Annotated in this window: 43 protein-coding genes (1 of these 43 running past the window's edge); 31 read left to right on the forward strand and 12 right to left on the reverse strand. The window is 35.6% G+C overall.

The window, feature by feature from the left end:
* Positions 1-201 precede the first annotated feature (201 nt).
* Both L2586_RS05205 and L2586_RS05210 read left to right on the forward strand, forming a co-directional pair.
* Positions 202-540, forward strand: a complete 339-nt coding sequence (locus L2586_RS05205) for a type II toxin-antitoxin system HigB family toxin (RefSeq protein ID WP_235291737.1) — start codon at positions 202-204, stop codon at positions 538-540.
* Positions 541-644: 104 nt separating this feature from the next.
* Positions 645-1103, forward strand: coding sequence for a helix-turn-helix domain-containing protein (locus L2586_RS05210; RefSeq protein ID WP_235291738.1), 459 nt, complete (start codon positions 645-647; stop codon positions 1101-1103).
* Between the two features lie 116 nt (positions 1104-1219).
* On the opposite strand, the gene ltrA is transcribed toward L2586_RS05210, so the two are convergent.
* The gene (gene ltrA, locus L2586_RS05215) at positions 1220-2509 is read right to left on the reverse strand and encodes a group II intron reverse transcriptase/maturase (protein ID WP_235291739.1); all 1290 of its coding nucleotides are present in this window, start codon (positions 2507-2509) and stop codon (positions 1220-1222) included.
* A 760-nt stretch (positions 2510-3269) separates the two neighbouring features.
* On the opposite strand from ltrA, the gene L2586_RS05220 reads away from it, so the two are divergent.
* Both L2586_RS05220 and L2586_RS05225 read left to right on the forward strand, forming a co-directional pair.
* Positions 3270-3554 (forward strand): type II toxin-antitoxin system RelE/ParE family toxin, encoded by a 285-nt coding sequence (locus L2586_RS05220; RefSeq protein ID WP_235291740.1) that lies wholly within the window; start codon positions 3270-3272, stop codon positions 3552-3554.
* Positions 3547-3846: a HigA family addiction module antitoxin gene (locus L2586_RS05225; protein ID WP_235291741.1), complete on the forward strand. Its 300-nt coding sequence runs from the start codon at positions 3547-3549 to the stop codon at positions 3844-3846. The genes L2586_RS05220 and L2586_RS05225 overlap by 8 nt, the downstream gene beginning before the upstream one ends.
* Positions 3847-4122: 276 nt before the next feature.
* On the opposite strand, the gene L2586_RS05230 is transcribed toward L2586_RS05225, so the two are convergent.
* Entirely contained in the window at positions 4123-7545 is a 3423-nt protein-coding gene (locus L2586_RS05230; RefSeq protein ID WP_235291742.1) for a sensor histidine kinase, read from the reverse strand.
* Positions 7546-7712: 167 nt separating this feature from the next.
* Between L2586_RS05230 and L2586_RS05235 the strand changes: the two genes are divergently transcribed.
* The 3 genes from L2586_RS05235 to L2586_RS05245 all read left to right on the forward strand — a co-directional run bounded on the left by L2586_RS05235 (position 7713) and on the right by L2586_RS05245 (position 14677).
* Positions 7713-8357, forward strand: coding sequence for a response regulator transcription factor (locus L2586_RS05235; RefSeq protein ID WP_235291743.1), 645 nt, complete (start codon positions 7713-7715; stop codon positions 8355-8357).
* Positions 8358-8501: 144 nt separating this feature from the next.
* Positions 8502-8909: a LytR/AlgR family response regulator transcription factor gene (locus tag L2586_RS05240; RefSeq protein ID WP_235291744.1), complete on the forward strand. Its 408-nt coding sequence runs from the start codon at positions 8502-8504 to the stop codon at positions 8907-8909.
* A gap of 44 nt (positions 8910-8953) precedes the next feature.
* Positions 8954-14677, forward strand: a complete 5724-nt coding sequence (locus L2586_RS05245; RefSeq protein ID WP_235291745.1) for a LamG domain-containing protein — start codon at positions 8954-8956, stop codon at positions 14675-14677.
* Positions 14678-14868: 191 nt separating this feature from the next.
* Here L2586_RS05245 and L2586_RS05250 read toward each other — a convergent pair whose 3' ends face one another.
* The gene (locus L2586_RS05250; RefSeq protein ID WP_235291746.1) at positions 14869-15156 is read right to left on the reverse strand and encodes a hypothetical protein; all 288 of its coding nucleotides are present in this window, start codon (positions 15154-15156) and stop codon (positions 14869-14871) included.
* Between the two features lie 227 nt (positions 15157-15383).
* On the opposite strand from L2586_RS05250, the gene L2586_RS05255 reads away from it, so the two are divergent.
* From L2586_RS05255 to L2586_RS05275, 5 genes are all read left to right on the forward strand, one after another.
* On the forward strand, positions 15384-15836 hold the full coding sequence (locus L2586_RS05255) for an excisionase family DNA-binding protein (protein ID WP_235291747.1): 453 nt from the start codon (positions 15384-15386) through the stop codon (positions 15834-15836).
* A gap of 686 nt (positions 15837-16522) precedes the next feature.
* The gene (locus L2586_RS05260; RefSeq protein ID WP_235291748.1) at positions 16523-16915 is read left to right on the forward strand and encodes a DUF1398 domain-containing protein; all 393 of its coding nucleotides are present in this window, start codon (positions 16523-16525) and stop codon (positions 16913-16915) included.
* A gap of 25 nt (positions 16916-16940) precedes the next feature.
* Positions 16941-17528 (forward strand): dihydrofolate reductase family protein, encoded by a 588-nt coding sequence (locus L2586_RS05265; protein ID WP_235291749.1) that lies wholly within the window; start codon positions 16941-16943, stop codon positions 17526-17528.
* Positions 17529-17558: 30 nt separating this feature from the next.
* Positions 17559-17762: a nuclear transport factor 2-like protein gene (locus tag L2586_RS05270; protein WP_235291750.1), complete on the forward strand. Its 204-nt coding sequence runs from the start codon at positions 17559-17561 to the stop codon at positions 17760-17762.
* A gap of 132 nt (positions 17763-17894) precedes the next feature.
* Complete coding sequence (locus L2586_RS05275; RefSeq protein ID WP_235291751.1) at positions 17895-18464, forward strand: dihydrofolate reductase family protein; 570 nt, start codon at positions 17895-17897, stop codon at positions 18462-18464.
* Between the two features lie 126 nt (positions 18465-18590).
* Here the strand turns inward: L2586_RS05275 and L2586_RS05280 are convergent, their stop codons facing one another.
* The 3 genes from L2586_RS05280 to L2586_RS05290 form a co-directional block, all read right to left on the reverse strand.
* Positions 18591-19331, reverse strand: coding sequence for a reverse transcriptase domain-containing protein (locus L2586_RS05280; RefSeq protein WP_235291752.1), 741 nt, complete (start codon positions 19329-19331; stop codon positions 18591-18593).
* 561 nt (positions 19332-19892) lie between these two features.
* The gene (locus tag L2586_RS05285) at positions 19893-20336 is read right to left on the reverse strand and encodes a LytR/AlgR family response regulator transcription factor (RefSeq protein WP_235291753.1); all 444 of its coding nucleotides are present in this window, start codon (positions 20334-20336) and stop codon (positions 19893-19895) included.
* Positions 20337-20487: 151 nt separating this feature from the next.
* Complete coding sequence (locus L2586_RS05290) at positions 20488-24297, reverse strand: M4 family metallopeptidase (RefSeq protein ID WP_235291754.1); 3810 nt, start codon at positions 24295-24297, stop codon at positions 20488-20490.
* A gap of 803 nt (positions 24298-25100) precedes the next feature.
* On the opposite strand from L2586_RS05290, the gene L2586_RS05295 reads away from it, so the two are divergent.
* The 6 genes from L2586_RS05295 to L2586_RS05320 all read left to right on the forward strand — a co-directional run bounded on the left by L2586_RS05295 (position 25101) and on the right by L2586_RS05320 (position 33570).
* Complete coding sequence (locus L2586_RS05295) at positions 25101-25607, forward strand: sugar phosphate isomerase/epimerase family protein (RefSeq protein ID WP_235291755.1); 507 nt, start codon at positions 25101-25103, stop codon at positions 25605-25607.
* 664 nt (positions 25608-26271) lie between these two features.
* A complete protein-coding gene (locus L2586_RS05300) occupies positions 26272-26949 on the forward strand; it encodes a carboxypeptidase regulatory-like domain-containing protein (protein WP_235291756.1) in 678 nt (225 codons plus the stop codon).
* Between the two features lie 298 nt (positions 26950-27247).
* The gene (locus L2586_RS05305) at positions 27248-28543 is read left to right on the forward strand and encodes a hypothetical protein (protein WP_235291757.1); all 1296 of its coding nucleotides are present in this window, start codon (positions 27248-27250) and stop codon (positions 28541-28543) included.
* A 110-nt stretch (positions 28544-28653) separates the two neighbouring features.
* Complete coding sequence (locus tag L2586_RS05310) at positions 28654-30138, forward strand: PQQ-like beta-propeller repeat protein (protein WP_235291758.1); 1485 nt, start codon at positions 28654-28656, stop codon at positions 30136-30138.
* Between the two features lie 276 nt (positions 30139-30414).
* On the forward strand, positions 30415-32223 hold the full coding sequence (locus L2586_RS05315; protein ID WP_235291759.1) for a S41 family peptidase: 1809 nt from the start codon (positions 30415-30417) through the stop codon (positions 32221-32223).
* Positions 32224-32394: 171 nt separating this feature from the next.
* Entirely contained in the window at positions 32395-33570 is a 1176-nt protein-coding gene (locus L2586_RS05320; protein WP_235291760.1) for a CocE/NonD family hydrolase, read from the forward strand.
* A 41-nt stretch (positions 33571-33611) separates the two neighbouring features.
* Here L2586_RS05320 and L2586_RS05325 read toward each other — a convergent pair whose 3' ends face one another.
* Complete coding sequence (locus tag L2586_RS05325; protein WP_235291761.1) at positions 33612-34634, reverse strand: metallophosphoesterase family protein; 1023 nt, start codon at positions 34632-34634, stop codon at positions 33612-33614.
* A 369-nt stretch (positions 34635-35003) separates the two neighbouring features.
* On the opposite strand from L2586_RS05325, the gene L2586_RS05330 reads away from it, so the two are divergent.
* From L2586_RS05330 to L2586_RS05350, 5 genes are all read left to right on the forward strand, one after another.
* On the forward strand, positions 35004-35795 hold the full coding sequence (locus L2586_RS05330) for an alpha/beta fold hydrolase (RefSeq protein ID WP_235291762.1): 792 nt from the start codon (positions 35004-35006) through the stop codon (positions 35793-35795).
* Positions 35796-35920: 125 nt separating this feature from the next.
* Positions 35921-37558: a peptidase domain-containing ABC transporter gene (locus L2586_RS05335; RefSeq protein ID WP_235291763.1), complete on the forward strand. Its 1638-nt coding sequence runs from the start codon at positions 35921-35923 to the stop codon at positions 37556-37558.
* A gap of 11 nt (positions 37559-37569) precedes the next feature.
* Complete coding sequence (locus L2586_RS05340) at positions 37570-38946, forward strand: HlyD family secretion protein (RefSeq protein WP_235291764.1); 1377 nt, start codon at positions 37570-37572, stop codon at positions 38944-38946.
* Position 38947: 1 nt separating this feature from the next.
* Complete coding sequence (locus tag L2586_RS05345; RefSeq protein WP_235291765.1) at positions 38948-39328, forward strand: acyl-CoA thioesterase; 381 nt, start codon at positions 38948-38950, stop codon at positions 39326-39328.
* On the forward strand, positions 39328-40737 hold the full coding sequence (locus tag L2586_RS05350) for a TolC family protein (protein WP_235291766.1): 1410 nt from the start codon (positions 39328-39330) through the stop codon (positions 40735-40737). Before L2586_RS05345 ends, L2586_RS05350 begins: the two co-directional genes overlap by 1 nt.
* 86 nt (positions 40738-40823) lie before the next feature.
* Here L2586_RS05350 and L2586_RS05355 read toward each other — a convergent pair whose 3' ends face one another.
* From L2586_RS05355 to L2586_RS05370, 4 genes are all read right to left on the reverse strand, one after another.
* A complete protein-coding gene (locus L2586_RS05355) occupies positions 40824-41033 on the reverse strand; it encodes a hypothetical protein (RefSeq protein ID WP_235291767.1) in 210 nt (69 codons plus the stop codon).
* Between the two features lie 283 nt (positions 41034-41316).
* Positions 41317-44427: a CHAT domain-containing protein gene (locus tag L2586_RS05360; RefSeq protein ID WP_235291768.1), complete on the reverse strand. Its 3111-nt coding sequence runs from the start codon at positions 44425-44427 to the stop codon at positions 41317-41319.
* 46 nt (positions 44428-44473) lie between these two features.
* A complete protein-coding gene (locus L2586_RS05365) occupies positions 44474-45190 on the reverse strand; it encodes a tetratricopeptide repeat protein (protein ID WP_235291769.1) in 717 nt (238 codons plus the stop codon).
* Positions 45187-45759 carry an RNA polymerase sigma factor gene (locus tag L2586_RS05370; RefSeq protein WP_235291770.1) on the reverse strand — a complete coding sequence of 191 codons (573 nt, stop codon included), beginning with the start codon at positions 45757-45759 and terminating at the stop codon, positions 45187-45189. Before L2586_RS05370 ends, L2586_RS05365 begins: the two co-directional genes overlap by 4 nt.
* A gap of 238 nt (positions 45760-45997) precedes the next feature.
* On the opposite strand from L2586_RS05370, the gene L2586_RS24780 reads away from it, so the two are divergent.
* Positions 45998-46381: a LytR/AlgR family response regulator transcription factor gene (locus L2586_RS24780; RefSeq protein WP_394804397.1), complete on the forward strand. Its 384-nt coding sequence runs from the start codon at positions 45998-46000 to the stop codon at positions 46379-46381.
* A 551-nt stretch (positions 46382-46932) separates the two neighbouring features.
* Positions 46933-49203 (forward strand): CotH kinase family protein, encoded by a 2271-nt coding sequence (locus L2586_RS05375; protein ID WP_235291771.1) that lies wholly within the window; start codon positions 46933-46935, stop codon positions 49201-49203.
* Positions 49204-49366: 163 nt separating this feature from the next.
* Here L2586_RS05375 and L2586_RS05380 read toward each other — a convergent pair whose 3' ends face one another.
* On the reverse strand, positions 49367-51709 hold the full coding sequence (locus L2586_RS05380; RefSeq protein WP_235291772.1) for a tail fiber domain-containing protein: 2343 nt from the start codon (positions 51707-51709) through the stop codon (positions 49367-49369).
* A gap of 152 nt (positions 51710-51861) precedes the next feature.
* Here L2586_RS05380 and L2586_RS05385 point away from each other — a divergent pair, with 152 nt between their 5' ends.
* From L2586_RS05385 to L2586_RS05410, 6 genes are all read left to right on the forward strand, one after another.
* On the forward strand, positions 51862-52020 hold the full coding sequence (locus L2586_RS05385; protein WP_235291773.1) for a hypothetical protein: 159 nt from the start codon (positions 51862-51864) through the stop codon (positions 52018-52020).
* Positions 52021-52399: 379 nt separating this feature from the next.
* Entirely contained in the window at positions 52400-53878 is a 1479-nt protein-coding gene (locus L2586_RS05390; RefSeq protein ID WP_235291774.1) for an MFS transporter, read from the forward strand.
* Positions 53879-53885: 7 nt separating this feature from the next.
* Positions 53886-55025, forward strand: coding sequence for an endo-1,4-beta-xylanase (locus L2586_RS05395; RefSeq protein WP_394804398.1), 1140 nt, complete (start codon positions 53886-53888; stop codon positions 55023-55025).
* A gap of 2 nt (positions 55026-55027) precedes the next feature.
* Positions 55028-56008 carry a glycoside hydrolase family 43 protein gene (locus L2586_RS05400; RefSeq protein ID WP_235291776.1) on the forward strand — a complete coding sequence of 327 codons (981 nt, stop codon included), beginning with the start codon at positions 55028-55030 and terminating at the stop codon, positions 56006-56008.
* 187 nt (positions 56009-56195) lie between these two features.
* Positions 56196-57260 carry a serine hydrolase domain-containing protein gene (locus L2586_RS05405; protein ID WP_235291777.1) on the forward strand — a complete coding sequence of 355 codons (1065 nt, stop codon included), beginning with the start codon at positions 56196-56198 and terminating at the stop codon, positions 57258-57260.
* A 72-nt stretch (positions 57261-57332) separates the two neighbouring features.
* Positions 57333-57671, forward strand: the 5' portion of a protein-coding gene (locus tag L2586_RS05410) for an alpha/beta fold hydrolase (protein ID WP_235291778.1). 711 nt of this gene lie beyond the right edge of the window; the window shows 339 of its 1050 coding nt (coding positions 1-339); its start codon is at positions 57333-57335; the stop codon falls past the right edge of the window.

Genomic DNA, 57671 nt, shown 5'->3' on the forward strand with positions numbered 1-57671 from the left:
TAACACGCGATTAAGAAGTGAATTTCGCCTTAAATTATTCCCACTCCAACACATTTTACCTAAAATTACATAACTTTAGAGGTAACGATTTGCGGAAGGCGAAACTCCTCTTATCGCTATCACGTTATATTAGAATAAATCATCAAGTGGAAAGTAAATGTTCCTAGATAATACGAACTATATTTATTAGATTTACGTTTAATGAAAATAGCATCTTTAAATATTCTTGAAAAACACCTCAAAAAGAAAAGAGGTAATAGAAAGCTTAAAAACGAAGTTGATAAACTTATAGAAATATTAAAAGGTGCAAATTGGTCAAATTCAGAAGAAATCAAATCGATTAGACCTGATGCAGATAAAGTGCATTCTAAAGGATTTTACTTTTTCAACATTTCTTCTGATAGAACAATGATTTTAATTGAGTTGGAAGAGGATCAAGCTACAATTGTATGGTGTGGAAGCCATGATGAATATGAATATACCTTCAAAAATAATAAGAACACAATCCGTAAATGGCTTCAGGCTAAAAATTGGATATAATTATGAATGACGAATTTAACATCGATCAACTTATCAAACGAGGCAAAATAAATAGTGAACTCGAGCTGGAAAGAGCGTCAATGGCCGAAAGGAAATTGAGATTAATGACAGAAGAATTTCCTGAAGCGAAGACAAAAAGGAAGCAGATAAGAGAACTAATTTATGAATATGAGGCAAAGTATTGGACAGATAGGGACAAAATAACAGATTCCCAAGTTGAAGAAAATGATAAAGCTGAAATCATTGTCCAATTAGAAAATGAATTTATTGATGCAAGAAAAAAACTTATCATATCCAAACTCAAAAAACTTGGATTGAATCAACAAGAGTTTGGACGAATTCTAGGACATAACAGCAAATCCTACATGTCGGAATTAATGAATGGTGTTGTTCCTTTCACTTTAAAAGATTTGATAATTATTAGCAAACTGTTGAAAATAAATTTGAGCAAACTTATTCCAACTCAAATTCCAGATGAAGACAAAACCAAGATTGTAAATTCAATCGAGAAACTAGGCAAACCAAAATTAAAACTTGATAAGAAAGAATTCGCATTCAGCTAAAAGTGCAAAGCACTACATAGAATCGAGTAGAGTGAGGTAGCCTATAAGACTACCTCAGCCCTCTCACACCACCGTACGTACGGACCTCGTATACGGCGGTTCGTATAACAACTTTATCATTTATTCTTAACTGTATGGTAGTAATTACTGAAGGATTGATATCCTCTCAACTGTAGTTTCTGTTCCGTCACCGTGGTGCCCATTATAGGACTGCAAGATATTCTCCAACCCCCTAATCGGGAATAGCTGAATTGTCTTGCTTTGGAATGAAACAGACCAAGTTGTCTAAAGGCTCGATATCGTCGTTTTGGGTTCTTCCAACCTTTCCAAATACAATATCGCAAACGACATCGCACCCAACTATCCAGAGACTTGAATTTCGCGTATCCCGTTCCATACTTGAAGTAATTTACCCATCCCCACATCAACCAATTCAATCTTTGAATCCTTTCCTTAAAAGGAATCGGACTCATCTTCTTGGTGATCAATTTGATCTTCTCCTTAAGTTTCTTCCAGCTCTTCTTTGCTATGCTCAGCCGATACTTGCCTTTTTCTCCTTTCTTATAAGTTGATGTAAAGCAGTATCCTAGCAGTTCAAACTTCACTGGTCGGCACACCGAGGTTTTCTCTTCGTTCACCTGTAATTTCAACTTTGTTTCAAGGAATGATTTGATGTTTCTTAGTACCCGATGAGCAGACTTCTTACTTTTAAGAAACATACTGCAGTCATCTGCATACCGTACAAACCTTATCCCTCGTAAGGTCAGCTCATTATCCAACTCTGTCAATAAAATATTTGACAGCAACGGACTTATAGGTCCTCCTTGTGGAGTTCCCATTGTCCGTTTTGAACAACTTCCATCATCGACTATTCCTGCTCGTAAATACTTTCTTATTAACCGCAGTAGAATCGGATCCTCTATTTTCTTTCTTAGTAATCCCATGAGCTTGTCATGGTTCACTATATCAAAGAAGCTTTTCAGATCCAAGTCTATGATGTCTTGGTAACCAGCGTTAATGTACTCCGTGGCTTGTGCTAATGCTTGATGGGCATTTCGTCCAGGTCGAAAGCCGTAGCTGTGCTGTGAGAACATGGGTTCCCATAGCTGACTTAGAACTTGGTGGATTGCTTGTTGAATCATGCGATCTACTACTGTTGGTATCCCCAATTGTCGGACACCTCCATTACCTTTTGGTATCTTTACTCCCAGCACTGGTTGTGGAACGTATGTTCCATTTCTTAGTACATCAATTAAGGAAGCTAAGTGTTCTGTCAAATAATCCTTTAGTTCGTCCACTCTCATCCCATCAACCCCCGCACTACCCTTATTAGATACCACTTGCTCATAGGCCTTAATTAAATTGGCTCTACTAAGTATGCTATCCATTAAGTTGGTGTACTTCATTTGGGCTTTAAATAAATGATCTAATCTTGCCTCCTTCCATAGTCCGAAACACTCTCATCTTCTATCTTGCGACCAGAATCAAAAGAGTGTTGGAGTTATGGTTATTGGCTGTTCTACGTTCAGCCCTTCAGTTGTGGTCTTCTCATACCACAACCTAATATGGCTTCGGCTGACTTCTGAAAGGCTTTTCCTAAATCCGTCTTCATCCGCATCTCGCTCGATGCTTTAACAGTTCGATTCAGATCTCATCCTTTCAGATCGACCTTGGTAAGGTCTACTAACTTTCTATGTATCCCCGCTGCATCTACATCTTTGGCTGGATTCTAGCCTTCGGTACGATCCCGCTAAAGCTGGACAGGTTGTGCTACCTCGACTAACCTCAATGCCTCTTATGCAATTCATGTTATTCGGTACAGATATTTGCAGTCCAGCTTACTTCAGACTCATTGTCACCAATAAAACCCTTGCTGCTTGCTACATGCTTAGTTTCGACTTCATATGGGTTCAGCATTGAAGTGTTTCTCCTACTAGAATCTAGCGTGACAGAGACTTGCACTCTGCTAGTAATATTTATCCTTTCTATGTACATTTACATAGTAGGTAACTTAGTAGCCATTCAAGGCACACACAGGCTGTGAAGAATGAAGAACTCCTTCGTCGTTCCTCATCTTATCGCTATCACGTTCTATCCCATAATTCCACGCTAACATTTGATAATAACGAACTAAATTACTATCTTTAAACGTTAGTAGTATGTAATATGATTCAAACATTTGCGGATAAGGAAACTGAAAAGATTTGGAATGGTTATCGATCAACTAAATTTCCAAACGAAATTCAACAAATCTGCAGACGAAAATTTAGAATGCTAAACAATGCCCAAACGATTAACGACTTAAGAATTCCACCATCAAACAGATTAAAAAAGATGAAGGGGAAATTCAAACAGTATCACAGCATTCGAATAAATAACCAATGGAGAATCAAATTCAAATGGACAAGCAATAATGCTTTTGAAGTAGAAATAACAGATTATCATGAGTAAATTATCAAATGTACATCCAGGAGAAATACTGCTTGAAGAATTCCTCAATCCAATGGGAATTACGGCCTATCGATTATCGAAATCTATAGGAATTCCTCAAACAAGAACAAGTCAAATCATTAAAGGAAAGAGAGGAATAACCGCAGATACTGCTCTAAGATTATCCAAATACTTTGGAACGTCGCCTAAATTTTGGCTTGGATTACAAGATGATTATGATATTGAAGAACAAACCAACAAACTCCAAAACGAGCTTGATGAGATTAAAACACTGAATTCGGAAACGGGATAGAACGCTATGCACGAGTGAATATTTCGCTGTGCGCCACCGCTAAAGCTAAGGCGGCACGCGGTCGCTCATACTCACCATGCAATTCACCGATATAACCATTTCAATCTGAGAAAGTTTCCTTCGAATCAGGTAATATAATACTTCAGTGGATTCAGGAACTCTTAGAAGACAAAGTCAAATTTGGATATGAAACCTCTTTGTCAACTAGAATATTTGTCAACTATAACAAACCTTCATTCTAATCTTTAAATTAAAGCCGTAATAGATAGAACTTAATTAAATAATTAAATGAACTTTAAATCCTTGCTCGTAGGATATGCTCAGTTTTGCGTCTATTGACTTAGCTCGCATATTCATATTATCTAACCCTAATCCCTCAGTTTTACAATTTTTGATATTGGCATTATTTCCATTATCTATTACAGTTAAATGTAGCTGATTATCCAATCTAAAGAATTTTATTTTAACGTCATTTCCATTAGAATGCTTGCTTACATTCGTAATGGCTTCTTTAAAGATCAAGTAAATATTTTGTCGGACCTCTGGATTAATGGCTTCAATCATAGAAATGTTAGTTAGTTCAAAAGAATAATTAAAATCGCTATTCTCAAATATGTTAGACGCAAAATATCGCATCCGATCTACCAAGTTTTCATACCTATCTTTTTTAGCATCGATGGCCCAAACAATATCTCTCATTCTTTCCATTGCATTTCGGCTCATACCACCGATTTCTATCATTTCTGCATGTATGTCTTCGGTCTTTTCAGTGGCTAAATATTCAGTTTGCATAGCAATACCTGTTAATACACTACCGACATCATCATGCAAGTCAGCTGAAATTTTTGATCGAATGTTTTCTAAGGATCGAACCTTTGCTAGTTCGCTTTTTATTCTAAATCGGATGTAGAAATAAATAGCTAAAACAATAAGGATTAAGTATATAAAATAGGCAAATAAAGTATTCCAAAACGGTGGCCGTATAGTAAACGAATATTGATCAATTTCACTCCAATCTCCATTCTCTATTTTTGCTTTCACCTTAAAATTATATTTACCTGGTGATAGTTTTCCGAAAACTGCATTTGTCGATCCAGAAGGCGCACTCCAACCGCTACTCCAGTTTTCTAAATAATATGAATATTTTATAAGATGAGGAGCTTTTAAATTTACTCCGACAAAATCGAAACTTATAAAGTTATTATTGTGACTTAGGCTTAAATTAATGGGAAGATTATTCCATGCAGTTAGGGAGTCAAAATCATAATTTTTAATAACAATGCCATTTGGCAATTCATATGTGGAATCACTAACCCAATTCAGAGATTCGTTATAAATATAAAGATTGGTGATTTTTAGTTCTGGACTACCTACTTTTATTTTAATATCATCATGGTTAAAACGAACAATACCTTCTCCTCCTGATATCCAAATATCTGAATTTTTGAATTGAAAAATTGAATTATTTGCTATACCACCTTCAGGTAATCCATCTTCAGGTAGATAATTTGTAAATGCTTCATCTCCAGTAATTCCATGGATAGGTTTCATGCTCAGTCCCTTTTCGTTTCCTATCCATAAGTTTCCATTTTTATCTTGCAAAAGGGCTTGTATATTGTTATTGATCAATCCTTGCTGGGAACCATACGAGGTATAATAATAAGTTTCATCAGCAATATCGTAATCAATTTTCATTAACTTATTTCCAGATTCGGCACCTACCCACATGCCTCCATATTGATCAGGAGTAATTGCTCTGATTAATCTTCCCGGAAGTCCCGATTCAGTTTCGAAATGAGTAACCTCAGGTGCATTGTAAATGCCTTTGATTTTGATATGATTTAATCCCTTTCCAATACTTGAAACCCAAAAATTTAGATCAGTGTCTTGGTCCATATCCCAAGTGTTTTTGGCAAGCAATCCTTGAGCTTCGGTATAGAATAGCACTTCATTTCCATGAATTCGAAATATTCCAGATGTTTTATCAGGATCAAATTCATACAATGTCCCCCAAATATCTCCAGTATTATCCATTATTAATTGCGGAACTAAACTAACAGGAAACCCTTCTTTTTCAGTGTAATTATAAAAGTGAACTATATCTGAAATGCTATCGAGTTCCATTTTTATTAATCCATTATTACGAGTGCCGATCCATATATTGCCCAAAGTATCCAATTGGAAATCATCAATATAATTACTACTCATTCCTTGTTTTGTAGTATAATTTAGAAGCTGACCTGTATATCCATCTGCACTGGGTATATATCTGAAAATTCCGTAACCGAATGTGCCCATCCATAACCGGCCCCATTTATCTTCGCAAAACCTATTAGTCATGTTAGCTAAGTTGATATTGCCATCTTCACCAAACTGAAAAAATTCTGTAGATTTAAATGGATTCATTTGCATCTTAATAATTCCTGCTTTATAATTTGCTAACCATACATTCCCATAGGTATCGAACGAAATATTATTATAAAAAGGATCTATATTTGCATCTCTAGAATAAGCAATGTAATTGCTTTGATGATTATAATTGATAATGATTAATCCTATTCCATTGAAAATCGTATAGTAACGCCCTGGTTCTTTTTCTTTTATCAAGATAACGGAGCGATTATCCTTCAATTCTGGTAATCCATTACTAGAAAATATATTGACAAGTATTGCTGATGTATAATTAGAACTTTGTACTTTTTTAAGGAGTGTTATACCTTCTGTACTTCCCATTAATATATTTCCTTGACTGTCCTCATTTATTACAGTAACTTGATTGCAAGGGAACAATGAACCATTTGTTATCTGTTTTATAAAATAAGACGGATCACCAGGTTCTGCTTGGATGTTCATTATTTTTATTCCTTGATCTTTAGTTGCAAGCCAAAGGTGATTTTTAGAATCACAAAATAGATAAGTGATAGTTTGTGAATCCACACCTTGTTCCTTTCCATACTTAACACATTTTTTCGTTCTAGGATCAAATCTGTACAATCCTGTATTGCCAGAAAGCCAAAATTTTCCAGCCTGATCGACCTCTATAAGTTGAAAAGATTCAAATTCTGCATCTTCTGGCATAAAATACTGAAAATTGTGACCATCAAAATGAGTAAGCCCTTTTATTCCAACAATCCAGATTTCATCGTTTTCATCAATATAAAATGAGCGAAAAGCAGTCTCTTTTAATCCTTGTTCTTCTGTCCAATAAGAAAATGATTGCCCATCAAATTTCATTAAACTTGTATATATATTAATTGCCCAAAGGTTACCCTTAGAGTCGAATAATATTTCTTGGATCGGTTCCTTATTTTTTAAACCATTCTTATCATTATAGTAATAGAACATGAATTCGTCTATGGTTCTTTTGTCTGCCGTCCCAGCCTTGTAAATTTCTGGTTTCTGGGCTGAAATACTATACGATTTTAATTTAACCTTTGATGGTTTTTCAAGGCGGTTCTCATGCAGATTATGTATAAAAATTTCCGATTCTTTAATATTGCTTAAAGGCTTTGTTGATTGCTTGGCCAAAATAGTATCTGGGGATCTAGACTTTATCCCTTTTACATGAGAAATATCAATTCTTACTGGCGGTTCGAGTGAGTCTTGTGGAATGAAGTGACCTTTTAATTCACCTTTGTCAGGATGAAGTATATAGTCCTTATTTTGTGTTTTGGATAATTCCTTACATGCAAAGCACATTGCAATGCATGATAGAATAATTATATGAAATATAAACTTACACATTAGATATCTCGATAAAGATAGTACATTGTTTTTAATATAAATCACCCATATGAGGTATTGTGCAGCGACTATTATAGTTGTAAATTCATCATTTCATAAATACCAAAGTATAAGTTTTTTAAATGATCAATGTAAGCATTATTGAGGATGATAAGGTGATTCTAACCAATTTGGTCAGATACTTAAGTCGCCAGGATGATATTAAAGTGGGAGTAATTGCCGATTCAATAGAAAACTTTTTCAATAAAATTAAAAGTCCTGGAATAAAATTTTCTAATGAAGGAATTCTGCTCTTAGACATAGGTTTGCCAGGTATATCGGGTTTAGAAGCCATCCCTCTGCTACTTCGTGAGAACCCCAACTTAAACATTATAATGTTAACGACCTTTGAAGAAGAAAAAATAATTCTCAAAGCAATGTGTAGTGGGGCAGTGGCCTATATTTCTAAGAGAACCCCCTTGAAAAAAATAGTAGAAGCCATTCTTATTGTGAATGATGGAGGATCTTATATGTCACCTATGATTGCAAGGGATATATTCAATTATATGGTAAAAAGCAACGCTCCAAAGAAAAAATCAAGTTTTTTAACAGGACGTCAATTAGAGATTCTAAAGATGATTGTAGAAGGAAAGTCATATAGAAATATAGCTGCTGAATTATTTATTTCACCTGAAACGGTAAGGTCTCACATTAAAAACATTTATAAATCTCTTCATGTCAATAATAAAGCTGAGGCCATCGGTAAATATCTAAATGGAGAAGTATAGTCATTTTATTGTAATAATAAAGGACGAATTTCCCCCATATGCGGTATTGTCTCTCTTCACTTTCACCCTTATTTTTGTTTTATAACATTTGACCTCTTCCTACCCAAGAAGTTAATCAATTTATAACACTCTAAACCTTTTACAATGTCAAGTAATAGCAATGGAAATGCTGTTGCCAAGGTGGTACCTTTATCTGGCTTACAAAAGTACAGACCCACCATTTCTGAGCAAATAGCAATTCCCTCTGTCAATAAAATTGACCTCGTTCTTGTAAGCAGAATTGTTTCATTAAATGCAAGGAGTAATTATACTGAAATACATTTCATAGATGGGAAATCTGTCTTAACTGCTTTTACCTTAAAAAGGTATGAAGAAAAACTAAATAAGCAAGCATTTATCAGAGTCCATAGTGGCTATATCATCCAGCTTAAATATGTAAAATCTTATAACAAATTAACCAACAAAATCACCCTTCTTAACAAGCAAGAGATACCCGTTTCAAGGAGCCGAAAACAGGCCTTGATGAATTACTTCGATCAATTTAAAATATAAGCAAGAGGCTTCGGATAAATCTTTACACTTAAACTAATAATGTTATGAAATTTAACTATTACACTAAATTCGTATACCTTCTCACATTTATAATTAGTATTCAAACCATCCAAGCACAATTCACACAGTGGGAGCAATATGAGTCCAGTGACTATTTTGCGAAAATGGAATTTTATATGAATGATCCAGAAGCTGGAAGTTGTTCGTTCTATAGGTTGGACTACAATTTTTATGTGGTTGGATATAGCACAGATTTTGGTAGCAAAACCACCCAACCTATATTACCTTTTGCTGGTCAGCACCATTTAGAAGTGGGACCTGGTAGGACACATGATGTGTCAGGTTCTTATAACGCCTATGGATCCATCTGCAGTATTTATGAGCAGAGCGACGATGTTTCTATTTCAACCGACCTTCCTTATCCACCCGGTAATTTTCAGGCAACATATTTAGAGAATGGTGGGGTAACCCTCGACTGGACCAACAATACTGAAATTCCTAACGCATTACATACCATAAAACTTCAATATGGACAAACCATACTTAATTTGCCTGGAGGAACAGACACACATACCTTTACAGATTGCTTGCCTGCGTCTACGCAATTCATATGGCGAGTCATATTTGACGGGACAGTGGCAGATTCTACTTATACTGTAACAGGTGATCCTTCAGTTTACACTATTCCTAATCCACGACCATTGCCTCCACCTCCATCTGGTGGTTATGGACAGATCAGCGGCACCATTAAAACCACTTCTGGTGCTGGGGTAGGAGGCGTTATAGTGAAAGCAACCTTAATGAATAACAATGACCTCGGGGGATGTTGGCCTCCAGAGTATCTAAGTCAACCATCACAAGGATCGGGTGCTTTTAACATTCCAGATATTTATTATGATCCTGACGGTCCAGCTGCACAATACCGAGTAGAGGCATTTTTACCTGGGCATCAATTCCGTTATCCTAATGCATCTAGCATGGATAGTGTAATAGATTATTCGTTGACATCGGGTCTTCATAATTTCAATGATGCGAATTTTATAGATATTACTTCCTATGTGATTAGTGGAAGTGTTACTTCAAGTTTATTTGGTTGTGGCGTGGAAGATGTGACCATACTTGAAGCCCCTGGGGGAAACTCTGGGATTATTCCTGTTAAAACTGCAGCAGATGGAACCTTCGAATTAGTTGTTCCAGAAGGGAATAAAACTTATCAAATAAAGGCTAGTTATCGATTAGGATCTATAGCTGACTCTATTATAAGCATTACAATAGCTGAAGAAGATGTAGGTGGAGCAGATTTTATACACACCGCCAGTGAGACATTGAGCGGTTTCGTAGGTGCAGGATGTAATGAATATCTAGGAGAGACTTCGATAGAGGTACGCGCACCAGAAAGTGGATGCTTGATAACGACCATTAATCCTAATGCTAATGGATATTACAGCATAGAATTACCTGCACGACCTTTAGAAGTGGAGGTTACGGGAATTACATTGGACCCATCTTCTGGACTAGATGAAGGAGAGGTGCTCTCTGGATTTGGTGGGGTTGTGGAAACTGAATTTGATTCCGCTCAAGTTATTGATTTTGTGTTTCGAAAGCCGTTATCATTAGATGTGCAGGGATTACCTGGATTAAGTTGTGCTGCAATACCGCATCCTATTATCGAACAGGGAAAGTCATATTTTCTCACTTTAAGAGTGACCGAAGGTGACAATTGCCCGGTAGATACTGGAAAAGTTGTGGTATTTGACAACATTAGTGCCTCTGGGGTTGTGGGGCAGATTTTAGACTCGGTTGTCATCTCTAATGGATTAGCGATATATGAATTAAAACCTGGAGATCCTAATTTTTTTGGGGATCATCTGAAAGACATTACTTTTCAAGCTATTGCAGGAGAAGAGATGACACAGGTGACTAAGATGGCAATTGTGACAGGTGCTATTCAAAGTGGTAACAATTTTACTACAGCGGCTCCTACAGAATTACCATTTCTTATACTTAGGGATCCACCAGGTGATGGGAGTTACGCCAGTTTTTCAGAAGAGAGTGTGACGACTATTGGTCAGAGCTATTCCACTCAAGTTGGCGGCGGCGTGAAAGTATGGGCAGAAGCGAAAGTTGGAACTGAAATTTTTGGTTTAGAGCTTTGGGGGCAGATAGGTGGTTCGTTCGAAATTAATAGTTCTAAATCCACTACAGATGAATTTGTGCTTGAAATTTCTAATTCCCAAACATTTAGCACAGCAGATGATGTCAATGTGATCGGTGAAAAAGGAGATGTATTTGTTGGAGCGGCAGTTAACTTTATTTATGCAAGAGCGAAAACTTTGGATTTTGACCTTCAAGCTTGTGCGCTAACACAAGATACATTGCTAATGTTGAATGCTAATGGATTCGAAACTACTTTTATCTATACAGAAAACTATATTCGAAGTAATGTAATTCCGACTAGGCAATTGATAGCGAATAATGAAAGCTTGGAAGATTCTGTCCGCTACCGAGCCGCAAATGATATTAAATTATGGGAGCAGGTGCTTCAGCTTAATCAGGAATTGAAAGAAGAAGCGTTATCAACTGCAGAGAATTATTCTTGGGATAGCCAAGTTGGTTCAATCGAGCAATCCAAGTCAATATCTGTGACAAAGTCTAAAACATTAGAATTTACTACGCAGATTGATGTTGGAGTGGCTGCAGAAGTAGGGTTCGAATTTATGAATAATGGAGTGACAGCAGGAGTAGATGTCAATTTCCAAACCACAATGGGTGAAGTAAGAACATTTGAAAGCGCGAGTGTGACGACGACTACATTTCATCTTGAAGATGGAAATCAGGATAATGCTTTTTCAGTCGATGTGGCAGAAGATGCAGTTTTTGGCACACCAGTTTTTAAAACCTTAGGTGGTCAAACCTCCTGTCCCCATGAGGAGGGAACTCAAGAACTGGACAATATGACTCTTTTTGCATTGAATCCAGTAGAAGTGGTTGAATCTGGTAATGATGCCTTTTTTACTTTTGAAATTATCAGCAACAGCTTCGATAATAATCCAAGAAAATATTTCTTAGAACTCAATCCACAATCGACGAATGGAGCAGAAGTGTTCTTCGGCAGCAACAATTTTACACAGCCCATTTTGATTTCTGAGATATATCCGGGCTCCACAACCATTGGACCTATAAGAGTGACCAGGCCTAATAATTTACTTCAATATGATTTCGAGGGAATTGAATTTTATTTATATCCCAATTGTAATAGTGATTATACTTTGTCAGATATCGTCAGTGTTGCCAATGTATCAGCTTACTTTAACAGTCCTTGCAGTAATATTGACATGTCGGCACCACTAGATGAATGGCAAGTATTGCAGAATAGTGATCAGCTTTTAGTAACCATGAGCGGTTATGATTTAAGTAATGATTTTGATAAGGTTATTATGCAATACAAAGCAAAAGGATCCTCTAATTGGCTAACTAGTAATGTTGAACGTCTTAAATCTGAATTGCTTGTGGGGTCCACAACAGTTCCTTGGGATCTGACAAATATCAAAGATGGCGAATATGACATTCGTTTTCGATTAAATTGTGGCACGACCTTTTCTTTTTCAAACAGAACACGTGGAATTATCGACCGGACTGCCCCAAGAGTTTTTGGAATTGAGAATCCTGCTAACGACAGATACTTGCCAGGAAAGGAAATTTCAGTCCAGTTTCACGAAGACTTAGATTGCAGTGTGTTGACGCAAGGAAACATCTATTTAAAGAAAATTCCAGAAAATCAACTTGTCGCCATTTCAACAGTTTGTATCGGGGGGAAGGTAAATATCGTTTTACAAGAAGAGATTGGTGAATTGTACAACCAAGCATTTGAAGTTGGTTTAATAGGGGTTACTGATCTACAGGGAAATGAACGATCTGATACTGTCCAATGGGAATTTGTTGTAAGCGAACCAGATAAAGATCGTGATGGTGTTTCAGACACAAAAGACAGATGTCCGGATGGAAACGATTTTTTAGATTCTGATATGGATGGTCTACCGGATGATTGTGATTGTTTACCGGATGTCGCAACTAATGGTCGCCTTTTCTCTAAAGCAGCAATGGACTTTGATGGAGTTGATGATCATTTGAGTGTTGCACATAACAACACACTAAACCCAGGTGCTAACGTTTCATTTACCTTTGAGGCTTGGGTGAAAATTGAATCTTCTCAAGGACCTCTAACAATACTTTCGAAAGGTAGTGGAACATCAACAACAAATTCCTACATTTTTAGCATTTGGCAGAATAAAGTGGCTCTGAATATTGGTGATGCTGGTTCTAACAACACATGGATGTATTCTGATTCTGATGTGAAATTAAAAAAGTGGACCCATTTAGCAGTAGCTTATGATCATACTAATGGTGTATTCACCTTTTTTCAAGATGGTATTAAAGACGGTGAACGTACTATAACACATGGGTTCTCATCTAATACAAATCCTTTATTGATTGGCAATCAGGGTGTAGATTGTAATTGTAATTACTTTAATGGTCAATTGGATGAGCTTAGAATGTGGAACGTAGCCAAGACTGAAGCTGGATTACAAGCAATGATGAACCAAGAATTAAGTGGAAGTGAATTGAATTTAATTGCATATTATAATTTTAATGAGGGAACTGCTTTTGGAAACAATACGGACTTGACCCAGGTAAGAGAGCATTCTCCAAATGCTTTAAGTGCTGATTTGATTAATTTCGATCAGCAAAATATCAAGTCAAATTGGGTAAATGGTCCTGTTAGGGAATTAAACATTGCTTATGAATTATGCAAAAGTTGTCCTGACACAAGTAACGTACTTCTTGATTTTGACATGGTCGACGATTATATTCATATAAATAACCATCCTGATCTTATACCGACTAGTGCTAATACAATAACTTTTGAAGCCTGGATTTTTCCGAATAATAGTGCCAGTGCTCAAAGGATTTTAGAATCTTCAGATGGCATATTTAATAACCAATTTCAGATGTACTTGAACGAAGATAGTAAGATTTACATTTTGGGCCTTAATTTTTCTTCGGTGACTTCACATAAAACAATAGAAAGTGAGCAATGGACACACATCGCTATTGCTTTCGACCAAAATGCGTGCTATGTGTACATTAATGGAATTTTAGATATAGTACAAAGTTTCAATGTAGGAACGACAAACAAGGGATTCCCAATCATAGTTGGTAATCATGGAGGAAGTGGTCCTGCTAATCAAGGTTTTAATGGTCGGATGGATGACATTCGCTTTTGGAATCACAGAAGAACAGCAGAGGAAATAAAAGACAATCTTCAGAAGGAGTTAACAGGTGAAGAAAGCGGTTTGTTAGCTTATTACAATTTCAATACTGGTAAGGCGGGACAAGACAATAGTGCATCTAATATACAGATAGATGCCAGTGGGAATGGCCACGATGGAGTTCTAGTTGGATTTTCACTAAATGGCAGCAAGTCAAATTATCTTACCAGCCCTTTTAATTTTAGCGACGGCGACAGAGATGGACTTCCTGATGTTTGCGACAATTGCTCTGCTGTTAAACAATTGACAATAGACAATTCACTGATAGACGGTGTGTATCGAGCAAGTGAAAAAATTATTTTAGGCAATGGATTATCAATGCCTGCCAACGCAAATTTGACTTTAAGATCACCAATTGTTCACGTCAATCAGCCAATTCAAACATCCTCGTCAGCAACCATAACTATTATGCCGACACCATGTGATGAAGAAGAATAGATAGATTTTCATTCATAATTTACTGCACCCTAATAAGATTTAATTAGGGTGTAGTTTTACTTTAATGAATCATTTTATATATTTTTTTATTGGAAAAGTATGAGTTCTATCCTCTCTAATGCATCAAGTTTTAAAGGTGATGAGGTAAATTTTACACATCAAAGTTTGAAGTACCTAAAAAGTAATTTAAACTATTCTTCTTTCTTTTTGATTGCTGGGTCTATCGGCATAGGATGCAATTCCCGAAGCAGGTCATTAGAAGGCAGAATTCCCCAAAATTCAAATAACTGTGCTAAGTCATATCCCAATTTTTCTGAAGCAGTTCTTATAAATTCATCATCATCAATATCATATGGATCAAAGGTGGAGTCTCTCTTCACTTTTTCATAGTAAAAGCCATTGATTTTACGTAATCCTTCCCACCCATACAAAGCCACAATATCAATATTCCTTGCAAATCCTCGAGATTGATATTGCAAGATATTTCCCGGTATATTGAAATTTTATACAACAAGAGCTATAATAACAGCTCACATCAAAATAATTATTTCTCTTGCAACATGATGTACCACAAATCATTACATTGTCTATCTTTAAATAATATGTTACTTTTTGCACGGACTGACGTCAGCTTTGCAGAAAAGATAAAATACAAGTAACTTTCATTTCGATTATTTCGTTTGTATATTTAAGTAGAATATTAAATATGGACGCGGTAAAGAATAAAACAGGTAAATACGAACAACGACTAGCAAGTAAGTCTATGAACCAAATTAAGGCAACACTTGCTAAAACCAGTTCCAACAAACGTAAGGTTCAACTTACGATCCAAGAATCAAAAGAAGTGATTGATATCCCAATTGAAGCTCTTTCCTTCTTAAAAGATATTCTAAGTATAATGGCTGAAGGAAACGATTTAATGATAATTGAAAGGGATTCTGAAATGTCAACACAAGAAGCAGCTGACATACTAAATGTATCTCGACCTTATCTAGTAAAACTCCTTGAGACTGGTCAAATTCCTTTCAAAAAGGCAGGAACTCACAGAAGAGTCTTAGTTAAAGATATAATTAAATATAAATCCAAACTTCAAAGTGATAGAAGAAAAAATCTCAACTTGCTAGCTAAACAGGCACAAGAATTAAACCTTGGTTACTAGTGATTGAAAAATCTATAATTATAGTAATACTAGATGCTAATGTTCTGTATCCAGCACCTTTACGAGACTTCCTTCTGAATTTAGCTGCCACTGAAATTTTTCAACCAAAATGGAATTCAACAATCCAACAAGAATGGAAATATAATCTATTGAAGAATAGGCCTGATTTAATAGAAAGACAAGTTTACAGAACGATCAAATTGATGGAATCAGCATTTCCCGAAGCATCAAGCAAAATCCAATTGGAGACAATAGATTAAATAGAAATCCCTGATGAGAATGATAAGCATGTGATTTCTTCCGCAATAGAGTCCAATTCCAACTACATTGTCACTTGGAATATAAAAGATTTCCCAAAAAAACATCCTCCATCAATTATCAATAGAAGCCATCTAACCTGATAAATTTAATGAATCATTGATAAAAATTGATAAGGAGAAAGTAACTACAGCGTTTACAAATCAACTATATTCATTAAAGAATCCAAAGCTATCGAACGATCAACTTTTACAAATTCGAAATAAAAACGGACTGAGGAAGATCGATACACAGCTTGAACTCTAAATTTCGCAAGCTAACAAGATGCGATCACTGAATACTCTTGTACTCAGGATGCATCAGAACTGTTATGCGGCAGCTAAAAAAAGGCACAGAAATAAATTAACATTTTAAAAATTGGACAAACAGTGTTTACAGTAGAACAAATCGAATTGGCTCATAGCAAAATAAAATCAGGAGCTGAATTTCCTAAATACATACAGGACATTAAGGAAATTGGGGTTGCCGCATTTGAAATTTGGGTTTTTGACAGCCACACAGAATATTTTGGCGCAAACGATTTTCAAACAAAATCTAAACCCAAATATGATAATCTGACAATTGCTTCAAATAGCGACAAAGACAAATTTAGCCAATATTTAAAAATTCACCAAAAAGGCGAAACAGACTATTTTACCTTTTGTAAACATTGTGCTGAAACCGGAATTGAAAAATGGATTGTTGACCTTGATAAAATGACTTGTATCTATTATGACAAGGCTGAAAAAAAAATATTGATTGAAAATGTGCCTTCTCTATAAAAGCAAATAACCGCAAAAGAATAATATGAGAAAAGTAATTGCAGCACTCAATATGACACTTGATGGAAATTGCGACCACACAGCAGGAATTCCAGATGAAGAAGTACATCAGCATTATACAGAATTGTTAAGACAAGGTGAAGCAATTCTATACGGCAGAACAACTTATCAACTTATGGAATTTTGGCGAACGTTTTTAGAAAAACCTTTTGAACAAAAATCAATGAACGACTTTGCCAAAGCTATTGACAAAATTCCTAAAATCGTTTTTTCAAACACACTCAAAAATTTAGATTGGGAAAGTGCAGCCTTAGCAAAACTTGAATTAAAAGACGAAGTTGTTGAACTCAAACAACAATCGGGTAATGATATTTTTATAGGCAGTCGAAGTTTAATTATACAACTTTTGAACCTGAATTTAATTGATGAGTTCCAGCTTTGCATTTATCCTGTTATAGACAGAAAAGGTTTGCGATTATTTGAAGACATTAACGACAGAATTATTTTAAATCTAATTAAGACTAAAATATTTAAAAGTGGAGCTGTAATACTTTATTATCAACCGAAAATGATTGACAAAGAAGAACAACGAATCGCCAATATCACAAAATGACAAAAACAGAAATCGCAAAGGCATTTTCAAATGGAGAATTTGAAACGATATTATAGTTTCATTTCAGATAATGCTGTTTGGACAGTTGTTGAATATGATAGTTTTAAAGGCAAGAAAGCAATAATAGAGAACTGCAAACAAGTTGGTAGTTACTTTAAATCTGTAATGACAGACTTTATAACTCATAGTATAATCGTTGACGGAAATAAAGTTGTGATAAATGGAACAGCATAGTTTTTGAGAGAAAATAAACCTGTTTCATTTGTTTCCGCCTGTGATATTTATGAGTTTAATGAAAACAACCAAATTCAATGTATAACTTCATATTGTATTCAATCAAAGTAAAAATATTCGAAAATTAATAAGATGAGAAAACTTATAATGTGGAACGTAATGACCCTTGATGGATATTTTGAAGGAAATCAAAATTGGGACTTATCATTTCATAATATTATTTGGGGGCAAGAACTTGAAAAATTAAGTCTTGAGCAACTTCAATCTGCGGACTATCTAGTTTTTGGCCGCGTGACATATGAAGGAATGGCTGCATACTGGACAAAAGCAGAAGCCGAAACTGCGGAACAAGAAGTTGCTAAACTGATGAACAGCATACCAAAACTTGTTTTTTCAAAGACCTTGAAATCGGCTGAATGGAACAACACGACAATTATTAGTGAAAACGCTTCAGATGAAATCCAGAAACTAAAAGAGCAAGATGGAAAAGACATTTATGTTTTCGGCAGTGCAAACCTTTCGGAGACATTTATAAATGACAATCTATTTGACGAATATCGAATTGGTATTGCACCAGTTATTTTAGGTAATGGTCGACCACTTTTTAGACAAGGCATTAATTCTAACAACTTATCACTCGGCTCGACACAACAACTTTTGACGGGCGGAGTGGTGTTGAAATATTCAAAAAAACAAGATTGACAATTTGTAAAATGACAAGAACCACGAACGATAAGAAGTCGAGTAGAGCGGGAACTACCAAATAAGTAGTCCCTACCCTCTCACAGAAGGGTACGTGAACCTCTCGATTCATAACGCTCTTCAGGATTAGAATTGATCTGGAGTGAAACCGTACCTCCAATGCACAAACAGATTCGGATATGCTTTACTGATCTCTATTAGGAATTGTCTCGCTTGAAACATCCTCCTTCTAAATCTCTTGTACTTACACATCACCCATCTAATCAATCGAATATTCAATGCTTTGAATACACTATGCATGCAGTAAAGTCGAAAACGTCCGTAGTAGTTGATCCATCCTTGTATAATAGGTGCTTTCTGACTAGCAAGGTCTGCTAATTCAGCTCCTGTTGCACGATGTATCTTCCACTTCATAATCTGTGTAACTAAGCGCTTTGATGCCTTTCGACTTATCGAAGTTACATAGCCCAACCATCTTTGACCTTTACCTTCTGCATCCTTACCATAAACACTTCCTGGTTTGAATGTGAAGCCTAGAAAGTCAAAACAATTGTCCTTGTATCCTCCTCGTCGATTGGATTGCTTACAATACACTATCTTCGTCTTCTTTGGGTGCAGCTCTAACTTACACTCGGCCATCCGCTCTTTTATGCGATTCTTAATGTACCGTGCTTCTGTTTCGTTCTTGCAATGTACTATAATGTCATCCGCATATCGCTCCCATCTGATGGTGCCGTACTTCGTGTTAGCATAATGCTTCTCCATCCATGCGTCAAACACTACATGTAAAAACATATTCGCCAATATCGGACTAATGACTCCTCCTTGAGGTATATATGACCCTTCAGGGAATGCTATATTAGTCATTCAAAATTCAGTGAATTCTGTTTTAACAATAGAAGGAACCGTGACTATTAAACAAGATTAGATTTTTTGTAGCCGATCTGACTTCCATTGGCTCCACCACACCATTGGACAATTCCCGCCTACTTACCGCCATCGTTTGATTTTCCGAACAGTCACCCCTATTATCAATTTATATTATTCTTAAGCATAAAATGTCCATGCCTCCTGCGGATCGGCACGGCATATGCGCAGCCATATTCCATTAAATTAAGCAGATCTCTGATATTTAATAATAGACTAATACCATTTTTAAATTTTTTCTGGAATCCGATGTTGATACCGTAAAAATAGTCCTGTCTAAATCTTCCAATTAGGGTAGATGATTTATAAATTACGCTAGCCTAGAAGGAGCGATGATCATCGATAGTATAGGAATTTGTCTTATTAACATAGAAGCTGGCAATGGCCACTTCAAGGCATTAGCGCACTGACCTTTGTATGCTATGTCCTAATTTCAAAATGTCCCCAATGTAAATTAGGGGAATATACATACAAATGAAAATGGCCGATAGAGGCCTTTTATTATTGTTCAGAAAAAATTTGATTAATAGACTTTTGGTTTGCACGTGAGACAGGGATGGCAAATTTTGCGCCTTTCAATACAATATTAAACCCATTACTTTTTTGAATTCGATTCACAAAATGCAGATTGATCAAATAGGACTGATGTACTCTGAAAAATGAATTAGAAGAAATCTTATCTTCAACCCATGACAGCGTTTTAGACATTATAAACTTCTGACCATTCGTTGTGATCACCTCAGTATAATTGCTGCAAGCCACACAATATAAAATTTCTTCGTGGGGCACCACTTCAATCTGTGTCTTACTTTTTATACAAAGTTTATTGGCCAACATTTCATTGAATGTATGGGATGGATCAATGGTTCGCACCTCATCCTTTTGTTTGTGTTTAAAAGTCAATGAGCGAACAATTGCGTTTCTTTTATAAATTGTATTTGCCATGATTTTACTTCATTGTTAATTTGGATTAACCCGCATTATGCTATAAACATTCCCATTCTGCCGTTCCACCTCGATGAGCAGTTATTACAGCTTAAAATGAATTCAAAGCCCTAAAGCATAATGCGGATTTAAATAATTTTTCTGTAAAAAATTAATCGTTTTCAATTTTCACATCGTCAGCAATAATCAACAATCCTTCATTATGTATGCTGTTAGATCCACTGATATCCGTATTATTCTTCATACTCACCCCTGACAATACTGTTTCGCCTTTATTTAATATGGCTCCGCCCTTCGCGTCAGAAACGCCATTTGTCAGATGCATTCCATAAAGTTCAACAACTGAACCGTTCGTAATATTGAATATTCGGCTATTATTTTCTCCTGAAATAGTCAGATGCTCCATCCCATGACCCATTATAATTACGTCTTTGTCAAGTATGATTTCGTCTCCTTCAAGTAGGATGATTTGATCCATAATACCATTATCAAAAAATATGGTATCATTCGAACAGGCATCTGATATCAATTGTCTCAGTGAACCAAGCGCATCATTGGTGGTGTTCATGACGAATCTGCTATTGACTTTATTTGTTAGGGCAAAGGATATAAAAGAAGAAGCTGTTTCAAACGTATAACTGATATATTCTGCACCTCCAGCTAACTGATTATTGATGGTAATATCATTGTTCTGAATGACTTCAAAACCATCATCAAAATTGTCGATATCGATATTTTTTACAGCTAGAACATTTAACTGTTCAGGGTTGGCCCATCCACTCACTTCTGCTGCTGTAAAATAAAGGGTAAGCTTATACAATTCCTCTTCTTCAACATCAACGCCAATTACTTTAGATGATCGATGATCGCATTCAGTCGCCTCGACCATGGTATTGACTAAATCGTTTTGCAAAATTTGAATATTTGTGCAACCTAGATTGTTTATTGAATTGATCCGGCCAAGGAGTTCTCCGTCATTGGGACTAATTAAAAACACTTCTGAAACAGCAGGAATGTCAGCCATATCTGCATCACCTACCTCTGATTCGATAGTAATGCCTTCCGCGGTGACTAAGACATTGTCAATGGTAAAACTGAAGGCGGAGCCCAATAAAGCATCATTAAACCATCTGAATCCCAATTGAAAAACCTTATTTGTCAATTCTGGGTGCGACATGCTATATGTACCGGAAACAGGTACATTTCCTCCTCCATCTCCCACATAATTCTCAATATCAATCCAAGTACCTCCATCCACTGAAATTTGAAATGTTCCATAATCAAAAAGTGTCCCATCCGCCGCGTCAGCTTCACCGCCAACCTGATAATCAAATTCAATTTCAACATTATTTCTTCCTCGAATATCAATTAATGGAGAGACAAGTCGAATATTAGCATCGGCAGCCGAATTGTATGCTGGCGATGGGCCACCTGCAAGAGTTACATAAGCAACTCCAGGTGCAGATCCACCATTAAACAACCATTCATTTGCACTTTCTGGATTAATTAATGTTGTACTCCATCCAACCGGAAGCGTAGACACATCAAAGCCTTCCATCACTAACGTTTCCCTCATCGCTCCAATGACGGGAGCAACATCGTCATTCAGGAGCAATAGAGTTTCTGAACCACTGAATGTCCCATCATCAAATGAAATAATGATCGTTTCATCCATTTCGACCACACGATCGTCAAATATTATAATATCTATTGTTTTAGTTTCTGTTCCTGAAAAGGTTATGGCAGAGGTATTCAACATATAGTCTTCTCCTTCTGTAGCAGTTCCACTTGTCAATAAATTAATTGTGGAATTCACTCCTGATGAGAACATTGTCAATGTGACGATTTTCTGAGCGCTACAACCAATTTGAGTTGCTTTTTCAGATGTAAATGATGGATTAAAATTGGCAAAATCTAAAGCAGATGCACATGGTGCAAATGCATCGCCTACACCGACTGCATGCCAAGCATTCGTCGTTTGTTCTTCTTCAAATGAACATGATCCGTACAAAACCCTTGCAGCATCAATAGACGCATTACGCATATCGGCAAATGTTGAATTCTGCAAAAGCATAGTTTCGCCTAAAAATGCAATCAATTCCGCCTTGATACTTCCAATACCCACGACCTCATATGCCTCACTAAGATCATTCATTTCATCATCTGCCGCAGCCTTGCTGTCACCAGGTGAAAATGTTTGACCGGATCCTTCCGTAAGCAAATAATACCATTTATTCAATACTCCACTATTTCCATGAACACCACAATAATCATTTGCCAAAGTCGGCTCTCCACATTCTGGATTTTGCCAGTTTACACCTCCATAAGTGTCTGGATTACCTTCTGCTTTCGGATCATCCATCCAACGTAAAGCTTGGGCTCCTGGTTGTCCTTGTGGTATCCCACCATCTCGCTCATCTATTTGTTCTCCAACCCCATAAATGCTATAAGCCAAATTATTGTCTATTGAATCTATTGCAAATCGTTCAATTGCAGCAGCCCAGATATCACTGAAACCTTCATTCAGAGCACCTGACTCTCGTTGGTAAACCAGATCAGAAGTAGATGAACAAACGGCATGACCGATTTCGTGACCACATACATCTAATGATGTCAATGGTGCAAAAGAACCACCCGGATATGTTCCATTTTGATAGCTACCATCACCATAAGTCATTCCTGAACCATTCCAAAATGCATTATCATAAGCATCCCCATAATGAACAAATGAGAATATGTCGGCTCCATTATCATCGTAACTGTCTCTGCCATGTCTTGATTTCCAATATCTGGCTACGATCATTGCACCCCATTGAGCGTCGAGAGCTATATCATCATTGTGCACCTCTGTACATGATCCTGGTAAAGGTGTATACGTATTGTCACAACACGAAACATTAGGAAATACTGCTGCTTCAAAAGGTGCCTTTTTATGTTCTACACTCAACCATGAATCATCGCCTGTTTCAGCAGCCGTTAAAGGGCCATCTGTTGCGCAAGGATCATCCGCATCCCCATCTCTAATAGCCTCAGAGAGCGCATAAATAGCACCTACTGAAAGTGGTAATCCACCAATTCCTTCTAAACTTCTTGTCTCTAAGCGAATACCACTTACATCATCCAGACCAGCCAATTCGAAAGTATCTACATCAATCTGTGTGGTCGGGAATGACCTTGTTCCAGAATATCGAGTCTCACCAGTACCATGTTTAATTTGGGCATCACGTAACATTATTCGTCCATCATGCGCATTTACATATACCTTATCTTTGAATAATGGTGATACTGCTTCAATAATAAATCGATATGCAATATCGACTCGCAATCGATCTCCATAATAATCTTTTACAATAACTAGTTCGCCTTTCGGATATTCCTCCGCCATTGTTTTCTTCAGTGCTGTTCTAACAGAAGCACTTAAATCATTTCGAGTATCTAAAAATTGTTGGGTTGCATCCCACGCATATAACTCAGCACCCAAACTAATCAGCGCTCCTTCAAGTGCTTGTTTTTCTGTCAATGCTGGATTGAGGTCTAAATTTTCTAATAAATAATGCTCTGCATGAATAGATTGGATCTGTTCGTTTTGAGTCAACACAGAATAGTCGCCATGCTCCACCTTAATACCATGATAATATCTTTCATATTTTTCAACATGCGCATTTTTCTGATGGCTAAATGATCGGTCGTATTTTAATTCATCCGCCGACTCCATTTTGAACAAATTTTTCAATACGGAAGGCGAAGATCTTCGATTTAATGATGGGTTATTTTTATCTGACGCATGAAATCGAATCATGGCCGGCGTGCCTAATTCCTTTGAAATACTCATCTCTTTTACATTAGGACTTTGTGATAAACCATTTAAGATTTCGGTTCGTTTATCTTGACTGAAAACTTGGGCCGTAAAACAAAAACAGAATAGGAAGGTAAGTAGGGTAAAAAGGGTAAGCTTTTTCATATTTGATACATTTAGGTTGAATCTTCAATTTTTTAGTAATATTTTGAATAAGTTGTTTTCAGTGGGCTGATTAATTTTTTAAGTTATTTGTTATCGTATGAATAGTTTCTTGATTATCCAAAAGTTCAATAATTCCTCCCCTTAAGTCCTTGATGACAATGTTTTATTTTCAGGTAGGCTTTTATCATTTCAGTCGTTTTTGAATTGATAAATGCGCTTCCCTTATGCACCTTAAATCTCTGGTCTATTCATTTCTATCAATAGTACACTCGACGAAGTTTCAAGAAATGAGAAATGGATATTATCGTCCACAATTCCCAAAAGAATATCCGCGATATTTCTTTTTGCTTTCATTAGTACAATAGTATCACAAATCATGTCTATTGACAATGGCCCATATGGGTCATTTTTTATATTTATACTTTTAAATTTCAAGCTAGATCTGGCCAAAATCTCTAATAGCTCACGTGACATTATTGGAAAATTTAGTTATTCCTTACTTTTCAGATTTGAAGGAAAAAAAATAGTGAAATGATATCTTACTTATTGGCAATCAAACTTTTATCCCATATATTTAGGTTAAGGCTTAATTAGTGATTTTAGATTGATTTATATTGTGCCTTAAAAAGGATTTAAATATGGATAAAAAAAGAAGAAACATATTGCGTAGCTTGGTAGGCACACCCTTGATATTTAGTAGTCGTAGCATATTCACTGGCTCATCAATTTAAACTAATGCCACAACAAGGTTGCAATACAGCGTCAATGCCTATTCTTATAATTCCTTGTTGAGAAGCGGTGAAATGACATTTTATGATATGATGGAATTTGCAGCAGATATTGGTCTGGATGCTGTAAACTTGACTGGATATTATTTTGCTTCCTATCCTGAAGTCCCTGAAAACAGTGAACTTTTTCGTTTAAAACGAAAAGCACTGGGGCTAGGACTGAATATCTCTTGGACTGGTATTAGAAATAATTTTGTAAATCCAGATGCAGATACACGTCGCATTGATATCGCATTGATACAAAAGTGGCTTTCAGTTTCGTCCAAATTGGGAGCATCGATTATGAGAGTTTTCACAGGCAGGCTAACGGAAGATGGGTTTACGAGAAATGAAGTGAAAGATTGGCTTGTTAAAGAATACAAAATCTGTGCTTCTTCTGGCGAAGAAAATGGTGTGATAGTCGGTCTGCAAAATTATAATGAGTTTTTATTTACAAGTGATGATGTAATAGAGATTCTTAATCGAGTTGAATCTGATTCTAGTCCTCCCCTGCCGAAATGCCTTATCCTAATCTCCAATTAATCTTCAACTTCGTGAGGCTTCTAACCTTGCCAATTTTACTTGGAGTTAGCTCGTTTCCTATCACATTAACATTTGAAAAGGTCTTTCATCTCAATTACAACATACTCCATCTATTTCAATTAATCTCTTTTGATTAACTTAGTACCCGTTGGAACTTCAGGGCTTACAACGAGATATTAGTAGTCTGTCAAGGATACATAGCCTTTACGTTTGAGTAGTAAAACTTGTATAGTTGTACCGAGAATAGGACTTTGGGATATTGCCCAGCCTCTCATTCTAATTCTACTCCACGCACATGCTATCCATATCCTATTTCCTAACCTTATGAGATTCTCGCGTTTACGCTCAGGCTTTTCTACTTCCCATACACTTTCGCGGTTTACGCTCTTCGAGCAGTGTTCATTCATTTCCCAATCTAACCAGTTAGATGTTTAAAAAACAAACTAAAAGTCTGTCATTTTTTAGTTATTTCAGCTGATAAAGATATTTCAATTGCATATTGTTGCTTTACGCTGTTCATTATCAATTACTTTATCTATTTTTTGTTAAATTGTAGGTTAATGATGTCATATATTCTGTATTTAATTGAGATTAAATAGGAATGACACAGGTCCTAAAATTTAAATGTTTCATAAATAAGAAGAGGGGTTAAAAAAAGACAAAAATGAAAAATTTGCATGTAAGTGTTATCCTTTTAAGTTGTATGTTATTATTTTCCTTTTCTATAGATGGTCAAAAGAAGACGATTGAAGGAACGGTAACAGCTTTTGGAGGAATAGCAGTTGAAAAGGCTGAAGTCATGATTAAGAAGTCAAAAACCTCAGTTTTTACAGATTCCAAAGGCTTTTTTTCTATTGAAGGCACAGGAAAAGATAAAATAACGGTACTTGCTTCTGGCTTTAAAAAGAAAACAATAAAAGTAAGTGATTTGAATTCTTCTGGAGAAATACAACTGGCTGTTGCAAAGGGAGAAAAGGGAGTTCAAATGGCTATTGAAAATGGACACATAACACAAAACGTCAGTGTTAAAGCTATAAAATTTGTAAATACAAAACTACCATATGCCTTAGGGTACAATAACATGGTCCAATTGGTAAAAGGGAAATTTCCAAATTTGGAAGTCACTGGTTCTGAAATCATTTTACGAGGACGTAATAGCAAAACTAATTCGGGTGCATTGATTATATTAAATGGGGCTAGTTATCCTTGGAGCTCTATCAGCACATTCAATGTTAATGACATTAAGGATATAAAATTGTATACTGGATCTGAAGCCAGTAGGTTTGGTCCTGGATCCGGCAACGGGGTTCTGGAAATAATATTAATTTCAGATCAGGAATAGATTAAAAAAAATTTAGTTTTTAATTGCCTTTATTTTCTTTCAGAAACTTTTCTTCGTTTACCCTTCCTTCATAACTACCTTGCGACACTGCTGAAAAAATTGCGGGGCTGGCTTTGTGGTTTACTAAGACTTAGAAGTGCCATCCTAATGTAGAAAGGCCTTGCACCTCCTAGAATAATTAGCTACCTTTCGGGTAGCCAAACAAACCAGTCACACGCAATGTGTATGATGTTTATGCCTCCCATTTGGCGTATCGCCGCATACACTAAACCATTATCTGTCTCAATGAGCATAATAAATGGATGAAATAGGAAAAGCAATAGAACAGCATTTTGAATTAGGCCTTTCAATTGAGCAATCCAATCAAATTGATTCAATATTCCAGGCATTTATGAGAGCAATTCACTTTCCAATATCAGACACTGGCACCGAATCACTACTTAAATTCAATTACTTCCGTAAAGCACTAAATGTTTTAACATCTCAACAACTAAAAAAATATAAGACCAAAAAATTAGCAGCAAAAGTAAAAAGTAAAATTAGAGAAAATGAACAAAAAGAAAGACAAATAAAATACCTAGAAAATGAATATAAAGACGTGCAACTCACTGCAGCTCAGATAGAAAAAATTTATAAAACTAAAAACGAATTCAAGAAGCGATTAATCGATTTAGAAGAGCAACATGCAGAGATTCTCAGAACTATAGAGAATACTATTAACGATGAGCAAATTGAACAATTAGAAAAACTCTTCTCGCATCAATTGAGATTACGCAGCATTAGAAAAGTCGAATCAATCAAAAATCAATACAGCTACCTAAGTTTAACAGACGACCAAGCTGAGGCAATATCAATTCTTAATGAAAAAGAGAAAAAACAAAGAATACAGAATGATTATAAGTTCAATGATCCATATCTCATAAAACAAGAATTAAAACATATCCTAACGGGTCAACAATTTGAAATTTATTCACTTAATCAGGAACAGCTGAAAGAAAGGTCTCTACAATCTCAAATTCAAGCGGATTTAGATAAATCTGATGAATTCACAGAGATTGAAGAATTGATCAACTTTCAAATTGAAAATATTCTCCCGGTAAAATGCAGAATTGCAAAAGAGTTAATTGAGTCGGCAAGTGAAGAAGACTTACATCGTATTGAAGAATTAAAAAGTGCATATAATAATCAAATAGCTGAAAGCGTAATTAAGCAAACAGAAGCACATGCTCAAAAATATGGTTCTCAATTACCAAACAGCCTTAAATTAAGCATTCTTGAAACGACATTGAGTTATACAAATCCTTCTTCAAGTTTGCTAGGAGATTTAGATTTAAACTTTAATATATTTAGTGGAATTCAACTTAATGACATACAAAAATCGGATTTAGAAACATTAAAACTGAAACAACGTGAATACAATATTGAGAGACTTGAGAGAAAACTAAAAGGATCCTATGCACCTTTGGCTACAATAAGAAGAGAACGAGAAATTCCTGAATTTTTTGAATTATATTCAATTCTGATGCTCGAAAGTGAACCAAAAGCGAATATAGAAAAAATGAAAAGTCAACTAGATCGTGAACAACCCAATTAATAGTTCCTATATTATCATTAATAAAAGAAGGTATACTCAGATGATTTCAAATTTTATGGATTTATATTTTTACCTTCCCCTTCTTATTCTAACAAACAAATAACATTAAGGTGAAGATTAACTATTTAATTATATTTTTTAGCTTACTGTGTATTTCTTGCAGTGAAAAACAACCTAGTCTTATTTGGGAAAAAAGCAGTTCCAGAATTGGCTCCCAGTCCTCTCCACGCGCATCAGACTTAAACAATGACGGAATTCTGGACATTGTTATTGGGGCGGGAGAAGATGAGTATCAAAAAAGTAATCAAGGTGTTTTGGCCATAAATGGTGTAACAGGAGACATCATTTGGCAAGCTCCCTGCATAGATCAAATTTTTAGTTCTCCTACCTTCAATGATATTAATTCCGACAACATTGAAGATGTGATTATTGGAGGAAGATCTAGCCAATTGTATGCATTAAATGGCGCAAATGGAGATAGAATATGGCAATATGATCCTGAACAATATTCAACCCATCCTATCTTAAAATATGCGAATAAAAACTTTTATAATAGTGTTTTAGTACCAGACTCTAATGGAGACGGTGTAAAGGATATTTTAATTTCAAATGGAGGTAATCATGAAGTTTTTGAATTTGTAAAAAAGGGCCGTGAAGTTGGAGTCTTGCTTATTTTAGATGCTAAATCTGGAGCTGTCATAGCAGCGGATACAGTGCCTGATGGTAATGAAACCTACATGTCTCCAATATATGTAGAACAGGACAATGGAAGTAAAATCATAGTTTTTGGTACAGGAGGAGAAACTTTTGCAGGTAACCTATTTATTACAAGACTAGAAGATTTATTGAACAATGACTTATCTAAATCTAAAATAATTGCATCTGAAACATCTCATGGTTTTATTGCACCTCCAGTCTTTGTAGATGTTACCAATGATAATATTTTTGACATCCTAGCAATTTCTCATGCAGGGACAATGTCTGCGATTAATGGAGAAAATTTAAAAAATATTTGGCAATTTAAAATCCCTAACACAGAGTCAAACAATGGACTAGCTGTAGGCCATTTCACCAATGATGATATACCAGATATCTTTACTTTTGTGAGTAAAGGGAAATGGCCATGGAATACCGGGTCTTATCAAATCATGCTCAATGGCCTTACTGGAAAATTAGAGTATATTGATTCAATTGGTTGTCCAAGAGTCTCGTCACCTGTTGTATATGATCTCAATAATGATGAAATTGACGATGTCGTTTTTAGTTTAGATTCTTTTGATTGTCAAGGCTTTGCTGGTCGTCCTCCTAAAAGCATAGTAAGTAAACTAATAGCTATTAACTTTAAGGACAATGAAATAATTCCAATTGACCAAAAGGATAATATGAAAAATGTATTTACAACACCACTTCTTGCTGACCTTGATGGCGATGGATATTTAGATATTATTCATGCCGATTATCCACATTCGGCTGATTTAGGTCTTCTTCTATTTGATGGAATGAACATTAAAAGGACCAGAATGCCAATTAAAATTAGTAAGCCTGTAAAATGGGGTGCATATATGGGGAGTAATGGCGATGGGATATACAGATAAGACGAAGATCCAAGCAATAAGCCTTCAAAACGAATTTTGGCCAGTAAATTGCCTGCTCAGTATTCCTTCAACCTTCCCGTAATATTCAAATGCAACATTTTCTTATGTTCTCGTTTCTACCGAAATAAATAAATGTATGATTTATTAGTCTACGATCTTTCATTGGTTGTTCACACTTTTCATTTTATCAAATAATGAAATACATACCTAATTAGACTAACTAATCTCTCTTCCTATATATTAATATTATCTTCATATTTCAAGTAAAATTATAGAATGACCAAAATTTATTGTTTTGCGCTATTGATCGTTTTTTTAATATCATGTAATGCTATTAAAAACTTAGGAGATTCGCCTTTAGCAGAGGAAAAGACTGCACCCTTTAGCCAAGTAGATTTTAGAGCAGATCAAATCTTTGTAACCATAGATTACAAAGAATATCAGTGGCTCAAGTTGGATACTTTAGAAGTTTCAAATATTAAAGAATTATTCGAAGAAAATTATGATAATAACTGGAAGAAAAGAATGTCAGAAGATCTCGTCGAATATCTCAACAAACTCAACATTTATCCAAAAAAGCAGGAGGCTTTCACATTAAAAAATGATAACGGGGAAGTTATCTCTCTCTTATTAAAATTTAATGAAAAAAAGAGGGAGCTAGCAAAAGAGCATTTTGAATCAACGTACGATAAAGACATTGACATCAACCTGCTACTTTCTAAGCAAGAAGCAATTGCAGATATCAATCAGTTGCAAAATCTTATTCATCATAAATACTCCTACTATTTTCTTAATGATGTAAATTTAGAAGAAGAAATCCAACTTCTGAAAGACGGATTAGAACCGCAAATATCCACTTATGATTTAGCGCTAAGAATAGGACAATTGTTAAATAAGTTTGGCGATGGACACACCAGAATTCATAATGTAAATTTTAAAGAGAACGGTACCCTACCCTTTTCTGTTAATGCATATGACGGAAAGGTAGTTTGTTCTAAAGATGGAAAATTGCTTTCTGATGACCACCCTTACCTTCATTCGATTAATGGAATTTCGGTGTCACAGCTTTTAGCCACTTCAGAAGAATACCTTGCATCAGATGCTTCTCCCCAGTTTAAAGAATATTTAAAAGTTTCTCGCTTAAGTCGTATAGGAGAAATACTAAGACTTAATGGATCTATTGATAACGAATTAACGATATACCTAGCATCGGAGGAAGGAGAAACGACATCCATAACGCAGTATATAAATGAATATAAATCTGGCAAAGACTTGAGTCGGGCCCAGATTGCCCAGTTGATGGAAGAAAGAAATAATTATGACCCATTTGAAGTAAAACACTTTGATAATATCGGTTATTTAAAAATTAAATCAATGGAGGCACTTAGTGGAAAAGATGCGAAACAATTACCACTAAATGACTTTGAAAAATCTAAAGGACTCATCATCGATGTAAGGAATAATGGCGGAGGCATGAGAGATATTCTTCTTGAATTAGCTCCTCATTTGATTAGTGAGGAACAAGGTTTCGTAGTTGGAAACGTAGCTAGATTGCGCACCAATAAACCGAGCAAGAATCATGACTTAAGTGACAGATATCTTTATCAAATGGAAGATGAATATTTTGCAGAAGATGCAAAATCTAAGATTAAGGCTTGGACCAAACATTTTACACCAAGTGTCACCCTTGATGAAAATCTATATACTCCGAATTATTATTTGCTCATAGAAAGTCATGAAAATCCTAAATTTGCTCATATACCTATCGTTGTATTAATGAATGAAGGATGCTTTTCTGCAACAGATATCTTTTTATCAACACTTAAAGAAATAGATAACGTAACCTTAATCGGTACAGCAAGCGGAGGAGGAAGTGGAAGGTCGAAAAGGTACCGATTAGATCATTCTTTAATAGAATTCAGATTATCTTCTATAGTATCATATCAGCCGAATGGAGATTTGTATGATGGGATAGGCGTTCATCCAGATATAGAAGTTATGCCTAGTGGAATATCCGATATCTTAAATGAAACAGATAGCCAGCTAGATTACGCATTGAATTTTTTAAAAGAAAAATGGAAATAATACGATGATCCAAAATTTAACAACAAGTTTTTCAGCTTTCACACTTTTGATTGTGTTGGACGGAGGATGGAGTGCTTATTAAGCAAACCCTTTCTTTAGCATTTTATCATTTTTAAATATTGACTTTTGACATTAAAATACAGAATACACAAAATTAAAAAGCTTTAAGTAATGAATGTAAATTTAAAAGTACTCCTCTCTCTAATCATTTTTTCTTTAATAGGCCATTCGCTTTTCAGTCAAGAATCTATGCTTTGCCAAGGTGGGCACTGGTCGGAAGATGAGGCCAATCTGAAAATGAAAGAATTTGCTGCATCATGGGATGATGTAACCTCTTGGGAAGAAAGAGCAAGACGAATCAAAGCTCAAATTCTTAAAGGAATGCAGTTCGAAAAAATGCCAAGGACAGTGGGAAATTTCAAAGAAATCATTACCAATAAGAGAGAAATGGATGGCTATACCGTCGAAAACTTTGCCCTCGAAAGTTTCCCTGGATTTTACGTAACTGGAAATCTATATCGCCCGATTTCTAATAAATCAAAGTTGGCTGCTATTCTGAGCCCACACGGTCATCTAGCAGATAAGCGATTTACGGATTATGTTCAAAAGAGGTGTGCTGTATTAGCTAAAATGGGTGCAATTGTGATTGCTTATGATATGGTGGGATACGGAGAATCCAACCAAGTGACTCACAAAATGCCTATAAGTCTGCTCCTTCAGACCAAAAACAGCCAAAGGGTTCTAGACTACCTACTTTCAAGATCTGATGTAGATCCAGAACGCATAGGAATGACTGGTGGCTCTGGTGGTGGAACGCAAACTTTCATGCTGGCTGCAATAGATGATCGAATTAAGGCTTCGGCTCCCGTAGTTCAAGTCTCTGCTCATTTTTTCGGAGGTTGCGCTTGCGAAAGTGGCATGCCTGTTCATAAAAGCAAAAACCACCAGACGAATAATGTCGAAATAGCCGCTCTCCATGCTCCTAGACCGATGATTCTGGTTTCAGACGGTAATGACTGGACCAGAAACACTCCCAGAATTGAATTCCCTTACATCCAAAAAGTATACGCTTTATACAATGCTGAAAACCGAACAGAAAATGTACACTTACCGCTAGAAAAGCATGATTATGGATATTCTAAGCGAGCAGCTGTCTACAATTTCTTTTCTCACTACCTCGACCTCAACAGCCGGATGGTTACTGATGATTCAGGTTTTAACGAAGAATTTGTCACTATTTTGCCTAAGGAAGAATTAAAAGTTTTTAATGAAAAAAATCCAAGACCTAAAGGTCTACTACAAGGTGATGAAGCAGTAATGAAATACTTAAAAATTGACATAGAATAATTGCTATGTATCTTAAAATCAATATGGGTAACTCTATGATTCTATGATTCTATGATCAGTTTTTTATCCTTATCTTCAAAGGGTGAAAATTCAACATTCAAATAAGCTCCACTAGCATTATCATCCGTTACTATTTGTGCCGTACCTTTGACTAATTCCATGGAAAATCGATGCGTATGTCCAGCAAAAACACCGAGCACATTTGGTGCAGAAAATACTTCCTTATGAAAATCAAAAGTCGCCTGGCTATGTCCCGATGCTGGCCACTTCGGTCTTCGTTCTATTTTATAATTGGTATCATTCTCTGCTCCCCAATTTGGATTTCCGCAACCAAATAACATTCGTTTTCCAGGAGCATACATCGGTATATGAACTAAAACGACAAGCGGCATTCCACTGTCCACTTGCTCTCTAAAGAATGCAAGCTGTTCCTTATTTACCTCGTAAGTAGAATTATCAATCGCCACAAACCGAACGCCTTTCACATCAGTGGTCGCCATGAGCGGATGCTTTCCTTGATATAACGGCAATAATCTCTTTCGAGTCCATGTATCTCGCAATTCATCGAGACTTCCTTCCATTCCCTCATAATGCCAGTCATGATTTCCAGCGATATAAATATAAGGGATGCCCGTCTCTTTTAATCGTTCTAACACCCATTCGATCGCAATCTCAGACGGAAAACTAAATAAATCACCCACCAATGTTAATAGATCTGCATTGGCTTCTTTTGCTAATTTAAGTGTATTAACAAAAGTCTCTTCTGGATTGGTCTTTTCTTGCGTTTTAAAATGGGTTGTAGAATTATAAGCTTTCGCCATTCGGCCACTAAACTCTTGATAAGGAACTCCTCTTTCATCATCTTTGAAAAGATGCGTATCTGTAATATGAAAAATACGAAGTGGTTCTTTAATTGCCTCGGAATAAAAGGATAGATTATTCTCTTCCACATTCAAACAAATCTTTGCCTTCTTCTTATTTTTTTTCGTGGTCAATGTTTTACCTGTCAGTCCTAAAGCTAATAAAGCGGCAGTGGATTTTTGAAAGAAAGATCTACGAATCATAATGGAATGGATTGTTTATATAAAGTTTTATGTATGTCAATTTTCGAAGTCTACAAATATATAAAATTTGACCTATCAATTAAAGTTGAAGGACAATAGTTATTTCACTGATGTTTATGGATCTTTTATAAAAAAGCATTTGATCTTATCAACGAAGTGAAACTAAAAATTAAACTGATCAATTTTGATTAGCTTTGTGAAAATGAAGCAACTTCTGCATTAAAAGAAATCCTTAATCAGCATCTAAAATTAACCCTAGTTAATTCTTCACCGTTGATAATAATAAAACAAGTACATTTCTTTAGCTATTCATTAATAGAAAACATATTATGGCTTTGTAAAAATTAGCGGAGCAGCAACCAAAACTATATGATAAAAATAACAAACTTAATATTCCTAATTTTAATGACAACAGCTGCAATTTCCCAAGTACCGAAGAAATCAGAACTCGTACATATTAATGGAAAAAAAATTTACTATGAAGCTTATGGTGAAGGCTCACCTCTAATTCTATTGCATGGTTATACTCAATCCTCTATATCTTGGAAACCATATGTTAAGGATTTTGAGAATGAATATGAAGTTTATATTATCGATCTAACAGGTCACGGTCAATCAGAACCATTTAAGGAAGAGTTGTCTATAAAGTCCGTCGCTCATGATTTGGATGCCTTGATCCAATATTTACAATTAGAAAAAGTCAAAGCTATTGGATTCAGTTTTGGTGGAGATGTCTTGTATCAATTAGCCTTAATTAATCCTCCTCTAGTCACATCTATGATCACCATCGGTGCAGTTGGCACTTGGTCTATTAAAGATTTCCCAGATTACTTACAAGCATTTACATTCGAAAATCGTAATAATTTCCCTTGGCTTCAGACATTGCATAAAGGTGATGAACAAATCATAGGTATGATGGAACAGTTTAAGAATTATACAGTCCGATTAAGTGATCTAGACTTACAAACCATAAAGCCAGAAGTACTTATCATGGTTGGTGATAATGACGAAGGAATGGATTTCATAGAAGTGTTTCGAGCTAAGAAAAATTTACCTAAGTCTGATCTTTGGGTTCTTCCTAATGTTGCCCACGGAGCACATGAAGGTGAAACAAGAGAAGAATTCATCATTAAGGCAAATGCTTTTCTATCTAAATTCTAGTTATGAAACGACCAGAACGTCATCTATTGTTGCAACACTTTTTAGTAAACGTTTTTTCGAAAAAGTATATTTGAAATCATAAACAAATCTCTACATTCCTTGTTAATAAACAAAATTCAGAATATATGGGGATGCCGCCGATGAGAAGGTTTTGGAAACTTCTAAAGCAATATCAGAAAGAAATTAGACAAATTTACGCATATGCTCTTTTCATCGGGATCGTCAACCTTACCTTACCACTCGGAATTCAAGCAATTATTAACTTCCTTCAAACTGGAGAATATACAACCACTTGGTTAATTTTAGTAGGCTTCGTATTAGTCGGAATTACGATAACTGGTATTATTCAAGTTCTTCAACTCAGAATAGTAGAAAACATCCAACAAGACTTGTTTACTCGCTCAGCGTTAGAATTTGCTTATCGGATTCCGAAAATATCATTTATCCAATTAGATAAAATCCACGCCCCAGAACTTGTCAATCGATTTTTCGATACCCTTACTATTCAGAAAGGGCTTCCTAAAATTTTAATTGATTTTTCACTGGCTGCTTTCCAGATCATCTTTGGCTTAACCCTACTTGCTGTTTATAGCCCTTATTTTATTGTTCTTGGATTTTCCTTAGCGATAATTCTATGGATAATTTTTAAATTCACTGGCCCCCAAGGACTAACTACTAGTCTAAAAGAAAGCAAGTACAAATATCAGCTGGCATACTGGTTAGAAGAAATTGCACGAGTTAATACTAGTTTCAAATTATTCTCTAAAAACAAATTTCACTTAAATAAAACAGACGACATCGTAGAAGGTTATTTGGTTTCAAGAGAGAAGCATTTCCAGGTTCTTATTAGTCAATTCAGACTTTTTATCGGATTTAAAGTGATCGTAGCAGCTGGATTATTATTGCTAGGGGGATATCTAGTATTCCAAGAGCGAATGAACATTGGCCAATTTGTAGCTGCGGAAATCATCATTATCTTAATCATCAATTCTATCGAAAAGATTCTAAGAATAATCGATACCATTTATGATGTATTGACTGCATTAGACAAAATAGGTTATATCACAGACATTGAACTAGATAAAAAAGGCGGAAACGCGACTGTTATTACGGAGCAAGGATTATCACTTCGAGCCAAAGAAATTGTTTTTGGTTTTCCTGATGATAAGAATAAAATAATAGACAAAGTATCGTTTGAAATCAATGCCAATGATAAGGTTTTGCTCACTGGTGAATCTGGTAGTGGAAAATCCATATTATTGAAAATCTTATCTGGAATTCATGAAATAGAAGAGGGCCAATTGTATATCGATGATGTTCCGTTTATTAACTATGAAATGGAAAAGCTATACGAAAACTTCGGCGTTTCATTTCCGACGAATCAAATTTTCGAAGGATCATTCAAGGACAATATCGTTATAGGTAGAAATATAAGTGATCGAGAAATTTCTGAAACGCTAAAATTACTCAACCTGGACGATTATCTAATTCATCAACCACAAGGTGTAGATAGTTTCGTGGATAGTGGAGGCCGGCGACTACCAAGATCCATCATACAGAAATTACTTGTAGCGAGAATTATCATTGGCAAGCCGAAACTCTTACTCATGGAAGATCCATTGCTATTTATCGAAGAAGATGAGAAGAGAAAGATTATCGATTATATCATGGATGAAAAACGAGATTGGACCGTTTTGGTAATCTCTGATTTTTACTATTGGAAAGAAAAGTGTAACAAGGTTATTAACCTTAATAAAAATTAAAGAATCTAGCTATGCTTAATATTTCTGAAAACTCCATAAAAGATTCTGTTGATTTACAAGAATTTAACTCCTACAAGTTAATTAGACAAAGTAGGATAAAAAGGTTAACCCTCTGGTTGTCTCTTGGATTTATATTGATCCTATTTTTATGTCTATTTCTGCCGTGGACGCAGAATATCAGTGCTAAAGGATATGTAACTACTCGTTCTCCAGAGCAAAGGCCACAAGGTATTCAGTCGGTTATAGCAGGGCGACTGGAAGAATGGTATGTGCAAGAAGGTGATTTCGTGGAAAAGGGCGATACTATTGTATTTATTTCGGAAGTAAAAAGCGAATACTTTGACCCAGAATTGCTTGCGCGAACAACAGAACAAATCAATGCGAAATCCCAAAGCATAGATTCTTATTCTGAAAAAGAATCTGCACTTGTTAATCAATACATCGCTCTTCAAGGTGCCTTAAAGTTAAAACAAGAACAGAATTATAACAAAATCAAGCAAGCTCGTAATAAAATAAGTATGGATAGTATAGACTTAATCGTCTATAAGAACAATTATGAAATCGCTACCAATCAACTATCACGGACAAAAGAATTATATGATAAAGGCTTAAAAACACTATCCGAGCTTCAAGAAAAAGAAAATAAAAACCAAGCAGCAAAAGCAAAAGTAAGTGTCCAAGAAAATAAACTGCTTAATCAAAGAAATGAACTCGTAAATCTAACCATAGAAATCCAATCTATCGAAAATGATTATGCAGATAAATTGGCAAAGTCCCAATCAGAAAAACAATCAGCAGTTTCTGCTAAATTAGAAAGTGTAGCAGCGACTTCTAAACTCAGAAATCAATACAGTAACTACAGCGAAAGACAAAAATTCTATTACATCACCGCGCCACAGTCCGGATACATTACTAAAACCCTGAAAAAAGGGATCGGAGAAACCGTGAAAGAAGGAATAGATATCGCGACGATCATGCCATCTAATTACAAACTTGCTGTGGAAATTTACGCCAGACCACAAGATATACCACTACTAAGCACTGGTGAAACGGTCCAACTTCGTTTTGATGGATGGCCGGCAATCGTAATAAGTGGATGGCCTGAATCCTCGACTGGAGTCTTTTCAGGTACCATCGTCGCACTGGATAAATTCATCAATGAAAACGGTTACTACAGAATATTGATAAGCCCTAATATTGAGAAGAAAGATTGGCCAGAAAAATTGAGCATCGGTACTGGTGTCAATGCATTCATTCTATTGAAGAAAGTACCCATCTGGTATGAAGTATGGAGACAACTCAATGGTTTCCCGCCAGATTTTTATACTGCAGAGAAAGTCAGCACAAAAGAATTAAAAAGAAAAGCACCTTTAAAATCAGTTAAATAATATGAATTTCTATTCCCGTAAATTGATAAAACCAGAGAATCTTAACGCTCGAAATACTTTATTTGGAGGAGTTTTGCTACAATGGATCGACGAAGAAGCTGGCATAAATGCTATGATTAAACTGGACACGAAAAATGTAGTGACAAAGTACATCTCAGAAATTGACTTCGTAAATTCTGCAAAGCAAGGTGATGTTATTGAAATCGGGTTAGATTTTAAAGCAATCGGACGTACTTCCATAAGCTTTTCATGCGAAGTCAGGAATGTATTTACGAAACAAACCATCATACGAATTGATAATATCGTATTTGTTAAAGTTGATGTTAATGGAAAACCTGTGCCTCATGGAAAAAACACTCATAATTTAAAATTGATAAAGTAATGAAGCGCGTCTTCTTATCGAGCATTTCTTTTTGGATCATACTCTTAGGGAGTCACTTTCAGGTGGCCCATGCCCAGTCAGACACTACCATTCTTACCTATAATGAATACTTAGAAAATATTATTCAGTACCATCCCATTGCTAAAAAAGCAGACTTAAAAATTAAATTTGCAAAGGCAGAAATGCTTAGTGCAAAAGGAAATTTAGACCCCGAAATATATGCGGATTGGAATCAGAAAAACTTTAGTGACAAACTTTATTATCGCCAATATCAAACTAAACTAAAATTGCCAACTCGTTATGGTGTTGACGTGGTAGGTGGATATGAGAATACAGAAGGTGTCTTCCTTAACCCTGAAAACAAAACGGATAAATTTGGATTATGGCACTTGGGATTAGAAGTCAATGTACTCCAGGGTTTATTAGTTAATGAGAGAAGAACAGCACTCGATCAAGCAAAAATATTCCAAGACCAAGCAAAAGTTGAACAGCAGCTGATCTTAAATGATTTAATCTATAATGCGACTACGGCTTATCTAACATGGCAACAATATGTATATTTTAGAAAAGTTCTCGTAGAAAATGAGGTGATTGCAGATACCTATTTCAATAATACTAAAGAGTCCTTTTTCAGTGGAGAGAAAACAGCAATGGATACCTTAGAAGCTTACATTGCCTATCAAGACGTCATCTCCCTCACGCAAAAAAATGAATTGGGATTGATCAAATCAAGGCAAATGGTAGAGAATTACCTATGGTATCAAGACTTGCCTATTGAGTTACAAAATAATACCATTCCAGAAAATTATATCAATCCGTTGTTCAGCAACTATGATAAGTTCGAGAATGCTAACCTCTCTAATCATCCAAACATTCAGTCTACCATAAACAAATTAAGTTTACTAGCATTAGAGCAAAAACTGAAGAGGGAAAAATTGAAACCTAAACTGAAGATTAAATACAATCCTCTTTTAGCGACATCTTCGAATAGTCTCATCCCGAGTTTCTCTGTGAATGATTATAAATGGGGATTTAACTTTTCTATGCCCTTACTTATGCGAAGTGAAAGAGCGGCGATTCAACAAGGAGAAGTTAAAATTCAAGAAGCTAATTTAGACATTGACCAAAAAAGGAATGAATTACAGAATAAGATAGAAAGCAGTTGGTTACAGCAATTTGTTCTTCAAGAGCAAGTCGTTTTACTTGGTAAAAATGTAGAAAGTTATCGATTACTTCTCGAAGGAGAAAATGAAAAATTCAACTATGGTGAAAGCTCTGTTTTTCTCTTGAATAAACGACAAGAAAAATATATTAATGGCCAGTTTAAGCTCATAGAAACAAGTATTGCAAAACAAGTTGAATTATTGAATTTCTTGTATTTTTCCAATCAGCTTATTTCGGATAATTAGTCGATTAGGATATAAGCTTATTCTTAATGGCCAAACTTATTTTTACGCTCAGAATAGTATTACTTCCCACTTCATCAAAACCTACATTAAGATGCGTGAGCATGGCCTGAGTAGCGGTAAAAGTCATTGTTTTCTTCATTCGGAAACCAAACATAAGCATCCTCATCTATAGATATACTGCTCGTATGGGATTCATGCAAGTATTCTATCTCAAATTGCTCCGACTGAGCACAAAGCATTGAATTAAAAAGGATAACAATGGTCACCTCACCAATTAACAATCTTACTACGGTCAATTTTTTAATTATTTAAATAAAGATGTGTACCAAAGTGATTGCTGGTGTGCTCATAGATGGCCGTGTTGGATGGGAAAAAAAAGTAAAGGCAATTATCTTCGATAACATTTAAGTATAAAATCAAATCTACAACAATCTAAACATTTTCTAAGTTCTAATTTTAAAATCAGAAAATTAGAACACAAATTTGACTTAAATCGAATTTATAGCTGAGCAATCCTCTCCATTATATTAAGCCTTATCATCAGTAAAATATGAGCACTTTGACAAAATAGATAATGCACTATTTCGGAATGCCCTTTTCCCGTCGCCTTTTAATCAAAAATCCACCAAATACAAGAATCAAAAGCAGGAATATAGTTAACCCAAAATACATGCTATTATGATTATTCAACGTTAATACCTGGTCATCTCCTAGCAATACAAATGCACTCCAATAATAAGGAAAGACATTTGAACTGCTTGCTAAGTAATCCAATTTTGCATTTCGGAGTGCTAAGGCTTTCGGTTCGCCATTCTCGATTTTCTTATAAAAACTGGTCATGATTTCTCTGGTGGATTCATCATTCGCTTGCCATAAACTCATAATGACATTATTCGTACCAGCGTGTCGAAAAGCTCTGCCCAGTGACATCACCCCTTCTCCTTCTTTATATTGTCCAAGTCCAGTATTGCAGGCACTTAAGACCACCAGTTCACTTGGAATATTCATATTGTATAACTCGTAAGCATGCAATATGTTATCACTTCCTGATTCACCCTCTGAGAATACCATTCCCGAAAGCATCGGATCTTTGTCATGGGTGTATGCATGCATTGCGAGGTGAAGTACTTTGTAATCAGCTGCCGATTTTATGAATTTGTCAACTGTCGCATCCTTCCCAATTAAAAAATCACCTCCCATGAGGTCACTGATTGCAGTCGCCTCCTTTTCAGTATATTGCAAAGAAGAGAATCCAGCTCTACTTGCTATAAACCCAGAAGGTGAACTAGGATAAATAGGAGCTACTGCTAACAATTGATTTTGCTTCCTTTCAGATCTTTCTACATCTGCATAATGCAAGGAAGTAGAAAAGGAATATTTAACAGTTCCTGATTTTAGCAAGTACGGTAGAAGACTATAGTTAATATGCTCACCCGAAGCAGGTTTCGTTAAGAGCAATTCAAACGGTAAGTAGTTCAAATTCCCATCTGGAATAATTAATAAATCTTCCTTATTGTAATTCGGTAATAGCTTCTGGTAGAGCCGATATGCATATTTCTGGTAAGCATAATAGACTGTGCGAGAATTACTTTGATTAATAGCAATTTTCTCATTTGAAATGATCGAAAGTAAAGAGTCTAGATCTGCTTCAAAATCAACAACCTTTTCTTTATAAAGCTTCACCGAATGCTGATCCACTCTTAGAATATAGAGATATTCAGAAGTTTTCAGATATTCATAAATTACATTGTTAGGTGCGAGTTGGTTTTGGACATCACCTAGTGAAAGGGTTTGACCTTCTTCGCTTATTTTTGCAGTTATCGGATAAAGCTTAGTAATCTTAGCTTTAATTCTTTTGCGCTCTTGTTCTAAGTCAAATATTTGTGCACTTATGATGGCATATCGATCATCTTCCTTGAATTGATTTTGCTCAGCAGTGAGTTCTGCGATCTTACCATTAATTCTGCGCAATTCACTTGAAAGGCTATCTGGTATCATTACATCTTGGATTCTCTTTCCAGAATGAAGCGCCTCTAAGAGCACTAGTCCTTTATCTTTCTCTATAAAATAAAAGGCTTCTGATTCCAGATCACCCATTTGGTAGCAGATTTCGAGACCTTCAGCATAAACTGCATGCCCCTGATTTCCCAGATTTATCTTTGCAGAAGTTGTTAAAAAAGAAGCTCGAGATTCATCTAGTAATTGATCAGCTGAAAGAATAGTTTTCAGCCCAGCATCTAGGTATTGGTTATTATTTTCAAGCTTAGCCAGTTCTTGTAATTTCTCAGCTTTCTTAATCATGATTCGCACCGACCAATCTTCATAGAAAACTTGGTCAGCTCTGGGATTATCCTCTGGATTTTCATATTCCCATCCTCTGGATAGCTCCCAAAGTCCTTGCTGGTAAATTTCGATAGCCTTCGAGGCATCCTTTGTTGTCCGCGCTAAATTAAGACATGCTAAAGACCGGTCATAACTTTTTTCCGGTGCCATTTTATAAGCTCTATCATAAGCTTTCAAGAAAAGGTCGTGAGCAAGCAGGCTATCTCTATTTTCTAAGTAACACACACCTTTGCTTAACCATAATTCTATCCATCTAGCATGGTCTTTAGAAACCGAAGCTTCGAAAATCTTTTCATTTTCCTCGTAGTACTCAATTCCTTTGGTTCTTAAGGCTCTTACGTCAGGATGAGTAGCATCAATGTCTGATGACGTTTCTTCTAATTGGCCTGCAAGATAATTGTAAGCCTTCCCCAGATTCATGGTTGAGTTACCTTCTTGGTAACTGTACTTGCCATTGTGAATCTTCCTATACATTTGCTTTGCAATGGTATACCACTGAATGGATTCTTGATGCGATTTCGCGGATTCTAATACATTACCCATTTGGTGGTAGGAATGTGCTAGATCTATTTCAAATTTGGGTGAAAGTTCCTTATAGATCTCCATTGCTTTAGAGATATAGATTTTAGACGACTCGAAGTCATTCTTGCGCTGATACATTTGAGACAAACCATTGTATGCTTGTGCTTCAGCATCTTTGTTACCGTCAGCAATTGCACCGTTTAGAGCAATAGTTTGTGTTTCTATAGCCTTATCTATCTGTCCCCAATCTTGATATATTCCAGAGATTGATTTAATAGTTCGTAAAGTACTATTGGCATTATTTCCTAGTACTTGGATCTTCAGAGGAAGAGCTAATTGGTAATAAAAAAGCGCACTATCCATCGTCCGCTTTTGCTTGTAAGCGGTTCCAATGTTGTTGTACATATAACTAGTGTACTTGATCCGATCATTTTCTTCTGAAATACTTTGATAATATTTCATCGCACGTCTATTATTTGCAATCGCTTTATCATATTGATGAAGGTCTAAGTAAACTTGACCTGCAGCATGATATAATCGTGGTTGCTGAATAATAAATGTGTCTTTGTATTTGGTTTCGAAGTGAGCAATTGCCTCTTCGATTTCATTTTCAGCTTTCTCGAATTGATAGAGATCTACATAATTGTATGTTATGGCGTATCGGGTCTGATAGTACTGAGGCCAGTTTGCTTCCGCAATGAAGTAGGTCAATGCCTGTGCGTAGGCTTTATTACTTTTCTCATATTCATTTGAATTAGCTAGTTGCTCTCCCAGATCGAAGAATTCTTTTCCGGAAGACTGAGCGCTAACATTGACATTTATCAAAAAAGCAAGAGCTATTATAAGATGATATAGATTCAGTTGCTTAGAATTACTTATGAATACTAGATAGAATTTCTTCAGTTTCTGTTTTTTTATAATTACTGATAGATAAGAGATAATTAAAATGTTGGATAGCCTCTTTTCTATTGCCGATTTTAAGATTACTCAAGCCAAGGTACCAGTATTTTTTATCTCTCAAGACACTGTCGTCTGTTATTTTGGTCAATGTTTTAATCGCTTCCACAAATTGATTCTTATTCATATATGCATTCGCGATCATCATCTGGAGTTCAGGAGTTTCATCTACATTTTCAGTCATCTTTAGAAATGCATTATAGTCTCCATCATTGTATACTTCTTTCATTTCATCTAAAGAACTACCTCTTTCAGCTTGTGCAACATACGTTTCAAAATTTTGAGCAAAAAGATCTTCCGAGTTTATCTGATTAGGAGCATAAAAAGCAAAGAATGCAATCAGAAAGATAGCAGCAATGCCACCTGCCCATTTTATGATAGTGATGATAGAACGGTTAGTTTTTCTAGGTGATTCATCTGCAACAGCCTCATTCCTTACGTCGATCTTAGCTAATTTAGATCTTAGCTGGTCTCTTTCAAGCAAATGAGCTCCTTTTTTAACTGCTAAGAAGTAATCATATTCATCCTTAATGCTTTTATCATTTGCTAAAATTGCAGAGAATGCCTTGGCTTCAGTACTTGACATATTGCCAGCAAAATACTTTTCAAAAGTTTTTTCATCATTTTTCATAGATCGCTAATACCTTTAGATTTAAGTAGTAATCGTAATTTTTTCATACAACTATATTTCTTTTTCTTAGCCTTATCTGCGTTTTCTAGATTATTTCTGCTCGCAATTTCAGCCATGTCGTAGCCCCAAAATGCCCAATCCATAATGATATTACTGCATGGATTACCCATATAGAATAATTCAGATTTCACGATCTGTACATCTAGACTTGATTCAAGTATTCTATCTTGATCTTCTGAAATCAGAGCAGAAGACTCTTCAGCCAATTCTAAATATGCTACATTTTTATTAGTCGTAGTGTGTCTTAAAAGGTCAACTGACTTATTATAAAGGATACGATATAGGTAACTACTTAGTTTTGATTCTCCTTTGAATCTATTCGTGTCAATATTCCATATAGTCGCAGAAATGGTATCAGCATACATATCTTTAATCTGATCAGCAGACAGGTGGAGCTTGCTTTGCACAGTTTGCATCATGCCTATATGACTATTGAATAGATGATCTACCGCCAATCTCTTAGCGCGTCCCCCTTCTCGAATGGCGCTCAATAATTCTTTGTCTTGCATAATTATTTACACAAATGGATCTATGGGGATAGATGAAAAGATGTAACAAATAAAAGGTTTTTTTATCTAAAATCACTCCATAGTCGATAAAATAGTATCCTAAAAGTAAGATTATGACCTTTTTTAAAAGACTTCGACTAATAAGAATAACGCAATAGAAAGTTTGAATTTAAAGCATTGAATTGAGTTAAAACCTAGAAAATTTGATATTAATCTAATAAATCTGGAGTAAATGAAAATGATCAAATTAGAGAGTCCTTACAGATTCACCTCATCAATATCAGTCCTTCCATATAAGGAGAAGCTTTGCATAGCAACGCAAAGCGGTCATCTATTTATTAAGAAAAAAGATATCTCTTATCTTCAATCAGATAGTAACTACTGTATCATTCATTCTGCTACGTCGAAATTAATTTGCTCTCAAACTTTGAAGAAGGTATCGTCGAGATTAAATTCATCGAAGTTTGTTAAAGTACATCAATCATATGTAGTGAATGTGGACAAAATAAAGTTTATCAATTGCTCTTATACTATAATAAAAATGAAAGATGATACCGAAATTCCGATAGCCAGGGCTAAAAAAAGGGCTTTAAAGTTAGCCTTGGCCCACCACTGTGACTAAGTTTATAAAATGAACAAGCAGCGGTTAAAATCCTCTTGTATTTTTTATTTCATTAAAAAATTGACCTAAATAAAAAGACTTCGACTAATATAAATAACGAAAGGATTCAGATAAAATGATTTCGTTTTTACTAAAACCAATATTACCTGCATCACCCCAAAATTTGAAAATTAAATTTCACTTAACAGAAACGAATTTTTCAAATGTGATCATTTATGAAGAGCGAAAATAACTTATGATCTTTAGTTATTATTGTTGAATACAAGTTGCATAGCAAGCAAATGACCAAGCAAAGATCAAGACCAGTCCATTAAACCTCTCTGCGGGCAGGCAACATCTATTTAACAATTTACCTTATTGCTAATTGTTTGTTTGCCCGTTGATTTTATCCAACGTTTAGAAAAAAAGCTTCCACACCATCTTAGACAAGACGCTTACAGCATCATCACTTCCACTTCAATGCGTATTAAGTTTTTAAAAAAAATTTTTACTTCCCGAAGGAATTCTCTTCCCAGACTGTCTAAATAAAAATCAATCACTAAAATCAAATTATGAAACAAATAATTTTTACACTAATTATGCTTTCAGCGACCTTAACATATGGTCAAGATTTCTATGATCTGGATAAGGTCCAAACCAAAGAAATCACCTTTGCAGAAAGCAACTGGGATGCATTGCTCGATGCCCAGAAGTCGGGAGATGGAGACTATATACTAGCACAAAGTGTCACCATTAATGGAGAAGTCTTCGATAGTATCGGAGTCAAATACAAAGGAAATAGTTCTTACAATGCTAACCAAGTAAAGAATCCTTGGCATATAGAATTAGACACCTATAAGGACCACGAATATGATGGGTATACTGATATCAAGTTAGCAAATGGTCATAATGATCCGTCATTTCTTAGAGATGTCTTGGGTTTCCAAATCATCCGACAGTACATGGATGCGCCACTTTCTAACTACGCTAATTTATATGTCAATGGTACGCTAATCGGGCTTTATACGAATACAGAATCTATTTCTAAGAAATTTGTTAATAGTCGTTTCGGTTCGAAAAACAATGCCTTCTTCGATTGCAGTCCACCAGCTGGAGCAGGACCACAATCAACTGACTTCCCTAATCTAGTTTTCATGGGCCAAGATAGTTCTGACTACTATGACTCCTATGATATCAAATCTGATGAAGGGTGGCAAGAATTAATTGATCTATGTGATACACTTTCTAACCATATAGATGATATCGAGCAGATACTAGATGTCGATCGAGCTTTATGGATGCTCGCATTTGACAATGTAATTGTAAACCTTGATAGTTACATCGGAAATTTCGCCCAAAACTATTACCTATATCGAAGTGATGACCATCAATTTCTGCCTATCGTTTGGGACTTGAATGAGTCTTTCGGCGTTTTTTCGCAGACAGGAACGAGTAATCTTAACAATATTACGTCGAAACAACAGATGGATCATTTATTACATGATACAGATGCGCAATATCCATTAGTACAAAAATTATTGAGTGTGCCCATGTATAAAAGAATGTACTTAGCGCATATGAAAACGATGCTTTTAGAGAATTTTGATAATGATAGCTATTTTACATCAGCAATGGCAATGCAGTCTACGATCGATGCATCTGTTCAAGCTGATCCAAATAAGTTCTTTACCTACAACAACTTTCTTGACAACTTAGAAAACGATATTAATGGTGGTGGCGGAGGTCCAATGGGTGGAAATTCTACTCCAGGTATTACTAACTTAATGGAAACTCGAAGTAGTTATTTATTAGGATTGTCAGACTTCACACAAACTGCTCCTTCTATTTCAGAAATAGCTTTGTCTGTTGATAGTCCACAAGTTGGCGACAACATTACGATCACAGCTAACATTGCTGAAGGAAACACCGTTTATCTTGGGTATAGAAATGAGGCGCCTTCACCTTTCACAAAAGTAGAAATGCTTGATGATGGAGCTCATAATGATGGTGCTGCTGGTGATGGAATATATGGAGTTGAACTTAATATTAATGATGTTTCTGTGCAATACTATATCTACGCTGAAAATGACAATGCTGGAATGTTCTCTCCCCAGCGAGCTCAGCACGAATTCTATACCATTACCGGGACGACGGAAACTACAGTCGCTGGTGATATCGTAATCAATGAATTTATGGCTTCTAATGATGCCACCGCTTCAGACCAAGATGGTGATTTTGATGATTGGATAGAATTATACAACAATACTTCTTCGGAAATTAGCTTAGCTGGATACTTTCTTTCTGATGATTCTGAAGACTTAACGCAATGGGAAATTCCGGCCGGAACAGTCATCGAAACAAATGGATATTTAATCATCTGGGCAGATGAAGATGATCAAGAAGGATTGCATGCTAATTTCAAATTATCAGCTGGAGGCGAAACGATCTTTTTGGTGGATTCGCTAGGAACCATCGTCGATCAAGTTACCTATGCTGACCAAGAAACAGATATTTCATATGGTAGATTCCCGAATGGAACTGGAGATTTCGCCATTATGAGTCCGACTTTTAATGCGGAGAACATGATGACTTCAAGTACTTCTAGCTCACTTGTAGATTCACCTGAATTAAAGGTCTATCCGAATCCTGCAGATGATTCCTTCTATTTGGAAGTAAATAATGAGGAGCAAAATGAAAACGTAGTCAACATTTTCAACATCAATGGAAAATTGACCTACCAAAATACTGTTTCTGAAAACTTGTCCATCGATTGTAGTACTTGGGCACCAGGTCTATATATCGTAAGAATAGGAAGCTCTTATGTTAAGATGCTGATCAATTAATAATGTGAATTGAACACCTGCGTAAGTTTATGTGGATGAAAAATGCGGTAGTTGCTTTTAGAGCAACTACCCAATTTTTCATGATATCAACCTAAGGTTTAATACTAATAAACTAATTCAAATAACTACTATAATTTAAATCTATATTTCACTTCTAATAATGCTAAATGCCCTCATTCTTAGCCAATAGCTGCTGATCCATTTCTTGAAGTCTACTTTCTAGTTTTAATAATCGAACTTCCAGATTATCTATAATATCCTGCTGTTCTTGCACAGCCTTAACAAGGGGCACAACAAATGCAGCATATCTGAGTCCATAATAATCTTTGTCATTCTTAGGAGCATCAACCCCCGAAAAATCATAACCTAACAATTTAGCAGTTGCTTCCACTTCTTGGGCGATGAAACCAGATCTTATCATTGTACCTGCCTCACTTTTATCAATGTATGTTGTGCGTTTATCTTCTCCGTATTCTCTTAAGTAAAACTGATTAATTTCATCCAAATCCAGTCGATAGGTTACGGGACGTAATTTTCTTATAAAATCTATCCCTACTACATTTTCTTGCACATCTTTCTTGAAGTTTCCATCGCTGATATTCGTCCAGTTAGCATAACCACCTATGGAAGTAACATCCTGATTACCAATCCTAACTTGATGAGCAGCGGTACAATCTGCATCATTTCCTAGACCTGTATTATTGCCATTATCATTAATCGAATTAGCAGAAAATCCGATAGCCGTTCTCCTATTTCTCGTATTGTAACCACTTAAAGCTAATGAACCAACAGCAGTATTCTCATCTCCACTTGCTGTATTAACTAACGCATTTCTCCCTACTGCAGTGCTATTATCGCCCGTATTCCGGAAAAGCGCGAGACTTCCTAATGCAGTATTTCCATTTCCTGTCAGATTAAGTTGGAGGGAATGTGTACCCAATGAGGTATTTTCTTGTCCTGATATATTCTTAAATTGGGATTTATAACCTACCGCAACTATTCCTCCTATATATAATATATTACCGTTTCTAAAATTGAATAAAACAGAATCTCCAATAGCAACATTACTTCTTAGGGTTTTATTATTATACATTGCTGCATCACCAATAGCCATATTCCCATTTCCCGCAGTATTATTATAGAGCGCATAACTTCCCAGAGCTACGTTTCTGTTGCCAGTTTTATTCCAAAGTAGTGAACTGCTGCCAACACTTACATTTCTTATCCCAGCTTCATTATAAGTTAAAGATCGATAACCTATTGCTGTATTTGCATATCCATCTATGTTTTCATTCAAGGCCGAATATCCAAGTGCGGCATTAGCATTTCCTATTGTATTATTGCGTAATGAATTAGCTCCAAGAGCGACATTATATCCGCCACTTATATTTTCTTTTAGTGCATATGACCCGAGAACGGTGTTATAATTTCCGATTGTGTTCTCAGTTAATGCATTGTAGCCTATTCCTGTATTAGCATATCCTGTGGTGTTCTTTTTAAGTAAATGGTGCCCTACGGCAGTTATCCATGCTCCATGAAAATAAAAAGTCCCTGTAATTCCATTAACCATAAGTGTAGAATCACCTATGCCTATTGTGCCTGAAGTACGGTTGCTCATTGAGGCATCTGTCCCTATCGCAATGATATTACTTATGTCTTCAGTAGCACCTAAAGAATTACTTCCTATCGCAATATTGTTACTTCCAGTTTTATTTTGCTGAAGTGAATTCACACCAACACCGACATTATTTTCTCCTGTTTCCATCAGCCTTAAAACATTGTGACCAACTGCTGTATTTCCGTTCCCTAAAGTGTTTAATAGCATAGTTTGGTAGCCTAATCCTGTATTCCGATTGCCCAGATTATTATTCAAGCTATAAGACCCAATTGCTAAATTCTGATATCCCTTTACATTATTTTCTAATGTTTTCCTACCTATACCTATGTTTTCATTCCCTTCTCTGGCGTTACTTACACCACTGCCGTTTCTTAACAAAGATGAATCCCCTATTGCAATGTTATGCGTTCTAGATGCATTGTTTATTCCAGCTTTCTTTCCAATAAAAATCAATCCTTGTTTATTTTGTGGTTCTATCCGATTTTCTTCCATAGTCCATCGTTCGTTTCCACTTGTATAAAATCTAATAATGTCATCGTCTGGATGCTCTTCCACTCTTATTTCTGTATCTAGATCATTATCTATGATCCCGCTACTTAGGTTAATTCTTCGAAATCCAGCATCTTGCCAAAAGTAGAAATGTCTTTCATCAGTATCAAAAACTAACATTCCGATCTCAGCGTTCGTAAGTATAAGTGCAAAACTATTTCTTTGGTCTGTAGTTAGTCGCGGAATAAGAACTCCCATGTCATCTGCATCGATATCAAGAATCGCATTCGGGTTAGGTTCTTGATAATCGTGATTTATGCCAATGGATTGGCTATAAACTCCATGGAGACCTATTATTGAAAAAATGATGGTTAATAGAAAAAGGGTAATACTTTTCATGTCAATTTAATTTCTATAAACCTAAGCTGAGGTCTATTAAAATTCTGCTGCTTTTGAGGGTTGGTCAAAAAGAATAGATTTTAGGGTGGTTTGACTTGATAATATGAATTGGCTACACGACGAATAATAGCTGGGAGGTTATCGAAGACGAAATGGCTTTGATAATAAGTACAGGTGTTTATTGTGATCGGAATGGCGAGAAATATGAAAAATGTGTTCAGCCAGATGAGGAAGTAGCATTTATAATTGAAAAAAAAGTGGAAAAAGATGCTGATATTACTCAGGCAATAAATTGGTTGAAAAAGAAATAATTATTCTACAATCTAAAGAACTTCAGATTAGCATCATTCAAGATAACTACATTGCAAACCAACCTCAATTTTATATTGCTAAACCACATCTAGCAGCTTATATCATATTAAAAACTCACCCATTTAGAAATCCTTTTCATGCTAGATCAAAGTTATTCTTAATCCAACTATTAGCCTTATAATGAAATATATTTTGGCAAAATCAAATTTTAGAAATATCTTAAACCGTATTTAACCAATTATTCAAAATGTAACCATTATAAGATTTCTCACAAATTTACCTGTAGTGTAACACTAACTATAAACTTTAAGTAAGAGATTTTCGTAAAATTTTATAAGACACTATTACTGCAAGGACAAAACTTTCATCACAAAACAAATGACGAAAAATTTAATAAAGAAATTATCGGTTACAGAAAAAATCGGTTATTCATTAGGGGATTTAGCTGCTAATCTAGTTTTTCAAACTCTTATCACATATTTAGCTTTTTTCTATACAGATATTTACGGACTAAGTCCCGAGGATTCTTCTATAATCATCCTTTCTGTTGGTTTAATCGCAGCATTCTTATTCAATCCAGTAATAGGCGCAATTGCGGATAGGACGCGTTCAAGGTGGGGCAAGTTTAGACCATGGATATTATTTACGGCCATTCCATTAGGTGTTGTTGCATTGCTAGCATTCAGCACACCAGATTTTTCATATAAAGGAAAACTGATCTATGCCATTGTAACTTATTCATTGTTATTACTTCTATATGCTGCCAATAATCTACCTTATTCTGCTTTGAGTGGAGTAATTACTGGAGATATGGGTGAAAGAAATAGCATTTCCTCATATCGATTTGTTGCGGTAATGTTCGCTCAGTTTTTTGTTCAAGTCTTTATGTATCCACTTATCCTAGCCGTTGGCGATGGAGACAAAGCGGTTGGAATAGAGAAGGTAATGACTTATTTAGCAATTACTGGAACTGTAATGTTATTGGTTACATTTTTTACAACCAGAGAACGAATTGTACCTACAGCAAGTCAAGAATCTACCCTTAAGGAAGACATCAAAGACCTTTTCAAAAACAAACCGTGGTTGATCATGTTAACGGTGACAACTCTAATATTTGTTACGCTAGCAATGAAAGGTGGCTCATACGTTTATTACTTTGAAAACTATGTGAATGAAGCTTCGTTAGCACAATTTATTCAGCCCATTTTAAATGGTCTATCTGCAATAGGAATCAACTTTTTTGGTGAAGATTTAATATCCGCAGGATTTGGGTTATTTAATGCTGGCGGTATTATTATGATGATCGTAGGTATTACACTATCTAAAAGATTCGCGGATAAATATGGGAAGAGAGATGTATTTGTCATTTCATTGGTTATTTCGACCTTATTTATCACCTTTTTTTACTTTTTTCCTTCTGATTCAGTAGGATTAATGTTTGCATCTCAAATTTTACATGGATTCTTCTACGGTATAACCATTCCTATTTTATGGGCAATGATCGCTGATGTTGCAGATTTCTCCGAGTGGAAAAATAATAGACGAGCAACTGGAATTATATTTTCAGCAATGATGATTGGCCTTAAGGCTGGGTTGTCCATTGGCGGAGCATTGGTTGCTTCCATTCTAGGTTGGTATCAATACATTCCATCGGATAACACTTTAACTGACCAAATTATAACGCAGCCAGAATCAGCTATTACAGGAATTAAATTGTTGGTCAGCGTTTTTCCCTCGATCCCATTTTATGTAGCTGCTGTTATCCTTTTCTTCTATGAAATCAATAAGCAAATGGAAGTAAAAATTGAACAGGATTTGTTATCAAGAAGAAATGAAACCAATATACCTCTAGCTTAATAGATCTATAAAAATGAAAAAATTAGCGATATTACTCTTCCTCTTTTCTCTGCAGGCATGTGGCCCAAAAAAATCAAATTCTGAAGAAAATCACAATTCAGAACTTACTTTAAAAAAAGCATTCAAGGATGACTTCACCATTGGCACGGCTATGAATGTACACCAAATATATAAACGGGATGCCTCTACAGATTCCGTCATCCAAAAACATTTTAATTCAATAGTTGCAGAAAATTGCATGAAATCAATGAATATTCATCCTGAAATAGATCGCTTCTTCTGGGATGATTCGGATGCTTTTGTTCAGTATGGCATTGATCATCATATGGAAATTATCGGTCATAATCTTGCTTGGCATTCTCAGACTCCTTCCTGGTTATTTATTGATGAAAATGGAAATGATGTGGACCGAGAAGAAATGCTGAAAAGACTTCATGATCATATTGTTTCAATAATGACTCGGTATAAAGGAAAAATAAAAGGCTATGATGTTGTAAATGAAGCCATCAATGATGATGGTTCTATGCGTGAAAGTAAATTCTATCAAATAATAGGACCTGATTGGGTTGAGCAAGCTTTTAAATTTGCAGCCGAAGCGGATCCATCCGCTGAATTGTATTATAATGATTACAATATGAGCAATCAAATAAAGAGTAAGGCTGTGTATAAAATGGTGCAGCAAATGCAAGAAAAGGGTATAAAAGTGGATGGAATTGGAATGCAAGGCCACCTTAATGTAGGTTCGCCGTCTCTTAAAGATTTTGAGAAAAGCATAATCATGTTTTCAGAACTAGGAAAGGTGATGGTCACCGAATTAGATGTAACAGTATTACCTTGGCCAGATCAGAATGCTTCAGCAGAAGTTTCCTTAAGAGCTGAATACCAAGAAGAAATGAATCCATATCCATCTGGGATGTCTGATTCTATGAGTCAAGCCTTAAATAATAGATATATTGATATTTTTGATTTGCTACTGAAGCATAAAGCCAAGGTCAGTAGAGTCACTTTATGGGGTGTAAATGATAATCAAACATGGAGGAATAACTGGCCTATAGAAGGCAGAAGAGATTACCCTTTACTATTTAATCGAGACAATACGCCGAAACCTGCTGTAGATAGTATAATGATTAATGCTGTTAAAATTTGAAAATGGGAAATGAGAAAATTAGACATCTAGTAAAACATATCTATACTGCTGATCCATCAGCGCATGTATTTAACAATAAAATTTATATCTATCCTTCACATGATATAGATGCTGGCATTCCATTTAATGATAATGGTGATCATTTCGGAATGCAAGACTACCATGTATTTTCTATGGAAGCAATCGATGGTGAAGTAATCGATCATGGAAATGCACTAGATGTAGCGGATGTGCCATGGGCTAAACGCCAAATGTGGGCACCTGATGCTGCAACAAGAGATGGTAAGTATTACTTATATTTTCCTGCTAAAGATGAAAATGACATCTTCTATATTGGTGTGGCAATTGGTGATCGACCAGAGGGTCCTTTTATTCCAGAAGCAAAACCAATAGAAGGAAGTTTCAGTATAGATCCCGCAGTATTCTTGGATCCTAAATCTGGTTCACATTATTTATATTTTGGAGGTTTATGGGGTGGTCAACTACAGCGCTATAAAACAGGTAAATATGAAGAAGATGATAGTGAACCAAATGATCATGCCCCAGCATTATGCGCCAAAGTTGCAAAGCTGAAGGACGATATGTTGTCATTAGATGAGGAAGTTAAAGATCTTTTGATTGTAGACAAATTTGGCAATCCACTAAAAGCAGGAGATCACAATAGAAGGTTTTTTGAAGCTGCTTGGATGCATGTTTATAATGGAACTTACTACTTTTCCTATTCTACTGGAAACACACATTTACTGTGCTATGCCACGGGCGATAATCCTTATGGGCCATTTACATACAGAGGAGTAATAATGACGCCAGTTGTTGGCTGGACAACGCATCATAGCATTTGCGAATTCGAAGGTAAGTGGTATCTCTTTCATCATGACAGTAAATTATCTGGTGGTGTAACTCATCTCAGAAGCATCAAAATTGCAGAAATAAAATATCGTGAAGATGGAAGTATAGAAACCTTGGATGGTATGATGGAATAAATATCATAAAAGCTAGTCCTTTTTATAATTTTCCAACATTTCTATAACCTTTATGATCTTGGATTCTAAAGTGCTTTGGAATTTAGTATGCTTTATTCGCTATTTCATCTAAAAGGAGAATACCTAGTTCACCTATTTATTACTTTTATCATAGCACTCCTAGTTATTTTGCGAAAAATTGTAACTCATGAAAGTATTACCTCTATTTATTTTATCCTTAATCATTGTGCTAAATTTAAGTTGTGGAGTCAATATGCAAAAAATGAAAGTCCAAGACCAGAACATTAAATCAATAGTAGACCAATACTATCAAGATGGCAGTTTTAATGGAAGCGTTCTCGTCGTTCAGAAAAATAAAGTCATATTTAATCAATCTTATGGTTTCGCAGATGCAGCAAAGCAGGAATTGTTAACGAATGACTTTAAATATGGAATTGGGTCAATTTATAAAGAGTTCCCTGCAGTATTGATCATGCAACTCTCAGAAAAAAAGCTACTAAATCTTAATGACAATATAAATAAGTATCTCCCTGAATTACCTGAATGGTCAAGTAAAATAAAAATCACTCATTTACTTCAATACACTAGTGGTTTACCCCGGATAGACTTTAATAAGTACTTTAGTAAGAACATAGAGGTCACGGAAGCAGATATCATGAAGGATATTTTAAGCTTGGAAAAGCTAGAATTTGAACCGGGATCTGATTATCTATATACCAACAATTGCCCTTTCTTATTAATAAAAATAATTGAAAAGTTTACCAATAGGGACTTCGTCGATTACATCCAAAATCAGTTATTCACACCTTTGGACCTATCCCACATTGAAATAAAAAAACAATACCCATATACTGACAATACCAAAATGGCCATTCCTTTTAATAGAGAATTTAAAATTGACCAATATAAAATCAACGCCCCTACCCTCTTGTTTACAGCTACTACAATGGATTTGTTTAAGTGGATTTATAAACTAAACTCTTTCGAGATAATATCTTCTGAATCACTTCTATTTCTTTCACAAACTGCAGATCTAAACAATGATAATATGCAAGCTCCTTTTGGAAATTGTAAAGTGGAAAAGGAGGTAATATCACATCATGCTCATCATGGATCCATGGGAAATTATGAAGGATTTATTCAATGGTTTAGCAAGGAAGAAGTAGCTATCATTATTTTAACCAATCAAAAGAACCAAAATGTCTTCGAGATTGGTGATGCGATAACGAAAAGTCTTGATCAAATTCACTAGGTTATATTTTTAAAAACGGTTCTAAAGGAAAATAAGTGTTATGATGGTTTCATTAAGGAAAGAATGTAAATTATGAGTTTAAAAAGATTGTTAAAATGGCTAGGGTTCTTCCTAGGATTAATCATAGGCATTTTTCTATTGCTATTGCTCGTTCCAGAGAAAGAGACCATCGCTAAACTACAACCTCGAGGTAGCACAGAATATTGGGAAATGAGTGAAGGATTTCGAATTGCCTACACACATCTCAGTGGAATAGATAGCATAAATAAAACACCAGTTATTTTCCTCCACGGTGGTCCAGGAGGATATGTCCATTCAAGTAGTATCAAAACATTTGCGAGCCTTGCTGAAATAGGACATGATGTATATCTCTATGATCAACGAGGCTCCGGATTATCCGATAGAATGAGC

The sequence above is a fragment of the Portibacter lacus genome (assembly GCF_021533215.1).
GTDB classification, from domain to species: Bacteria; Bacteroidota; Bacteroidia; order Chitinophagales; family Saprospiraceae; genus Portibacter; species Portibacter lacus.

What these genes read in the sequence shown, in the direction of transcription:
- L2586_RS05225 (WP_235291741.1), top strand. Translation starts at nt 3,547, where the DNA reads ATGAGTAAATTATCAAATGTACATCCAGGAGAAATACTGCTTGAAGAA.
- L2586_RS05350 (WP_235291766.1), top strand. Translation starts at nt 39,328, where the DNA reads ATGAAGCGCGTCTTCTTATCGAGCATTTCTTTTTGGATCATACTCTTA.
- L2586_RS05345 (WP_235291765.1), top strand. Translation starts at nt 38,948, where the DNA reads ATGAATTTCTATTCCCGTAAATTGATAAAACCAGAGAATCTTAACGCT.
- L2586_RS05375 (WP_235291771.1), top strand. Translation starts at nt 46,933, where the DNA reads ATGAAACAAATAATTTTTACACTAATTATGCTTTCAGCGACCTTAACA.
- L2586_RS05285 (WP_235291753.1), bottom strand. Translation starts at nt 20,336, where the DNA reads ATGGCAAATACAATTTATAAAAGAAACGCAATTGTTCGCTCATTGACT.
- L2586_RS05240 (WP_235291744.1), top strand. Translation starts at nt 8,502, where the DNA reads ATGTCAAGTAATAGCAATGGAAATGCTGTTGCCAAGGTGGTACCTTTA.
- L2586_RS05400 (WP_235291776.1), top strand. Translation starts at nt 55,028, where the DNA reads ATGGGAAATGAGAAAATTAGACATCTAGTAAAACATATCTATACTGCT.
- L2586_RS05315 (WP_235291759.1), top strand. Translation starts at nt 30,415, where the DNA reads ATGACCAAAATTTATTGTTTTGCGCTATTGATCGTTTTTTTAATATCA.
- L2586_RS05265 (WP_235291749.1), top strand. Translation starts at nt 16,941, where the DNA reads ATGAGAAAAGTAATTGCAGCACTCAATATGACACTTGATGGAAATTGC.
- L2586_RS05230 (WP_235291742.1), bottom strand. Translation starts at nt 7,545, where the DNA reads ATGTGCTTTGCATGTAAGGAATTATCCAAAACACAAAATAAGGACTAT.
- L2586_RS05300 (WP_235291756.1), top strand. Translation starts at nt 26,272, where the DNA reads ATGAAAAATTTGCATGTAAGTGTTATCCTTTTAAGTTGTATGTTATTA.
- L2586_RS05205 (WP_235291737.1), top strand. Translation starts at nt 202, where the DNA reads ATGAAAATAGCATCTTTAAATATTCTTGAAAAACACCTCAAAAAGAAA.
- L2586_RS05245 (WP_235291745.1), top strand. Translation starts at nt 8,954, where the DNA reads ATGAAATTTAACTATTACACTAAATTCGTATACCTTCTCACATTTATA.
- L2586_RS05295 (WP_235291755.1), top strand. Translation starts at nt 25,101, where the DNA reads ATGACATTTTATGATATGATGGAATTTGCAGCAGATATTGGTCTGGAT.
- L2586_RS05320 (WP_235291760.1), top strand. Translation starts at nt 32,395, where the DNA reads ATGAATGTAAATTTAAAAGTACTCCTCTCTCTAATCATTTTTTCTTTA.
- L2586_RS05330 (WP_235291762.1), top strand. Translation starts at nt 35,004, where the DNA reads ATGATAAAAATAACAAACTTAATATTCCTAATTTTAATGACAACAGCT.
- L2586_RS05390 (WP_235291774.1), top strand. Translation starts at nt 52,400, where the DNA reads ATGACGAAAAATTTAATAAAGAAATTATCGGTTACAGAAAAAATCGGT.
- L2586_RS05235 (WP_235291743.1), top strand. Translation starts at nt 7,713, where the DNA reads ATGATCAATGTAAGCATTATTGAGGATGATAAGGTGATTCTAACCAAT.
- L2586_RS05255 (WP_235291747.1), top strand. Translation starts at nt 15,384, where the DNA reads ATGGACGCGGTAAAGAATAAAACAGGTAAATACGAACAACGACTAGCA.
- L2586_RS05275 (WP_235291751.1), top strand. Translation starts at nt 17,895, where the DNA reads ATGAGAAAACTTATAATGTGGAACGTAATGACCCTTGATGGATATTTT.
- L2586_RS05385 (WP_235291773.1), top strand. Translation starts at nt 51,862, where the DNA reads ATGGCTTTGATAATAAGTACAGGTGTTTATTGTGATCGGAATGGCGAG.
- L2586_RS05290 (WP_235291754.1), bottom strand. Translation starts at nt 24,297, where the DNA reads ATGAAAAAGCTTACCCTTTTTACCCTACTTACCTTCCTATTCTGTTTT.
- L2586_RS05270 (WP_235291750.1), top strand. Translation starts at nt 17,559, where the DNA reads ATGGAGAATTTGAAACGATATTATAGTTTCATTTCAGATAATGCTGTT.
- L2586_RS05325 (WP_235291761.1), bottom strand. Translation starts at nt 34,634, where the DNA reads ATGATTCGTAGATCTTTCTTTCAAAAATCCACTGCCGCTTTATTAGCT.
- L2586_RS05220 (WP_235291740.1), top strand. Translation starts at nt 3,270, where the DNA reads ATGATTCAAACATTTGCGGATAAGGAAACTGAAAAGATTTGGAATGGT.
- L2586_RS05305 (WP_235291757.1), top strand. Translation starts at nt 27,248, where the DNA reads ATGGATGAAATAGGAAAAGCAATAGAACAGCATTTTGAATTAGGCCTT.
- L2586_RS05365 (WP_235291769.1), bottom strand. Translation starts at nt 45,190, where the DNA reads ATGAAAAATGATGAAAAAACTTTTGAAAAGTATTTTGCTGGCAATATG.
- L2586_RS05340 (WP_235291764.1), top strand. Translation starts at nt 37,570, where the DNA reads ATGCTTAATATTTCTGAAAACTCCATAAAAGATTCTGTTGATTTACAA.
- L2586_RS05335 (WP_235291763.1), top strand. Translation starts at nt 35,921, where the DNA reads ATGGGGATGCCGCCGATGAGAAGGTTTTGGAAACTTCTAAAGCAATAT.
- L2586_RS05405 (WP_235291777.1), top strand. Translation starts at nt 56,196, where the DNA reads ATGAAAGTATTACCTCTATTTATTTTATCCTTAATCATTGTGCTAAAT.
- ltrA (WP_235291739.1), bottom strand. Translation starts at nt 2,509, where the DNA reads ATGAAGTACACCAACTTAATGGATAGCATACTTAGTAGAGCCAATTTA.
- L2586_RS05380 (WP_235291772.1), bottom strand. Translation starts at nt 51,709, where the DNA reads ATGAAAAGTATTACCCTTTTTCTATTAACCATCATTTTTTCAATAATA.
- L2586_RS05210 (WP_235291738.1), top strand. Translation starts at nt 645, where the DNA reads ATGACAGAAGAATTTCCTGAAGCGAAGACAAAAAGGAAGCAGATAAGA.
- L2586_RS24780 (WP_394804397.1), top strand. Translation starts at nt 45,998, where the DNA reads ATGATCAAATTAGAGAGTCCTTACAGATTCACCTCATCAATATCAGTC.
- L2586_RS05280 (WP_235291752.1), bottom strand. Translation starts at nt 19,331, where the DNA reads ATGACTAATATAGCATTCCCTGAAGGGTCATATATACCTCAAGGAGGA.
- L2586_RS05370 (WP_235291770.1), bottom strand. Translation starts at nt 45,759, where the DNA reads ATGCAAGACAAAGAATTATTGAGCGCCATTCGAGAAGGGGGACGCGCT.